This window comes from Bradyrhizobium sp. SUTN9-2 (assembly GCF_003122645.1).
GTDB lineage: Bacteria > Pseudomonadota > Alphaproteobacteria > Rhizobiales > Xanthobacteraceae > Bradyrhizobium > Bradyrhizobium yuanmingense.
Window position 1 is genome coordinate 7,626,526 of the sequence record NZ_LAXE01000001.1, and the last position, 55,878, is coordinate 7,682,403.

53 protein-coding genes, 1 tRNA gene and 1 pseudogene are annotated in these 55,878 nt (G+C 64.8%); 21 read left to right on the forward strand and 34 right to left on the reverse strand.

What is annotated here, in order from left to right; translation table 11 throughout:
* The coding region (locus tag XF30_RS35300) for an RNA polymerase sigma factor region1.1 domain-containing protein (protein WP_283811190.1) at positions 1–739 on the reverse strand (739 nt) is incomplete at its 3' end.
* Positions 740–1,114: 375 nt separating this feature from the next.
* Positions 1,115–3,112: a DNA primase gene (dnaG, locus tag XF30_RS35305; RefSeq protein WP_109145272.1), complete on the reverse strand. Its 1,998-nt coding sequence runs from the start codon at positions 3,110–3,112 to the stop codon at positions 1,115–1,117.
* A 254-nt stretch (positions 3,113–3,366) separates the two neighbouring features.
* Here dnaG and XF30_RS35310 point away from each other — a divergent pair, with 254 nt between their 5' ends.
* Complete coding sequence (locus XF30_RS35310) at positions 3,367–3,930, forward strand: chlorite dismutase family protein (protein WP_057027835.1); 564 nt, start codon at positions 3,367–3,369, stop codon at positions 3,928–3,930.
* A gap of 56 nt (positions 3,931–3,986) precedes the next feature.
* Here the strand turns inward: XF30_RS35310 and XF30_RS35315 are convergent, their stop codons facing one another.
* Positions 3,987–4,385: a gamma-glutamylcyclotransferase family protein gene (locus XF30_RS35315; RefSeq protein WP_109145976.1), complete on the reverse strand. Its 399-nt coding sequence runs from the start codon at positions 4,383–4,385 to the stop codon at positions 3,987–3,989.
* A 76-nt stretch (positions 4,386–4,461) separates the two neighbouring features.
* Between XF30_RS35315 and XF30_RS35320 the strand changes: the two genes are divergently transcribed.
* The gene (locus XF30_RS35320) at positions 4,462–5,265 is read left to right on the forward strand and encodes an N-formylglutamate amidohydrolase (protein WP_109145273.1); all 804 of its coding nucleotides are present in this window, start codon (positions 4,462–4,464) and stop codon (positions 5,263–5,265) included.
* 4 nt (positions 5,266–5,269) lie between these two features.
* Here XF30_RS35320 and XF30_RS35325 read toward each other — a convergent pair whose 3' ends face one another.
* Positions 5,270–5,890 (reverse strand): LysE family translocator, encoded by a 621-nt coding sequence (locus XF30_RS35325; protein WP_081494564.1) that lies wholly within the window; start codon positions 5,888–5,890, stop codon positions 5,270–5,272.
* Between the two features lie 113 nt (positions 5,891–6,003).
* On the opposite strand from XF30_RS35325, the gene XF30_RS35330 reads away from it, so the two are divergent.
* Together XF30_RS35330 and XF30_RS35335 are read left to right on the forward strand one after the other, a co-directional pair.
* Positions 6,004–6,318 carry an ArsR/SmtB family transcription factor gene (locus XF30_RS35330; RefSeq protein ID WP_036040181.1) on the forward strand — a complete coding sequence of 105 codons (315 nt, stop codon included), beginning with the start codon at positions 6,004–6,006 and terminating at the stop codon, positions 6,316–6,318.
* 28 nt (positions 6,319–6,346) lie between these two features.
* Positions 6,347–6,859: an SRPBCC family protein gene (locus tag XF30_RS35335; RefSeq protein WP_109145274.1), complete on the forward strand. Its 513-nt coding sequence runs from the start codon at positions 6,347–6,349 to the stop codon at positions 6,857–6,859.
* A gap of 172 nt (positions 6,860–7,031) precedes the next feature.
* On the opposite strand, the gene XF30_RS35340 is transcribed toward XF30_RS35335, so the two are convergent.
* A complete protein-coding gene (locus XF30_RS35340) occupies positions 7,032–7,802 on the reverse strand; it encodes a DUF2189 domain-containing protein (protein WP_109145977.1) in 771 nt (256 codons plus the stop codon).
* Between the two features lie 240 nt (positions 7,803–8,042).
* Between XF30_RS35340 and XF30_RS35345 the strand changes: the two genes are divergently transcribed.
* Positions 8,043–10,271 carry an ATP-binding protein gene (locus XF30_RS35345; RefSeq protein ID WP_109145275.1) on the forward strand — a complete coding sequence of 743 codons (2,229 nt, stop codon included), beginning with the start codon at positions 8,043–8,045 and terminating at the stop codon, positions 10,269–10,271.
* Position 10,272: 1 nt separating this feature from the next.
* On the opposite strand, the gene XF30_RS35350 is transcribed toward XF30_RS35345, so the two are convergent.
* The 7 genes from XF30_RS35350 to XF30_RS35380 all read right to left on the reverse strand — a co-directional run bounded on the left by XF30_RS35350 (position 10,273) and on the right by XF30_RS35380 (position 16,037).
* On the reverse strand, positions 10,273–10,716 hold the full coding sequence (locus XF30_RS35350; protein ID WP_036030342.1) for a hypothetical protein: 444 nt from the start codon (positions 10,714–10,716) through the stop codon (positions 10,273–10,275).
* Between the two features lie 2 nt (positions 10,717–10,718).
* Positions 10,719–11,072: a nuclear transport factor 2 family protein gene (locus XF30_RS35355; RefSeq protein WP_036009556.1), complete on the reverse strand. Its 354-nt coding sequence runs from the start codon at positions 11,070–11,072 to the stop codon at positions 10,719–10,721.
* Positions 11,073–11,170: 98 nt separating this feature from the next.
* Complete coding sequence (locus tag XF30_RS35360; RefSeq protein ID WP_109145276.1) at positions 11,171–11,638, reverse strand: MarR family transcriptional regulator; 468 nt, start codon at positions 11,636–11,638, stop codon at positions 11,171–11,173.
* 26 nt (positions 11,639–11,664) lie between these two features.
* The gene (locus XF30_RS35365; protein WP_502696173.1) at positions 11,665–13,221 is read right to left on the reverse strand and encodes an acyl-CoA synthetase; all 1,557 of its coding nucleotides are present in this window, start codon (positions 13,219–13,221) and stop codon (positions 11,665–11,667) included.
* Positions 13,149–14,600 (reverse strand): epoxide hydrolase family protein, encoded by a 1,452-nt coding sequence (locus XF30_RS35370; protein ID WP_502696150.1) that lies wholly within the window; start codon positions 14,598–14,600, stop codon positions 13,149–13,151. The genes XF30_RS35365 and XF30_RS35370 overlap by 73 nt, the downstream gene beginning before the upstream one ends.
* A gap of 221 nt (positions 14,601–14,821) precedes the next feature.
* A complete protein-coding gene (locus tag XF30_RS35375) occupies positions 14,822–15,277 on the reverse strand; it encodes a GatB/YqeY domain-containing protein (protein ID WP_109145278.1) in 456 nt (151 codons plus the stop codon).
* A gap of 58 nt (positions 15,278–15,335) precedes the next feature.
* On the reverse strand, positions 15,336–16,037 hold the full coding sequence (locus tag XF30_RS35380; protein WP_109145279.1) for an alpha/beta fold hydrolase: 702 nt from the start codon (positions 16,035–16,037) through the stop codon (positions 15,336–15,338).
* Positions 16,038–16,183: 146 nt separating this feature from the next.
* Here XF30_RS35380 and carA point away from each other — a divergent pair, with 146 nt between their 5' ends.
* Both carA and XF30_RS35390 read left to right on the forward strand, forming a co-directional pair.
* A complete protein-coding gene (gene carA, locus XF30_RS35385; protein WP_109145280.1) occupies positions 16,184–17,374 on the forward strand; it encodes a glutamine-hydrolyzing carbamoyl-phosphate synthase small subunit in 1,191 nt (396 codons plus the stop codon).
* A 247-nt stretch (positions 17,375–17,621) separates the two neighbouring features.
* Positions 17,622–18,143, forward strand: coding sequence for a cupin domain-containing protein (locus XF30_RS35390; RefSeq protein WP_109145281.1), 522 nt, complete (start codon positions 17,622–17,624; stop codon positions 18,141–18,143).
* A 139-nt stretch (positions 18,144–18,282) separates the two neighbouring features.
* Here XF30_RS35390 and XF30_RS35395 read toward each other — a convergent pair whose 3' ends face one another.
* Entirely contained in the window at positions 18,283–18,807 is a 525-nt protein-coding gene (locus XF30_RS35395; protein ID WP_036009542.1) for a Dps family protein, read from the reverse strand.
* 105 nt (positions 18,808–18,912) lie between these two features.
* On the opposite strand from XF30_RS35395, the gene XF30_RS35400 reads away from it, so the two are divergent.
* The 3 genes from XF30_RS35400 (at position 18,913) to greA (ending at position 24,199) form a co-directional block, all read left to right on the forward strand.
* Positions 18,913–19,614, forward strand: coding sequence for a class I SAM-dependent methyltransferase (locus XF30_RS35400; RefSeq protein ID WP_036009540.1), 702 nt, complete (start codon positions 18,913–18,915; stop codon positions 19,612–19,614).
* A gap of 433 nt (positions 19,615–20,047) precedes the next feature.
* The gene (gene carB, locus XF30_RS35405; protein ID WP_109145282.1) at positions 20,048–23,512 is read left to right on the forward strand and encodes a carbamoyl-phosphate synthase large subunit; all 3,465 of its coding nucleotides are present in this window, start codon (positions 20,048–20,050) and stop codon (positions 23,510–23,512) included.
* 213 nt (positions 23,513–23,725) lie between these two features.
* Positions 23,726–24,199 carry a transcription elongation factor GreA gene (gene greA / locus XF30_RS35410; protein ID WP_036009537.1) on the forward strand — a complete coding sequence of 158 codons (474 nt, stop codon included), beginning with the start codon at positions 23,726–23,728 and terminating at the stop codon, positions 24,197–24,199.
* A 239-nt stretch (positions 24,200–24,438) separates the two neighbouring features.
* Here the strand turns inward: greA and XF30_RS35415 are convergent, their stop codons facing one another.
* Positions 24,439–24,918, reverse strand: a complete 480-nt coding sequence (locus tag XF30_RS35415) for an Lrp/AsnC family transcriptional regulator (protein WP_008135853.1) — start codon at positions 24,916–24,918, stop codon at positions 24,439–24,441.
* Between the two features lie 266 nt (positions 24,919–25,184).
* Here XF30_RS35415 and trxB point away from each other — a divergent pair, with 266 nt between their 5' ends.
* The 5 genes from trxB to XF30_RS39875 all read left to right on the forward strand — a co-directional run bounded on the left by trxB (position 25,185) and on the right by XF30_RS39875 (position 29,149).
* Positions 25,185–26,150 (forward strand): thioredoxin-disulfide reductase, encoded by a 966-nt coding sequence (gene trxB, locus XF30_RS35420; protein ID WP_036009535.1) that lies wholly within the window; start codon positions 25,185–25,187, stop codon positions 26,148–26,150.
* Between the two features lie 4 nt (positions 26,151–26,154).
* Complete coding sequence (locus tag XF30_RS35425) at positions 26,155–27,078, forward strand: LysR family transcriptional regulator (RefSeq protein ID WP_025032176.1); 924 nt, start codon at positions 26,155–26,157, stop codon at positions 27,076–27,078.
* Between the two features lie 446 nt (positions 27,079–27,524).
* Positions 27,525–28,433, forward strand: coding sequence for a 4-hydroxy-tetrahydrodipicolinate synthase family protein (locus XF30_RS35430; RefSeq protein ID WP_109145283.1), 909 nt, complete (start codon positions 27,525–27,527; stop codon positions 28,431–28,433).
* A 290-nt stretch (positions 28,434–28,723) separates the two neighbouring features.
* Complete coding sequence (locus XF30_RS38770) at positions 28,724–28,873, forward strand: hypothetical protein (RefSeq protein ID WP_167361666.1); 150 nt, start codon at positions 28,724–28,726, stop codon at positions 28,871–28,873.
* A gap of 147 nt (positions 28,874–29,020) precedes the next feature.
* Complete coding sequence (locus tag XF30_RS39875; RefSeq protein WP_260345777.1) at positions 29,021–29,149, forward strand: hypothetical protein; 129 nt, start codon at positions 29,021–29,023, stop codon at positions 29,147–29,149.
* A 68-nt stretch (positions 29,150–29,217) separates the two neighbouring features.
* Here XF30_RS39875 and XF30_RS35440 read toward each other — a convergent pair whose 3' ends face one another.
* Entirely contained in the window at positions 29,218–29,895 is a 678-nt protein-coding gene (locus tag XF30_RS35440) for an AAA family ATPase (RefSeq protein ID WP_025032179.1), read from the reverse strand.
* Between the two features lie 451 nt (positions 29,896–30,346).
* Positions 30,347–30,697, reverse strand: a complete 351-nt coding sequence (locus XF30_RS35445; RefSeq protein WP_036009533.1) for a hypothetical protein — start codon at positions 30,695–30,697, stop codon at positions 30,347–30,349.
* Between the two features lie 360 nt (positions 30,698–31,057).
* On the opposite strand from XF30_RS35445, the gene XF30_RS35450 reads away from it, so the two are divergent.
* The 3 genes from XF30_RS35450 to XF30_RS35465 all read left to right on the forward strand — a co-directional run bounded on the left by XF30_RS35450 (position 31,058) and on the right by XF30_RS35465 (position 33,927).
* Positions 31,058–32,224, forward strand: a complete 1,167-nt coding sequence (locus tag XF30_RS35450) for a CaiB/BaiF CoA transferase family protein (RefSeq protein ID WP_109145978.1) — start codon at positions 31,058–31,060, stop codon at positions 32,222–32,224.
* 2 nt (positions 32,225–32,226) lie between these two features.
* Positions 32,227–33,150 (forward strand): HpcH/HpaI aldolase/citrate lyase family protein, encoded by a 924-nt coding sequence (locus XF30_RS35455; RefSeq protein WP_109145284.1) that lies wholly within the window; start codon positions 32,227–32,229, stop codon positions 33,148–33,150.
* A gap of 390 nt (positions 33,151–33,540) precedes the next feature.
* Positions 33,541–33,927, forward strand: coding sequence for a nuclear transport factor 2 family protein (locus XF30_RS35465; protein WP_225127150.1), 387 nt, complete (start codon positions 33,541–33,543; stop codon positions 33,925–33,927).
* A 32-nt stretch (positions 33,928–33,959) separates the two neighbouring features.
* Here the strand turns inward: XF30_RS35465 and XF30_RS39885 are convergent.
* The 6 genes and pseudogenes from XF30_RS39885 to XF30_RS35490 all read right to left on the reverse strand — a co-directional run bounded on the left by XF30_RS39885 (position 33,960) and on the right by XF30_RS35490 (position 36,930).
* A pseudogene (locus XF30_RS39885) lies at positions 33,960–34,456 on the reverse strand (DinB family protein).
* 81 nt (positions 34,457–34,537) lie between these two features.
* Complete coding sequence (locus XF30_RS39675) at positions 34,538–34,735, reverse strand: hypothetical protein (protein ID WP_244609077.1); 198 nt, start codon at positions 34,733–34,735, stop codon at positions 34,538–34,540.
* Positions 34,725–35,015: an RES family NAD+ phosphorylase gene (locus XF30_RS39680; RefSeq protein ID WP_244609078.1), complete on the reverse strand. Its 291-nt coding sequence runs from the start codon at positions 35,013–35,015 to the stop codon at positions 34,725–34,727. Before XF30_RS39680 ends, XF30_RS39675 begins: the two co-directional genes overlap by 11 nt.
* 9 nt (positions 35,016–35,024) lie before the next feature.
* Positions 35,025–35,717, reverse strand: coding sequence for an Xre family toxin-antitoxin system antitoxin (locus tag XF30_RS35480; RefSeq protein WP_081493056.1), 693 nt, complete (start codon positions 35,715–35,717; stop codon positions 35,025–35,027).
* 232 nt (positions 35,718–35,949) lie between these two features.
* Positions 35,950–36,026, reverse strand: a tRNA-His gene (locus XF30_RS35485).
* Between the two features lie 469 nt (positions 36,027–36,495).
* Positions 36,496–36,930, reverse strand: coding sequence for a phasin (locus XF30_RS35490; protein WP_109145285.1), 435 nt, complete (start codon positions 36,928–36,930; stop codon positions 36,496–36,498).
* Positions 36,931–37,643: 713 nt separating this feature from the next.
* Here XF30_RS35490 and XF30_RS35495 point away from each other — a divergent pair.
* Positions 37,644–40,967 carry a PAS domain-containing sensor histidine kinase gene (locus tag XF30_RS35495; RefSeq protein WP_109145286.1) on the forward strand — a complete coding sequence of 1,108 codons (3,324 nt, stop codon included), beginning with the start codon at positions 37,644–37,646 and terminating at the stop codon, positions 40,965–40,967.
* Positions 40,968–41,100: 133 nt separating this feature from the next.
* Here XF30_RS35495 and XF30_RS35500 read toward each other — a convergent pair whose 3' ends face one another.
* Together XF30_RS35500 and XF30_RS35505 are read right to left on the reverse strand one after the other, a co-directional pair.
* Positions 41,101–43,074, reverse strand: coding sequence for a methyl-accepting chemotaxis protein (locus XF30_RS35500; RefSeq protein ID WP_109145287.1), 1,974 nt, complete (start codon positions 43,072–43,074; stop codon positions 41,101–41,103).
* A gap of 205 nt (positions 43,075–43,279) precedes the next feature.
* Positions 43,280–44,452 (reverse strand): thiolase family protein, encoded by a 1,173-nt coding sequence (locus XF30_RS35505; RefSeq protein WP_057027707.1) that lies wholly within the window; start codon positions 44,450–44,452, stop codon positions 43,280–43,282.
* A gap of 135 nt (positions 44,453–44,587) precedes the next feature.
* On the opposite strand from XF30_RS35505, the gene XF30_RS38355 reads away from it, so the two are divergent.
* Complete coding sequence (locus XF30_RS38355; RefSeq protein WP_158284444.1) at positions 44,588–44,743, forward strand: hypothetical protein; 156 nt, start codon at positions 44,588–44,590, stop codon at positions 44,741–44,743.
* Between the two features lie 63 nt (positions 44,744–44,806).
* Here XF30_RS38355 and serA read toward each other — a convergent pair whose 3' ends face one another.
* The 10 genes from serA to XF30_RS38775 all read right to left on the reverse strand — a co-directional run bounded on the left by serA (position 44,807) and on the right by XF30_RS38775 (position 54,629).
* On the reverse strand, positions 44,807–46,396 hold the full coding sequence (gene serA, locus XF30_RS35510; RefSeq protein WP_036030940.1) for a phosphoglycerate dehydrogenase: 1,590 nt from the start codon (positions 46,394–46,396) through the stop codon (positions 44,807–44,809).
* Positions 46,397–46,519: 123 nt separating this feature from the next.
* On the reverse strand, positions 46,520–47,692 hold the full coding sequence (locus XF30_RS35515; RefSeq protein WP_109145288.1) for a phosphoserine transaminase: 1,173 nt from the start codon (positions 47,690–47,692) through the stop codon (positions 46,520–46,522).
* A 79-nt stretch (positions 47,693–47,771) separates the two neighbouring features.
* Positions 47,772–47,963 (reverse strand): hypothetical protein, encoded by a 192-nt coding sequence (locus XF30_RS35520; protein WP_225132126.1) that lies wholly within the window; start codon positions 47,961–47,963, stop codon positions 47,772–47,774.
* A 175-nt stretch (positions 47,964–48,138) separates the two neighbouring features.
* A complete protein-coding gene (locus XF30_RS35525) occupies positions 48,139–48,603 on the reverse strand; it encodes a GNAT family N-acetyltransferase (protein WP_109145289.1) in 465 nt (154 codons plus the stop codon).
* An 18-nt stretch (positions 48,604–48,621) separates the two neighbouring features.
* Entirely contained in the window at positions 48,622–49,212 is a 591-nt protein-coding gene (locus tag XF30_RS35530) for a glutathione S-transferase family protein (RefSeq protein WP_109145290.1), read from the reverse strand.
* A 70-nt stretch (positions 49,213–49,282) separates the two neighbouring features.
* The gene (locus tag XF30_RS35535; RefSeq protein ID WP_036009512.1) at positions 49,283–50,170 is read right to left on the reverse strand and encodes an outer membrane protein; all 888 of its coding nucleotides are present in this window, start codon (positions 50,168–50,170) and stop codon (positions 49,283–49,285) included.
* A gap of 166 nt (positions 50,171–50,336) precedes the next feature.
* Positions 50,337–51,167: an outer membrane protein gene (locus tag XF30_RS35540; protein WP_036009511.1), complete on the reverse strand. Its 831-nt coding sequence runs from the start codon at positions 51,165–51,167 to the stop codon at positions 50,337–50,339.
* Positions 51,168–51,404: 237 nt separating this feature from the next.
* Positions 51,405–52,649: an MFS transporter gene (locus XF30_RS35545; RefSeq protein ID WP_283811193.1), complete on the reverse strand. Its 1,245-nt coding sequence runs from the start codon at positions 52,647–52,649 to the stop codon at positions 51,405–51,407.
* Positions 52,650–52,896: 247 nt separating this feature from the next.
* A complete protein-coding gene (glmM, locus tag XF30_RS35550; RefSeq protein ID WP_036009507.1) occupies positions 52,897–54,240 on the reverse strand; it encodes a phosphoglucosamine mutase in 1,344 nt (447 codons plus the stop codon).
* A 221-nt stretch (positions 54,241–54,461) separates the two neighbouring features.
* Entirely contained in the window at positions 54,462–54,629 is a 168-nt protein-coding gene (locus tag XF30_RS38775; protein ID WP_167361667.1) for a hypothetical protein, read from the reverse strand.
* A gap of 129 nt (positions 54,630–54,758) precedes the next feature.
* Here XF30_RS38775 and XF30_RS35560 point away from each other — a divergent pair.
* The coding region (locus tag XF30_RS35560; protein WP_109145292.1) for an alpha-hydroxy acid oxidase at positions 54,759–55,878 on the forward strand (1,120 nt) is incomplete at its 3' end.

Genomic DNA, 55,878 nt, shown 5'->3' on the forward strand with positions numbered 1-55,878 from the left:
CGACATGCGCGGGCGCAGCGGCGGACGCGGTGGCTTCGCCGCCCTCGGCCGAGGCTTCGCCGCCCTCGCCATTGGGTCCTGCGATCATCGCGGCGTTCATGCCGCCCTTGGCATCCGGGCCGGCATAGGTGGCTTCGAGATCGATGATGTCGCGGAGGAAGATCTTGCCCTCGTTGAGCTCGTCGCGCCAGATGATGATGGCCTGGAAGGTCAGCGGGCTTTCGCAGAGGCCCGCGATCATCGCCTCGCGGCCGGCCTCGATGCGCTTCGCAATCGCGATTTCGCCCTCGCGCGAGAGCAGCTCGACCGTGCCCATCTCGCGCAGATACATGCGCACGGGATCGTCGGTGCGCTCGCCCGGCTCGCTCTTCTTGACCTCGGTGACGGCCTTCTGAGTGACCTCGACGAGCTCGTTATCCGTCTCGTCGTCGCCCTCGTCCTTCTCTTCCTCGCCTTCGGTGTCGTCGGCTTCGGTGACGTTGATGCCCATGTCCGAGAGCATCGACATGATGTCCTCGATCTGTTCGGGCGAGGTCTGGTCGGACGGCAAGACTTCGTTGAGCTGATCGAAGGTCACGAAGCCGCGCTTCTTGGCCTGCTTGATCATCTTCTTCACGGCGGCGTCGGACAGGTCGAGCAAGGGCGAGGGCGCGTCCTGGGAATCCTTCTCCGGCGCATCCGCTGCCTTGTCGTCTTTTTCCTTGTCCTTCGCCTGCAGCGTCTTTGCCTTGGTGGCCATCCATTGCTCCTAAACGCGCTTCATGCGAGACGCGCCGCGCCTTCGCGTGAATTCACATGAACCTGTTGCTCGACGCTCTCGCTTCGGCAGCTCTCGACACGGAAAGGGCGGCGCACAAACCTCTCGCCACCCCCAACTCTCTCTCGCCGGAATTGCCTAACGCTTCGTCAGCCTCTTTGTCGCGGCGGATGCAGGTGTAGTGCCAACAGCGATTGCGCGGATTCATTCCTGACGCGTCTGTTATGCCTGCGGCCGCCTCTGGGCCAAAGTGCTACAAGACCGTTAAGCCTCGATTAACCCTGTTTTTGCCGCCAAACCTAGGATTTGGCGAGTCTTTTAGCGGTTCCAGCCGTGGCCGTCCGCATGTTTCTTTCATCACATGCTCTTCTGGAGCCGGCCCGACAGCTCGCCAAAACCCTCGATCAGGGCCTCGGTACCGTCGACTTCACCTATCCGAGCCTTGACGTCACGCAGCCACGCCAAATTGGCCTCGCTGGGATCCTCCCCCAAGGCCAGCTCGGCGTCTTTCAGCTCTCTAAGTAGTGAATGCCATTGCCGATGCAAGGCAACCAGCTGGTGCCAGGTGGCAAGAACGTCGTCCCTCGCCGCGCCCTCGCGGGCGGCCCACACCGCCTGGGTCGTGATGACATTCTCAACCCTTTGAAGAGTTTGAGAAAATCCGCCCTTTTCGAGGTCGCCGCGCATCTTTTCGGCCTGCTCGCCGGGGTCCGGCGAATGGTGATGGTCGTTGGCAAAGGCGGCGATGATGCCGGCCCGGAGCCTATGGGCCTCCGGATGGGCCAGCTCCAGGGCGGCGACCTCCTCCAGATGCTCGTGCAGCAGCCAGGGGTGGTTGATCAGGCATTGCAGGATCAGCGCCTCCCGGCGGGAGATGGCGCTGCGCTGGCCTCGCAGGATCGGGCTTGCCGCCAGCTGCGGGCTCGCCGCCTGGTAGGGGCCGGAGGGCAGCGGGGCCGGACCCGGAGCGCCGCGGCGGCCGCCGAAGCCTTGTCCACCGAATCGATTCGCCCCGCCTCGCGGCTGGAACGGGCGGCCGCCACCGGGGCGGAAATTGCCCCGGCCGCCAAAGCCGCGCCCACCTTCGGGCGCGAAGGTGCGCTGCAGCCGCTCGACGAAGTCGTCGCGATAATAGCGCCGCACCACCTCGTCGCGAATGCCGTTGGTGAGCTCCCTGATGCGGGCCTCGAGCGCGGCGCGCCGCTCGGGCGTGGCGAAATTGCCGCCCTCGAGCTCGCGCGACCAGATCATGTCGGCGAGCGGACGGGCAGCGCCGATGACCTCCTCGATCGCGCCGCGCCCGCCCGAGCGCACGAGATCATCGGGGTCCTGCCCTTCCGGCAGCAGCGCAAAGCGAAGACTCTTGCCGGGCGCGAGGAACGGCAAGGCAAGGTCCGCAGCACGATAGGCCGCCTTCTGTCCGGCGCGGTCGCCGTCGAAGCAGAGGATCGGCTCGTCCGCCATCTTCCAGAGCAGCGCGAGCTGGCTTTCGGTGAGCGCGGTGCCGAGCGGCGCGACGCTGCCGGCAAAGCCCGCGGTGACCATGGCGATGACGTCGACATAGCCTTCGACCACGATCAGTGGGCTGCCGTCATGGGTGGCTTTGCGCGCGGTCTGGTGGTTGTAGAGATTGTCGCCCTTGTGGAAGAGCGGCGTCTCCGGCGAATTCAGGTATTTGGCCGGAACGTCCTTCTCCAGCGCGCGCCCGCCGAAGGCGATGACGCGGCCGCGCAGATCGGCGATCGGAAACATCACGCGATCGCGGAAGCGATCGTAGGGAACGGGGATGTCGTCGCCGCCGATCAACAGACCGGTCTCGACCATGTCCTCGACGGAGACGCCGAGCTTGCCGAGATGCTCCTTCAGTGCGAATCTTTCGCCCGGCGCATAGCCGAGGCGGAACTGCAATTGCGTCGCCGGCGAAATGGCGCGATCGGCGAGATAGCCGCGCGCTTTCGCGCCCACGCGCGAGGCCAGCGTCTCGGCGAAGAATTTCGCCGCGAGATCCATCACGTCATGCAGCGAGCGCCGCCGCTGCTCCTCGCGCGCGGCGTTGGGCGTCACCGCCGGCAGCGGCAGGCCCGCCATATTTGCAAGCCGCTCCACCGCTTCCGCGAACGGCAGGCCGTCGGTCTCCATCACGAAGTTGATGATGTCGCCGTGCTTGCCCGAGGAGAAGTCGTGATAAAAACCCTTCTGGTCGTTGACGTAGAAGGACGGCGTCTTCTCCTGCTGGAACGGCGACAGCCCCTTCCACTCGCGCCCGGCCTTCTTCAGCTTGACGCGCTTGCCCACGACCTCGGAGACCGAAAGCCGGGCACGAAGCTCGTCGAGGAACTGGGGCGTGAAGCGCATGGGGCGAGTTTAGCCGAGCGTTTGAGTTGGGCGAAGGATCAGGGATATAGGGACGGCCCGGTCAAAGGCCAGGTTTGTCGGGCTTATCCGCGCTGTTCACAGCCCTCCGTCATTCCGGGGCGCCCCGAAGGGGCGAGCCCGGAATCCATCGAGCCACTGGAATGCTGGGAGAAATGGATTCCGGGCTCGCGCTTCGCGCGCCCCGGAATGACGAGCCACTTGAACCGCGCCCGGTTCCACGCTTCCATACCGCCATGTTCAGGACCTTTCGGGGCGGCCAGACCGGGGGTTGGCGGGTGACCTCGCTCTCGCCTGTGACGGGCGAGTCCCTGCCCTTCGTGCCGGCGCTGTCGGTGACCGACAGCGAGGCCGTCTCGTTGCCGCTGGTGCCCTCGCGCAATGCCTGGCGGCTGGTCGGCGTTGCCAGCAGCCTGCGCTACACCGAGCGGGCCGAGAAGCAGCAGCTCGTCGCCGTGCAGGCCGGCCTCGGCCGGCTGGAGGCCACCAGCGCGGCACTGATCCCGATCCGCAAATCGCAGGCCTGGTGGGAGCTGACCCAGGAAGAGCGCCGCAAGATTTTTGAGGACAAGTCGCACCACATTGCCAGCAGTCTTCGTTTTCTGCCCGCGATCGCGCGCCAGCTCTATCATTGCCGCGACCTCGGCGGCCCCTTCGATTTCCTGACCTGGTTCGAATTCGCCCCCGTGCACGCCTCGCTGTTCGAGGAGCTGGTGGCGATGCTGCGGCGGACCGAGGAGTGGAGCTATGTCGAGCGCGAGGTCGACGTGCGCGTGGTGAAGGAAGTGCTGTCGGCATAGAGCATGATCCGGAAAAGTGCGCAGCGGTTTTCCGAGAAGATCACGCTCGAGAATATCTAGCGATCAAGGAAGCGCCCGGACTCGATGCGCGGCAGATCGGTAACCGGCCAATTGTAGACGTAGGTCCAGGCCTTCCCGGTGGCGCCGTCGGGCAGCGTCACCTCGATCATCTGCCGCAGATATTCCGTCGGTTCGGGAAAGCCCTCGCCGCAAGCCTCGTACATGTCGAGCTCGCGCAGGAGCTCGTCCGGCACGCGCAGCTGAAACAGCTCACCATGGACGATGTCCGACGGCGTCTCGGAGAGCAGCAATCCCGGATAGTGCTTCACCAGAACGAGCCGGCCGCGACAGGTGGCTTCACTGATGAATTCCGCATGGGCCGCGAGCAGCCGCGCCATCGGGTGGTCGAAGCCGCGCATCAGGGTGCCGTAAACGAAAAGTCGATCCGAGCTCATGCCGTTCCAACGTTGCGGCATCGGTGCGATACCGCTACTCCGTTTACACAGTTTGTCATTCCATAGGCAAATCAGGATGGCTTTGGATATAGCCGACGCAACCGACCAGCTGCTCGGCGAGGGCGACATTCCGCCCGTGCATGAGGTGAATACGGCAGGGACATCGCCGTTCCTGCTCACCGCGGACCATTACGGACGGGTGCTGCCGCGCGCGCTCGGCGATCTCGGCGTCGCGGATACCGATCTTGTCAGGCACATCGCCTGGGACATCGGCATCGCCGGTGTCGCCGAGCGGCTCGCCGAGATGCTCGATGCGCATCTGATCGCGCAGCGTTATTCGCGGCTGGTGATCGACTGCAACCGCCCGCCCGGCGTCGCAAGCTCGATCCCCGTGATATCCGAGGCGACCGCCATCCCCGGCAATGAGGATCTGTCGGCCGCGGCCAAGGAGATGCGCCGGCGCGAGATCTTCGATCCCTATCACCGCCGGATTGGCGCGGCGATCGATGCACGCATCAGGGCGGGCAGGCCGACGGTGCTGGTGGCGCTGCACAGCTTCACGCCGGTCTTTTACGGCGAGCCGCGGCCCTGGCACATCGGCACGCTCTATCACCGCGATACGGTGCTGCCGCGGCTGATGCTGCAGCATTTGCGGGCCGAGAGCGCGCTCGTCGTCGGCGACAACCAGCCTTATGCGGTGAGCGACATCACCGACTACACGATTCCAATCCACGGCGAGGCGCGCGGGCTCGTCAACACCGGCATCGAGATCCGCCAGGACTTGATCACTGAGGAGAGCGGCCAGCAGCAATGGGCCGAGCGGCTGGCGCGGATCCTGCGCGAGATCGAGGCCGCGCTGCGCGAGCAGGGAATGAGTTAAGCGGTCACTTCGCCCGCGTCAGTGCCAGCCAGATGCCGCCGCCGATCATGAAGCCGCCTGAGATGCGCGACACCATCCGCGTGCGCCGCGCCGAGAAGAATTTTCGGGCGCGCCCGGCGGCAATCGCGTAGAGCGCATCGGTCATCACCGCCGTCACCATGAAGGTGGCACCCAGCAGCGCGACCTGCGGGAAATGCGGTTGGCTCATGTCCATGAATTGCGGGATGAAAGCGCCGAAGAACACCAGCACCTTGGGGTTCGACAGCAGCACCAGGAATCCCTGCAGGAAGAAGCCGCCGCGCGGCGGCGGAGGCGGCGCGTCGACATCGACGCCTTCGACCGGCTCCCAGATCAGCTTGATGCCGAGCCAGATCAGATATGCGGCGCCGGCAAAGCGCACCCAATCGAACCAATAGCCCATGGTCGCCATCAGCGAGGTCAGGCCGATCGCGACGATGCCGATGACGATGGCAAGCCCGGCCTGCGCGCCGGCCACGTTGATGAGCGCCGCACGCGTGCCGTGGCGCAAGCCATTGGCGATGACGAGGGTGACGATCGGCCCCGGCAGCAGCGCCAGCGCAATGCAGGCGGCGACGAAGGCGAGATAGGCTTGCATGGACATCATGGGAGGGACTCGCTGCGGTTCGGGCGCATTAATGCATGGCCCAAGCTGGAACGGAAGACACGTGAGCCGTTCCATCTTGACACGCAACCATTTAGTTGCCTATTCTCACCGCCATGGATGAGGTCTTCAAGGCGCTCGCGGATAGCTCGCGACGTTCGCTGCTCGACAGGCTTCACGCCAGAAACGGCCAGACACTGAACGAGCTCTGCGAGGGGCTTGCGATGACGCGACAGGCCGTCACCAAGCACCTTGCCATCCTGGAGGAAGCGAACCTCATCACCACCATCAGGCATGGACGCGAGAAGCTGCACTACCTCAACCCGATGCCGATCCATCAGATCGGCGAACGCTGGATCAGGAAGTTCGAGCGCAGCAAGCTCGCCGCGCTCAACGAGCTGAAACGTCAGTTGGAGAACGGCGACGAGTGAGTCCGCTCAACGAAGGATTTGATGCACGATGAACCTCGATCAATTCAAGCCGCTGACCGTCTACACCATCTACATCGCCTCGACGCCCGAGAAGGTGTGGGAGGCGCTGACGTCCGCCGAGTTCAGCCGGAAATATTTTTCCGGCTTTGCGGTGGAGATGGAGCCGAAGCTCGGCGGCAGTTTCGTCGTGCACGCGCCCGACGGCTCCGAGCACATCCGCGGCGAAGTGTTCGAATACGATCCGCCGAGGAGGCTCACGGTGAGCTGGAACGTCAATTGGCCGGATCTCGTGGAAAAGCTCGGCACCACCATTGTCACCTACGAGATCGAGCAGGCCGGCGAAGCCGTCCGCCTCACCCTGAGCCAACGCCACGACCGCGGGCTCAGCGACGACATCCTTTCCGGCGGCCGCACCGGCTGGCCCGCGATCCTCTCCGGATTGAAGAGCCTGCTGGAGACCGGCAAGGCGCCGCATATCGAGATGTCCCCGCCGGTGCGGTTGCTGGAGGCGCTGAAGGCGATGGGGATCAAGGTGCCTTGAGCGAGGCAATCTCCGCTGTCGTCCCGGGGCGCGCGAAGCGCGAGCCCGGGACCCATAACCACAGGATGAAGTTTGGCGAAGACTCGTGGTTACGACTTCGCGCCCCAACTTCTCCCTGGGGTTATGGGCCCCCGCCCCCGTGCGCAGCCGCGCACTAGGCGGGGGCGACGGCCTACACCGGCGCCACCAACCGGCGGTGCAGGTGCCATGTCGCATGCCCGAGCACCGGCAGCGTGACCACCAGCCCGAGAAAATAGGGCAGCGCCGAGACGATCAGCAGCATCACGATCAATGCGGCCCAACCGATCATCGGCAGCGGGCTCGTCACCACCGCGCGCACGCTCGTCACCATGGCCGTGACGAAATCGACCTCGCGATCGAGCAGCAGCGGGAACGACACCACGGTCAGCGAGAACAGGATCAGCGACAGCACGGCCCCGACCGCATTGCCGATGGCCAGGAACAGCAGGCCCTCGCTGGTCGTCAGCACCACCGTCATGAATTCCTGCAAGCTCGAGAACGAGGCGTTGAGGCCGAGCAGCAGCGCGATCAGGAGCCGCACCTGGTACATCCAGACCACGAAGACGAACAACGTCACGAAGGCCATCCAGCCGATCTCGCTGCGCGAGCGGATCGCGGACCAGATCGCAGCGAACGAGACCGGCTCGCCGCGCTCGCGACGCCGGCTGACTTCGTAGAGGCCGATCGCAACGAACGGTCCGATCAGCGCAAAGCCGGCAGCGAGGGGATAGACCAGGTAGACCATGCCGAAGGCGGTGAGACAGAGCATGATGACGATGCCGCCGGCGGCATAGAGCGCGCCGAAGCAGAGACCGTAGAGCGGCAGCGCCTGGAAATCACGCAGGCCCTCGACCAGCGCCTCGGCGATGTCGACCGCCGCCACGGGACGCACCACCGGATCGACCTTGCCCGAGATGGACATCAGCTTCCTCCGCACATCGGCGCGATCTTCGTCGCGCGCATGCCGCGATATTAGCGCCGCCGCGCGGCGGCGCAACTTGATGCCGGCCGGCGCGAAGGGTGGCAGTGAAAAGACGATGCTCGCACGGCGAAATCGTTAGCCTTTCGCGCGATTTTTGCACCGCCCGCTATGGACGGGGCAGATGATCGTGCCGCAAATTGCACCTCCGAATACCGTCGCCCGAGAGCCGATCGCCCACCGATGAGCCTGCGTACCCGGTTACTTATCCTCGTCATCGCGGCCATGCTCGTGCCGGCGATTCTGGTCGGGCTGCGCTTCGTGCAGAACCGGGCCAGCGAGATCGACGCGGCGCTGGCCAATCTCGCCGCATCCGCCGACGACATCGCCAGCGATCTCGGCGAGAAGATCCAGGGGACTGCCCAGCTTCATTACGGGCTCGCCCGCGCCCGCGACCTCGACACGCGCGACAAAGCGGCATGCTCGGCGTTTCTGTCGGATGTCCGCGAGGAATATCCGCAGTTCACGGGTATCCTGACCATCGATCCCGACGGCAGGCTGTTCTGCGACTCGCTGCGGACCAACCGCACGCTCGACCTGAACGACCGCGGCTATTTCAAAGAGGTCAAGACTCTTCACGGCCTCGTCGCGGTGGAACCGGTGTTCGGCCGCCTCACCGGACTGTCGGTGCTGCAGATCGCCTATCCGGTGCGATCGGATACGGGCGCGCTGAAATTCGTGCTGCTGGCCTCCTTCAACCTGAACAAATTCGCGGAGTTTCACGACAAGCGGCTGCTCGCCGAGAAGGACATCCTGCTCGTCGACGCCAAGGGCACGGTCCTGGCCGCCCCCAAGCGCGGCGGCTGGAGCGTACCCATCGGCGGCTCCATTGCGGGCTCCGACCTGTTCCGCTTCGCGGCAGATCCCGACGGCGAACCATTCCGGGAGATCGCCGATCGCGACGGCCGCACGCAGATCTGGGGCGTTGCCCGCTCGCCCGCGATCCGCAAGGCCGGACTCTATATCTTGGTGGGGCGGTCCAAGGACGGACTGATCGCGGCAGCGAACCGCCGGCTTTACGAGGACATGGCGATCCTGGCGGTGGCCTCGCTGCTGCTCCTCGCCGGCCTCTGGATCCTCACGACGGTGAGCATCGGACGGCAGGTCGGGCGGCTCGCTGCCATGGCGAAGAGCCTGGGGCACGGCGATCTCAGCGCGCGCATTCCGGAGCCCCACCCGGGGGGCGAGCTCGGCGGGTTGATGACGCTGCTCAACAGCACGGCCGAATCGCTCGAGCAGCAGCGCGCCGCCATCGCCGATCTCAGCCACAAGCTCAGCCAGTCGCAGAAGATGGAAGCCATGGGCCAGCTCACGGGCGGCGTGGCGCACGATTTCAACAATCTCCTGACCGTCATTCTCGGCAATTCCGAGCACCTCGCCGACAGGCTTGCGGGCAACGAGGAATTGCACCGGATCGCCGACGACATTGCGACCGCCGCCGAGCGGGGTTCCGACCTGACGCGGAGCCTGCTCGCCTTCGCGCGCAAGCAGCCGCTGCGGCCGCGCGAGATCGACATCGCCGAGCAGGTGACCGGCATGAAGCAGCTTCTGCAGCGGACCTTGGGCGAGCACATCGAATCCAGCTTCACGTTCGCGCCGGATCTCTGGCTCGCCAGCGTCGATCCCGGCCAATTGGCGACGGCCGTGCTCAACCTCGTGCTCAACGCGCGCGACGCGATGCCTGACGGCGGCAAGCTGATGGTCGAGGTGCGGAATGCATCGCTCGGTGAATCCGACCTCGACGTCAACGGCGAGCCGCGGCCCGGCGACTACGTCATGCTGGCCGTGAAGGATACCGGGTCCGGCATGAGCAGCGAGGTGTTGCAGCGCGCGTTCGAGCCGTTCTTCACCACCAAGGAGGTCGGCAAGGGCACCGGCCTTGGCCTCAGCATGGTCTACGGATTTGCGCAACAATCCGGCGGACTCGTGCAGATGCAGTCCGAACCGGGTCAAGGCAGCGTGGTCAGGCTGTTCTTTCCTCGCCTGCCGACGTCGTCGAGCGAGGAGCCGTCACCGGCAGCGCGTGTCGCCGCACCCGAGGGATACGAAACGATCCTCGTCGTCGAGGACGACGACATGGTGCGCGCCTATGTCGAGAACGAGCTGAAAGCGCTCGGCTACCGCGTCATCACGACGGCAAACGGCCCCGCGGCGCTGGACGTGCTGCGCCAGTCCGCGGACATCCAGCTGCTGTTCACCGACGTCGTGATGCCCGGCGGCATGTTCGGGCCGGAGCTGGCGAGGCAGGCCGCTCAGCTGCAGCCTGGCCTCAAGGTGCTCTTCACGTCCGGCTACAGCCAGGATCCGGTCAAGACGCCCGACGGGATCGACGCGCGCATTCTGACCAAGCCGTTCCGGCGCAAGGAGCTCGCTGCAATGCTGCGCGCGGCCCTCTCGGAGCCGCCGCGCTAGATCAGGACGCGATCGTGAGCTGCAGCGCCACTGCGAGATTGGCGGCGAACAGAGCCGCATCGATCACGAAGATCCGGAGCATCGGGCCCTTCAACACCGGCCAATAGGCCACCCCGACGCGGCCGCCGCGCATCAGCACCGGGACGTTATAGGCGAACTGGCTGAAATGGCAGGCGGCAAAGAACAGGAACAGCGCGAGCTGCGCTTCGACCGGTTGGAAGAAGGACGGACGGGCGGCCAGAAGATAGAGCGACAAGAGCCCGATCGGCAGATTCATGCCGCCGAGAAACGCGACGCTCGCTGCAAGGGTCGGCGCGATCGGATTGCTGCGCTCCTCTCGCGGCAGCAGGATCTTCAACGTGTTGGTTTGCGCGATGCTGAACTGGATGAACGCGCCCACGAACCAGAGCGTGTTGAGAAGCAGGACGATATCCGAAAATCGCATGGTCATTTCCCGTAGAAGGCTTCGCTGCGCACCACACGGCCCGCATCGTCGAAATCCATGAACTCGCTGGCGCGCGTATCGCCCAACTGCCACCACACCGTCAGTCGCGCGATCGCCTCGTCCCAGCTCCAGTCCAGGATTTTCAGGTCGGCACTTTCGATGTGGCCATAGGCTTTCCGCCAGTAGGCGCGAATGTTCTCGGCGCCGGTGACGGTCGGAGACCCCGTCAGGGTGAGCGCGAGAGGACTGCGCATCTGCGCATCGTCGGCGAAATGGGCGACGACCGCGTCGATGTCCACTTTGCACCAGTTCGCGCACCATGCCGCGACGAAGCTTGCAGCGGCCGCGCGGTCCATTGCCTGTCCGCTCACGACACGAATCCTCCCTTCGGCTTGTGGCCCGGAAGGTGGCAAAGCGCGCGCCTCATGTCAACTATGTTGACTTGAGATTTCGGTCAGTTGTTGTCGGCGATCGCCTCCATCACGCCGATCCATCCGGCCGCACCGCTCGCCCCGGCGCGCGCGAACGCTTCGCGCAGGACTTGGCGCTCGTGGTCCGAGGCCCGCTGCTCGATGCGCCGCCCCGCTTCCGTCAGGCGCAGCAATTTCGAGCGGTGCTGCTCCGGCGAGCGATTCGAGGTCAAGAGCTTGCGCTCCAGCAGCAGATTGAGCGGCCGGTTGAGGGCCTGTTTGGAAATGCCGAGGATCTCGATCAGCGCGCCGATGGCGATGTCGGGCCGGCGCGCCACCACGTAGAGGATGCGATGGTGCGGACGCGACAGGCCCTGCTTGGCCAGATATACGTCGGCCTGCAGCGTCATGCCGCGCCAGCCGTAGTACATGAGCTCCAGCGCCGTATCGAGCTCGTGCAGCTTTGCGAGCGAGGCGCGGTGAAGCCCCGCGGCTTGAGACGTCTTTGCCATGGTCGGAAGCCAGCCCTTGTAAGAAGTCAGCCTTTGGCCCGCAGCTCGCGGCGCAGCACCTTGCCTGTTGCCGTCATCGGCAGCGTCTCCGTGAATTCGACGAAGCGCGGATATTCGTGCGCGGCGAGCTGCACCTTGACGAAGTCCTGAATCTCGCGCGCGAGCGTGTCGCTGCCGGCAAAGCCCGGACGCAGCACGATCCAGGCCTTGATCGATTCGGTGCGGATCGGATCGGGAATGCCGACCACCGCAGCCATGGCCACCGACGGATGTTTCATCAGCGTGTGCTCGATCTCGGAGGGGCCGACGCGATAGCCGGCGGTGGTGATGACGTCGTCCTCGCGGCTGACGTACCAGAAATAGCCGTCCTCGTCCTGCACGCCGAGATCGCCGGTGAGCAGGAAGTCGCCGGCATATTTCTTCGCGGTCGCCTCCGGATTGCGCCAATATTCGAGCATGGTGACGGGGCACGGCTGGCGCACGCCGATGATGCCGCGCTGACCCCGCGGCAATTCCTCGCCCTTGTCGTTGACGATGCGGACATCGAAGCCCGGCGTCGCCTTGCCCATCGAACCCGGGCGGATCGGAAACAGGTTCGCGTTGCTGCCGATCACGAGGTTGCACTCGGTCTGGCCGAACACCTCATGCGCGTCGACACCAAACGTCTCGCGCACCCAGCCGAGCAATTCACCCCCGAGCGATTCGCCGCCGGTGAAGATGCTGCGCAGCTTGACGCCGGAATGCTTGACGCCGGCCTGCCGCATCAGCTTCAGCGCCGTCGGCGGCAGGAAGACGTTGCGGACGGCAAGATCGGCCATCATCTGCATCGCCGCTTGCGGCTCGAATTTCCGCGCGCGATGGCCGACCAGGGGAATGCCGTGGTACCAGAACGCGAGCAGACCGTTGATGAGCCCGCCGATCCAGGCCCAATCCGCCGGCGTCCACATGAGATCGCCGGGCTTGGGCAAGAAGTTGTGGCACATCTCCACGTTCGGCAGATGGCCGAGCACGACACGATGCGCATGCAGCGCGCCCTTCGGGTTACCCGTCGTGCCCGAGGTGTAGATGATCAGCGCGGGATCGTCGGCCGAAGTATCCGCGCGCGTAAAGTCGGGCGAAGCGGCCTTCACCGCATCCCAGAACGATGTCGTGCCGGCGGGCACGCGCGCGCCGACGATGTAGACGCTCCTCAGCTCCGGCAGGCGGTCGCGGATCTTGGACAGCTTTTCCCAGCCAGCTTCGTCGGTGACGATCGCCTTGGCCTCGGAGTTCGACAGACGGAATTCCAGCGCGTCCTCGCCGAACAGGGCGAACAGCGGGATCGAGATCAGGGCCGAGCGAAACGCCGCCATGTGCACGATCGGCAATTCCAGCGACTGCGACAGGAACACCGCGACGCGGTCGCCCCGCACAAGCCCGTCCGCCCACAGCACATTGGCGAAGCGGCGCGACATCTCCGCGATCTCGTCGAAGGTGGTGCGGCTGGTGGCGCCGGTGTCGTCGACATAGATCAGCGCAAGCCAGCCGGTGCCGTCGGCATGGCGATCGCAGCACGCCTCCGCGATGTTGAAGCGCGCGGGGATATCCCAACGGAAGTTGCGGACGAGTTCGTCGTAGCTTGCGGCTTCGGTGAGCATGGTATGGTCGTTTCCGGTGTCTTGTTATTATCGTTCAGTCTAGGGCCGCGGGCGCACGGGACAAGTCCCTCGCCGTCATTCCGGGGCGCCCGAAGGGCGAGCCCGGAATCCATCGGGCCACAGGAAATGCCGCTTGATGGATTCCGGGTTCGACGCTGACGCGTCGCCCCGGAATGACGGCAGAGACTCACCGCACCGTCGCAAAAAATCTTCCGGACATCGCGCACGAACAGCTCCGGCTGCTCGAAGGCGGCGAAGTGACCGCCCTTCTCCATCTCACTCCAATGCGTGATGTCATGGAAGTTCGGCTCCATCCAGCGCCGCACCGGCGTGACGATCTCCTTGGGGAACACCGCGACACCCGTCGGCACCTTCACCACCGGCGTGGTGCGGCGCTTGCCAAAGCTCTCCCAATAGAGCCGCGCCGACGAGGTCGCCGTCTGCGTCGCCCAATAGAGCATGACGTTGTCGAGCAGCTCGTCCTTGCTGAAGATGTTTTCGGGGTGGCCATTGCAATCGGTCCAGGCCCAGAATTTTTCCAGGATCCAGGCCGCCTGGCCGCTCGGCGAATCCGTCAGGCCATAGCCGAGCGTCTGCGGCCGCGTCGACTGCTGCTTGGAATAGCCGGAGTCGAGATCGGCGTAGTGCTTGAGGCCGGCGAGAGCGCGCTTTTCGTCCGGCGTCGGCTCGCCTTCCACTTTCGGCGCTGCGCTGAGGGCGAGCGTGATGTGGATGCCGGCGCAATGCTCAGCGTCCTGCGCGCCGAGCGAGGTCGTCACCGCCGAGCCCCAATCGCCGCCTTGGGCGCCATAGCGCGTGTAGCCCAACCGGTCCATCAGCTTGGCCCATGTCGCGGCGATACGGTCGACGCCCCAGCCGGTGGTCTTCGGCTTGGCCGAGAAGCCGAAGCCAGGCAGCGAGGGGCAGATCACATGGAACGCATCGGCGGGATTGCCGCCATGCGCGGCGGGGTCGATGAGGGGCGCGATCACCTTCTGGAACTCGACGATGGAGCCCGGCCAGCCATGGGTGATGATCAACGGCAGCGCCGAACGCTCCTTCGCGCGCGCATGAATGAAGTGGATGTCGAGCCCGTCGATCTCCGTGGTGAACTGCGCGAAGCGGTTGAGCTTTGCCTCGCGCGAGGGCCAGTCATACTCGTTGGCCCAATAGGTGCAGATCTCCTGGATCCATTTCAGCGGCGCGCCCTGGCTCCAGTCGTCGACCAGCTCGGCGTCCGGCCAGCGCGTGCGGGCGAGGCGTGACTTGAGGTCGGCGAGGACGTCGTCGCTGATGGCGATGCGAAACGGCTTGATGACGGTCATCGGTTGCTCCCGATTTGTTCCTGCCGGGAGAGTAGACCGAACCTATGCGGCATCAAAGGTGCCCCTTCTCCCCTTGTGGGAGAAGGTGGCGCGAAGCGCCGGATGAGGGGTCTCTATCCGCGTGAACTACTGGGAGAGGATCGCTCGCGGAGAAAGACCCCTCACCCGTCTCGCCGCTACGCGGCGAGCCACCCTCTCCCACAAGGGGAGAGGGGAAGAAGCTAGCCCGACAGCGTAGCCTTCACGAGACCAGACGCCTTGCCGAAATCCATCTGGCCCGCGTATTTCGCGCGCAGCACGGCGATCACCTTGCCCATGTCCTTCATGCCGGCAGCGCCGGTCTCGGCAATCGCATCCGCGATCGCCTTCTTCACGTCGTCATCGGACATCTGCTTCGGCAGATACGCCGAGATCACCGCGATCTCCTCGCGCTCCTGCGCGGCAAGCTCGGCGCGGCCGCCCTTGTCGTAGAGCTCGACCGCCTCCTGACGCTGCTTGATCATCTTCTGCAGCACCGCGAGGATGTCAGCGTCCGACAACGGCGGCTTGCCGCTGCCGCGCGCGTCGATGTCGGCGTTCTTGATGGTCGAGTTGACCATGCGCAGCGTGGACAGCTTGCGCTCGTCCTTGGCCTTCATGGCCTCCTTGACCGCATTGTTGATGTCGTCGCGCAGCATGATCGTGATCCCTTCGATATAAACGCCTGATCTAGGCCCTTTGCGGCCGTCGCACAACCTAGCTCCCCAGCCATTCGGTCAGCGCCTGAACCGTCGCCTCCGGCTGTTCGGCTTGCGGCAGGTGCCCGCAGCGATCGAGAATCACGAGCCTGGCGCCGGCGATGCCTTCGGCCATCTCCTTGGAGAAGGCGTTGGGGATGGTGTTGTCGGCATCGCCCGTCAGCACCAGCGTCGGGCATGTGATCGTCGCCAGCAAGGAGCGCGAATCCACCCGTGCGATGATCGCGGTCTGCTGCCGCAGATAGCCTTCGACGCCGACGTCCTCGTCCTGCGCATGCACGAGCCTGAGAATCTCGGCATCGTCGCGCCGCGACGGATGCACGAGCTCCGGAAAACTCTCCTCGCGCACGGCGCGCAGCTCGCCGCGTCTGGCGCGCTCCATCTGAGCGCGGCGGCGCGCGGTGGCCTCCGGCGCGTCGGGCCGCGCCTGCGTGTTGATCAGCGCGAGTTTTGTCACGCGCTCGCTGGCCTGGCGCATGATCTCGAAGGCGATGTAGCCACCCATGGAATGGCCGGCGAGGGCGAAGCGCGGCGGCGCCTCGGCGAGGATGAGGCGGGCGATCGCAACCATGCTGTCGTCGCGGATGTGGTTGGCGACCGTCACCGGCCCGAAACGCCAGAGCGCAGGGATCACGGGCGCATAGATCCGGGCCGAGGACGCCAGCCCCGGAACCAGCACAATGGGGGTGGTCTGGTCCATTATTGCCTCGCAAGCCCAGGAAATTGCCGGAAATTGTGCGTCCGAGCTTAAGGGTGGGAGGAGGCCTGTCAAATATGCAAAAACGCATGTGAATCGGCCCTCTCTCGCTTTGACGTGCACACGCGGGGGGCTTATGAAGCGGGCTCATGACACAACATGACAACGATCCCGCCTGGCCGGACCACAAACCGACCGCGCTCCTCGTGCTTGCCGACGGCACGGTGCTGGAGGGCTTTGGTCTCGGCGCCGAGGGCCACGCCGTCGGCGAGGTCTGCTTCAACACCGCAATGACCGGCTATGAGGAGATCCTGACCGATCCCTCCTATGCCGGCCAGCTCATCACCTTCACCTTCCCGCATATCGGCAATGTCGGCACCAATGAGGACGACATCGAGACGGTGAACATGGCCGCGACGCCCGGCGCGCGCGGCGTGATCCTGCGCACCGCGATCACCAATCCCTCGAACTACCGCGCCACCAAGCATCTCGATGCCTGGCTCAAGGCCCGCGGCATCATCGGCCTCTCCGGCATCGACACCCGCGCGCTGACCGCGCTGATCCGCTCCAAGGGCATGCCGAACGCCGTGATCGCGCACTCGAAGTCTGGCGAGTTCGATTTGCACGGCCTCAAGGAAGAGGCGCGCGAATGGCCGGGCCTCGAGGGCATGGACCTCGTGCCGATGGTGACGAGCGGCCAGCGCTTCACCTGGGACGAGATGCCCTGGGCCTGGGACAAGGGCTTCGGCCGCCAGGACAAGCCCGAGTTCAACGTCGTCGCCATCGACTACGGCATCAAGCGCAACATCCTGCGCCTGCTCGCCGGTGTCGGCTGCAAGGTGACGGTGGTGCCGGCGACGACCCCCGCCGAAGACATCCTGGCGTTGAAGCCGGACGGCGTGTTCCTGTCCAACGGTCCGGGCGATCCGGCCGCGACCGGCAAATATGCCGTCCCCGTGATCCGCGACGTGATCAAGTCGGGCACGCCGACCTTCGGCATCTGCCTCGGCCACCAGATGCTGGGCCTTGCCGTCGGCGCCAAGACCAAGAAGATGCATCAGGGCCATCACGGCGCCAATCACCCGGTGAAGGACGAGACCACCGGCAAGGTCGAGATCACCTCGATGAACCACGGCTTTGCCGTGGACGAGACGACGCTGCCGAAGGGCGCGACGCAGACCCACATTTCCTTGTTTGATGGATCCAACTGCGGCATCCAGCTCGACGGCAAGCCGGTATTCTCCGTGCAATATCATCCCGAGGCCTCACCCGGCCCGCGCGACTCGCATTACCTGTTCCAGCGCTTCGCCGACCTGATGCGGCAGAGGAAGAGGGCGTAAGGCGCGTTCTCCCCGAATACTTCACCACAAAAGTCCGGGCTCGCCCGGATTTTTTCGTCATTCCGGGGCGCGCGTAGCGCGAGCCCGGAATCCATCTGGCAACAGACTTTGCAGCGCGATGGATTCTCTGATGCGCAATTGCGCATCATAGCTCGACGCTGCGGGTCGCCCCGGAATGACGGTGGAACGAGGAACGTCGCCGCACGCGTTTGGTTGATCCCTGCTATTCTTGCGCAGGAGCACAGCCATGTCCGTCGTCCGCGACAAGGCCGAGCCGCTCGCCATTGTTTTCGAGGATGACGGGCTCGTGCCGAACAACATCCTTCCGTTCCTGGTCTACCAGGGCGCGGTGAAGCTCGACCCAAAGCGCCCGGAAGAGACCATCGAGAATCTGTTCGAAGCGAACGGCTGGGGCGGGACGTGGCGCAACGGCGTCTACGATTATCTGCATTATCATGCGACGGTGCATGAGGTGCTCGGCGTCGCGCGCGGCAGCGCCCGCGTGCGTTTCGGCGGCGATTACGGCCAGGAGCTTCAGATCAAGGCCGGCGACGTTGCGATCCTGCCCGCCGGCACCGGACATCAATGCGTCAAGGCGAGCGATGATTTTTGCGTGATCGGCGCCTATCCGCCAGGCGCAAAAATGGAGATCACGCGCGCAACGCCGGAGAACCATGCGAAAGCGCTGAAGACGATTCCGCAAGTGGCGCTGCCGCCGGCTGATCCCGTGACGGGGAAGGACGGCGCGCTGATGCGGTTGTGGCGGTAGCCACACGCGTGGTGCAGTAGGGTGGGTTAGCCAAAGGCGTAACCCACCTCTTCTGTTTCCGCGGACAGAGACAGTGGTGGGTTACGCCTTGCAGATGCGCTTCGCGCTTCTGCGAGGCTAACCCACCCTACGCATCCCGTTACGCCTCGTTGCCGCCCTCCTGCCTCGTCGCTTCAAACAGGAACCAGGTCCGCCGCTCGGTCTCGTCGATGAAGTTCTCCAAAATGCTGGCGCTGGCGACGTCGCCGGCCTCGTCGCAGACGTCGTGCGCCTTGCGCATCGCGGCTGCGACGTGCTTGTTGTCCTGCATCAGCTCGCGCAGCATCTCGCGCGGCGGAACGTAGTCCTCGTTGTTGTCCTTGATGGTCTGGAGCTTTGCGACCTGGCCGATCGACTTCAGCGTGGTGCCGCCGATCTTGCGGACGCGCTCGGCGAGCTGGTCGGTGGTGGCGAAGATCTGGTCGGACTGCTCGTCGAGCAGCAGATGGTAATCGCGGAAGTGGCGCCCGCTGATGTGCCAGTGGAAATTCTTGGTCTTCAGATAAAGCGCGAACGCGTCGGCCAGAAGCACGTTGAGCGCCTCAGAGACTTTCTTGACCCCGTCGGGCGACAGATCCGTGGGGGTATCGAGTTCGGGCGAGACCTTGTTGTTGGTTTTGCTCACGGGAGACCTTCCTGTTAGGACGCGGACATTGACGGCGCGCCGCCGCACCCCTAACGCAAGGTGGGCAGCGCGGTTCCTAGATAGGAACCCCTGGGCGGGATACCAATGGACGATTGGATCGATTATTACGACTCGACGCATACGATCTATGTCAGCAAGCTGCATCGCGACTTGCACTTCCAGATCATTGCGCGGGACATCATCGGCTACATCCCCTCGCCCGATGCGACGGTGCTGGACTATGCCTGCGGCGAAGCGCTGTCGGCGAGCCAGGTGGCGGCCGCCTGCGGCATGCTGATCCTGGCCGAGCCCGCGCCGGGCGTGCGCGGCCGGCTGATCGCGCGGTTTGCCCCAAACACCAAGATCCGCGTCCGCTCGCTCGAGGACGTCCGCAAGATGCAGGATCAGTCGATCGATCTCGTCGTGATGAACTCGGTCGCACAATACATGACGCCGGACGAGCTCGATGCGGCGCTATTGAACACCCGCCGCATCCTGAAACCCTCCGGCAAGCTGGTGCTGGGCGACATTCTACAGCCCAATGTCGGCATGGTCAGGGATGTGATGGCGCTGCTCGGGTTCGGCCTGCGTCACGGATTTCTGAAGGACGCGCTGATCGGGCTGATCAGCACCGCGCTGTCGGATTATCGCCAGCTGCGCTCGAAGATCGGACTGCAGCGCTACAGCGAGGACGAGATCACGGCCAAGCTGAAGGCGGCGGGCTTCGCGGTCCAGCGCGCCCACAGCAATATCGGGCACAACCGCTGGCGCATGACCTTCATCGCGAGGCCGCCTCTGGTCCGTTAAGCATAACGATCAGCTGAGGTGGCCTGGCGCACGCCGATCGGGAATAATCCTGATGGCCCGGTGGCGGAAATGTCTACGCGGGGGCGGTGCATCGCTCTTCATCCTGGTTCAAATCCAGGCCGGGTCTCCACGCTTCGCCCCTGCGGGGCTACGCGTGGCGCAGCCACGCAAGACCCGAAGGGGCGAAGCGTGTCCGGCGTAGCTGGAGCATAGCGGAAGCGGAGACGGACTGCCCGCCCGCCCCGACGATGCCGGCAACGCACCGTCAAACCCCTGAAAATTGGCGGTTGATGGGCGTTTTTCGGGGTTTCGCCGCTCCAAAAACTGGTTTAAGACCCACCCGCGCGCGAGGGAGACCCCGCGCTCTCGCCAAATGGGGACGCGCGGCAAGCGCGCCCTTTTTTTGTGCCCAGATCCCAGCCCGTGAGCGGTGATGCCCAAACGAACCGACATCTCGACCATCCTGATCATCGGCGCCGGTCCCATCGTGATCGGCCAGGCCTGCGAGTTCGACTATTCGGGCACGCAGGCGGTGAAGACGCTGAAGGAAGAGGGCTATCGCATCGTCCTCGTCAATTCCAACCCGGCCACCATCATGACCGACCCGGAATTGGCGGATGCGACCTATATCGAGCCGATCACGCCCGAGATCGTCGCCAAGATCATCGAGAAGGAACGTCACGTCGTCCCCGGCGGCTTCGCGCTGCTGCCGACCATGGGCGGCCAGACCGCGCTGAACTGCGCGCTGTCGCTGCGCCGCCAGGGCACGCTGGAGAAGTTCGACGTCGAGATGATCGGCGCCACCGCCGACGCCATCGACAAGGCGGAAGACCGCCAGCTCTTCCGCGAGGCCATGACCAAGATCGGGCTCGAGACGCCGAAGTCTCGGCTCGCCAACGCCTCCGAGCTGAAGAAGTCGTTCCGCGAGAAATACCAGGCCGAACGCGCAAAGCTGTCGGGCGCCGCGCTCGAAGAGCTCGACCGGCAGTGGACGCTCGGCGAGAGCGAGCGTCGCAAGCGCTACCAGGAATACGCCTTCGGCCAAGCCATGATGGCGCTGTCCGAAATCGGCCTGCCCGCGATCATCCGCCCCTCCTTCACGATGGGTGGGACCGGCGGCGGCATCGCCTACAACAAGGAAGAGTTCCTCGACATCATCGAGCGCGGCCTTGACGCGTCTCCCACCAACGAAGTGCTGATCGAGGAGTCCGTGCTCGGCTGGAAAGAGTACGAGATGGAGGTGGTGCGCGACAAGAAAGACAATTGCATCATCGTCTGCTCGATCGAGAACCTCGATCCGATGGGCGTGCACACCGGCGATTCCATCACGGTGGCGCCGGCGCTGACGCTGACCGACAAGGAATACCAGATCATGCGCGACGCCTCGCTGGCGGTGCTGCGCGAGATCGGGGTCGAGACCGGCGGCTCCAACGTTCAGTTCGGCGTCAATCCCGAAGACGGCCGCATGGTCGTCATCGAGATGAATCCGCGCGTGTCGCGCTCCTCCGCGCTGGCCTCGAAAGCCACCGGTTTTCCGATCGCCAAGGTCGCCGCCAAGCTCGCGGTCGGCTACACGCTCGACGAGATCGCCAATGACATCACCGGCGGTGCCACGCCGGCGTCATTCGAGCCGACCATCGACTACGTTGTCACCAAGGTGCCGCGTTTTGCCTTCGAGAAATTCCCGGGCGCCTCGACCACGCTGACCACCTCGATGAAATCGGTCGGCGAGGTCATGGCGATCGGCCGCACCTTCCAGGAAAGCCTGCAAAAGGCGCTGCGCGGGCTCGAGACGGGATTGACCGGCCTCGACGAGATCGAGATCGAGGGCCTCGGCCGCGACGACGACAAGAACGCGATCCGCGCCGCGCTCGGCACTCCGACGCCGAACCGCATCCTCCAGGTCGCCCAGGCCATGCGGCTCGGCTGGTCAAACGAGGACATCTTCAACTCCTGCAAGATCGATCCGTGGTTCCTCGCCGAGATGCGCGGCATCGTCGAGATGGAGGAGAAGGTCAGGAAGAACGGCCTGCCTGGCAACGCCTTCGGCATGCGCACGCTGAAGGCCATGGGCTTCTCCGACGCGCGGCTCGCCGTGCTGGCCGAGACGACGGAGGCCGAAGTCAAGGCCAAGCGCCACGCGCTCGGCGTCCACCCGGTGTACAAGCGCATCGACACCTGCGCGGCCGAGTTCGCCTCGCCGACCGCCTACATGTACTCGACCTATGAGGCGCCGTTCGCCGGCCTGCCCGCGGACGAGAGCGCGCCGTCCGACAAGAAGAAGGTCATCATTCTCGGCGGCGGTCCCAACCGCATCGGCCAGGGCATCGAGTTCGACTATTGCTGCTGTCACGCCTGCTTCGCGCTGCATGACGCCGGCTACGAATCCATCATGATCAACTGCAATCCGGAGACGGTGTCGACCGACTACGACACAGCCGACCGGCTCTATTTCGAGCCGCTCACCGCCGAGGACGTGCTGGAGATCATCGCCAAGGAGCGCAGCAACGGCACGCTGCACGGCGTGATCGTGCAGTTCGGCGGCCAGACCCCGCTGAAGCTGGCGCGCGCGCTGGAAGCCGCCGAAGTGCCGATCCTCGGCACCTCGCCCGACGCCATCGACCTCGCCGAGGACCGCGACCGCTTCAAGCGCGTACTCGACAAGCTGCGCCTCAAGCAACCGAAGAACGGCATCGCCTATTCGGTCGAGCAGGCCCGCCTCGTCTCCGCCGATCTCGGCCTGCCGCTGGTGGTGCGCCCGTCCTACGTGCTCGGCGGCCGCGCGATGCAGATCATCCGCGAGGAGAACCAGCTCAATGATTATCTGCTCGGCACGCTGCCGGAGCTGGTGCCGGCCGACGTCAAGGCGCGCTACCCGAACGACAAGACCGGCCAGATCAACACCGTGCTCGGCAAGAACCCGCTGCTGTTCGACCGCTATCTGTCGGATGCCACGGAAATCGACGTCGACTGCCTGTGCGACGGCAAGGACACTTTCATCGTCGGCATCATGGAGCACATCGAGGAAGCCGGCATCCATTCCGGCGACAGCGCCTGCTCGCTGCCGCCGCACTCGCTCGATGCGGAAATGATCGAGGAGCTGGAGCGGCAGACCCGCGAGCTCGCGCTCGGCCTCGACGTCATTGGCCTGATGAACGTGCAATACGCCATCAAGGACGGCGAGATCTACGTGCTCGAGGTCAATCCGCGTGCCTCGCGCACCGTGCCGTTCGTCGCCAAGGTGGTCGGCACGCCGGTCGCCAAGATCGCCGCGCGCATCATGGCCGGCGAGAAGCTTGCCGATTTCAAGCTGAAGAAGGCGGCGCTCAAGCACGTCGGCGTCAAGGAATCGGTCTTCCCGTTCGCACGCTTCCCCGGCGTCGACACTGTGCTCGGCCCCGAGATGCGCTCGACCGGCGAGGTCATGGGAATCGACCGCTCGTTTGCGGTCGCCTTCGCCAAGAGTCAGCTCGGCGGCGGCACGCGGGTGCCGCGTAAGGGCACTGTGTTCGTCTCGGTGCGCGAAAGCGACAAGACGCGCATCGCGGATGCCGTGCGCGAATTGCATTCGCTCGGCTTCAAGGTGCTGGCAACCTCGGGCACGGCGCGCTTCCTGACCGACCAGGGCATCCCGACCGAGAAGGTGAACAAGGTGCTGGAAGGGCGGCCGCACATCGTCGATGCCATCACCAATGGCGACGTCCAGCTCGTCTTCAACACCACCGAAGGCCCGCAGGCGCTGGCCGACAGCCGCTCGCTGCGGCGCGCGGCCCTCTTGCATAAAGTGCCATATTACACCACTCTTTCCGGGGCCGTGGCGGCCGCGCAGGGCATCCGCGCCTATTTGGGTGGGGACCTTGAGGTTCGTACCCTGCAGAGCTACTTTTCGGAAACCTGATCGCTAGCGGCAGCGAAGCTTCCGCTAAGTGATTGGCAATGAAGCCACAATGGCCGGAGGAACCGATCCGGCCAGGTGGCAGTTCTGTTCCGGCGCTAAAGCCCATATCTGTCAAGGTCCGGCAGCCCCTCTTTGGGCTCTGGAGGACTGACGAATCAAGGTTGCGGCGCCCATCCGCATTCTGGGGCGCACGATCGAAGGACGAGAGAGACGATGGAAAAGGTTCCGATGACCCAGGCCGGCTTTGTCGCGCTCGGGGAAGAATTGAAGCAGCGCCAGTCCGTGGACCGTCCGCGGATCATCGAGCATATCGCGGAGGCGCGCTCGCACGGAGACCTGTCGGAGAACGCGGAATATCATGCCGCGAAGGAAGAGCAGTCGCACAATGAGGGTCGCATCGCCGAGCTCGAAGACAAGCTCGCGCGCGCCGACATCATCGACATCTCCAAGCTCTCCGGCGACACCATCAAGTTCGGCGCCACCGTGACGCTGGTCGATGAGGACACCGAGAAGAAGACGGTGTGGCAGATCGTCGGCGAGGTCGAGGCGGACGCCAAGAAGGGCCGGATCTCGATCACCTCGCCGCTCGCACGCGCATTGATCGGCAAGAAGAAGGGCGCCACGGTCGAGGTCAACACGCCGGGCGGCGCCAAGGCGTACGAGATCACCAAGGTGGAGTGGCGGTAAGGACTTGCCGCTGCGTCTGCTGACGTTTCGAAAAGGCCGCGCAGTGCGCGGCCTTTTTGGCGTGTTGCTGGAGTTGTGGCGGACACACGTTCTCACCACACGTCATTGCGAGCGGAGCGAAGCAATCCAGACTGCCTCTGCGGAAAGACACTGGATTGCTTCGCTCCGCTCGCAATGACGGAGAGGACCGTGGACTGGTCTTCACCTCTCCCCGTAAGAACGGGGAGAGGGAAAAGACCCTACCGTCGTCCCTTCACCTCGAGCGGCACGGCCGCCTCGTACTTCGAATTGTGCAGCACCAATGACGTGCGCACGTTGCGGACATGCGGTGCCGCCGTCAGATGCGTGACGAAATCCTGGAAAGTCGCCATGTCGGGTGCGACGCATTTCAGGATGAAATCGACCTCGCCGGACAGCATCCAGCATTCCCGCACCAGGGGCTCGGCGCGGACGAACTCCTCGAACGCGCGCAAATCCGCTTCGGCCTGGCTGGACAGGTGCACGGCGGCGAAAACGGTGACGTCGAAGCCCAGCTTGCGTGCGTCCAGGAGGCCGCGATAGCCGTGGATGTAACCCTCCTCCTCCAGCGCCCGGACGCGGCGCAGACAGGGGGGCGGCGAGATGCCGACGCGCTTTGCCAGTTCGACATTGGTGATTCGACCGTCGGCCTGAATCTCGGTGAGAATTTTCAGGTCGATCTCGTCTAGGTTCCGCGACACGTGATTGGAACTCCTGGCCTTTGCGGCGGTATTGGGTGATTTGTCGAAATCCTCATAGCCCAATCCGCACCGCCGGCGCAATTTTATTGCGCGTGCAGCCCAATCGACTTTTGTTCCCTGTTGGAAAAATCCGCCGATAGGGAATGCAATTCTTGCATGGCTCGCCAGATTGCTTAGATTAGCTCTGATATTTCAGCGCCTCCGCTAGGCCTCCCGGCACATTCCGCGCCCGCGCTGCAAATTCCCCGTGAAAGGCGTCCATCGAAATGTCCGCTCCTGTTCATGCAAAGGTCGTCATCATCGGCTCCGGCCCGGCTGGCTACACCGCCGCGATCTACGCCGCGCGCGCAATGCTTGAGCCGATCCTGATCCAAGGCATCCAGCCCGGCGGCCAGCTCACCATCACGACCGACGTCGAGAACTATCCAGGCTTCGCCGACGTGATCCAGGGCCCCTGGCTGATGGAGCAGATGGAGAAGCAGGCGGTCCATGTCGGCACCAAGATCGTCTCCGACCTGGTGACCAAGCTGGAGACGGCCCAGCGGCCGTTCCGCCTCACCTGCGACTCTGGCGACGTCTATCTCGCCGAGACCGTGATCCTGGCCACCGGCGCGCAGGCGCGCTGGCTCGGGCTGCCGTCGGAAGCCAAGTTCCAGGGTGGCGGCGTGTCGGCCTGCGCCACCTGCGACGGCTTCTTCTACCGTGGCAAGGAGGTGATCGTGGTCGGCGGCGGCAACACCGCGGTCGAGGAAGCCCTGTACCTCACCAACCATGCCTCGCAGGTCACGATCGTGCATCGTCGCGATCATTTCCGGGCCGAGCGCATCCTGCAGGAGCGCCTGTTCAAGCATCCGAAGATCAAGGTGATCTGGGACGCCGCCGTCGACGAGATCTGCGGCACCGAGAACCCCAACAAGGTCACCCATGTCCGGCTCAAGAACGTCAAGACCGGCGCGCTCACGGACGTCAAGGCCGACGGCATCTTCATCGCCATCGGGCATGCGCCCGCGACCGAGCTGGTCAAGGATCAGGTCAAGCTGAAACCCTCCGGCTATATCGAGGTCGCCCCGAACTCGACCGCGACCTCGGTGCCCGGCCTATTCGCCGCCGGCGACGTCGCCGACGAAACCTATCGCCAGGCCGTGACGGCCGCCGGCCTCGGCTGCATGGCCGCACTCGAAGCCGAACGTTTCTTGGCCCTTCGCGCCAGCGAGCGCGCGGCAGCGGAATAGAATCATGCCCCGAACACGCGACGGATTTACGGATATGGACTGGGACAAGCTGAAGGTGTTTCACGCCGCGGCGGAAGCGGGCAGCTTCACGCATGCGGGCGAGCAGCTCGGCCTGTCGCAATCGGCGGTGTCGCGCCAGGTCTCGGCGCTGGAGCAGGAGCTCTCGGTCTCGCTGTTCCACCGCCACGCCCGCGGCCTGATCCTTACCGAGCAGGGCGACCTGTTGTTCCGCACGGCGCATGACGTGTTCATGCAGCTGCAGGCGGCGCGCGCCAAGCTGACCGACAGCCGCGAGCGGCCGAGCGGCGATCTCAAGATCACCACCACGCCCGGCGTCGGCATCAACTGGCTGATCCCGCGGCTCGGCGAATTCACCGCGCTCTATCCGGAGATCCGCATCTCGCTGATCGTCACCGACGAGGAGCTCGATCTGTCGATGCGCGAGGCTGATGTCGCGATCCGCACCCGCAAGCCGACGCAGCCGGATCTGATCCAGCGCAAGCTGTTCGCGATGGGCTTCCACGCCTATTGCTCGCCGGAATACATCAAGCGCTTCGGCACGCCGCGCACGCTGGAGGAGCTCGACTCCCACCGCATCATCACGCTCTCGGACGGCAACTTCGCGCCGCACCTGCAAAACCGCAACTGGCTGATCGAAGCCGGGCGCAACGGCTCGGGTCCACGCGAAGCCTATTTCAAGGTCAACAACATCCTCGGTCTCGTGCGCGCCTGCGCGCAGGGCCTCGGCATCGCCGCCCTGCCCGATTACCTGGTCGAGGAGCAGAGCAAGCTCGTGCAGCTGTTCGGCGAGTCGGACTCGATCCAGCTCGACACCTACTTCGTCTATCCCGAGGAGTTGAAGACGGTCGCGCGCGTGCAGGTGTTCCGTGACTTCGTGGTGAGCAAGGCGCAACGCTGGCCGTCCTGATTTCCGCATGACTGACATGCGGCCTCGGCTGTTGCTGCAAGGCACTCGGCAAGCCCATAATGTTTGCACGCTGAGCCTTCGCGTTGCGCATTTGTCCCCCTCCTCCAGTGGCGCGGGAGTTCAGTAATCCCTCTTGGAAGGTGATTGTGTCGGCCTCACGTGGCCAATACCTAAGCCGGGCCCTCGGGTCCGGCTTTTTTTCGTCAAAATGTGCTTCGCTCTCCGCGTGTGTTGACAGTTCCGCGCATACCCCGCATCATTCGCCCATGATCACGAAGTCGTGCGCAATCGTTTCGAAAAAAGGCCCCCATCCCGGGGCCTCGGAATATTGCGCGCGCTAAGCTGACTTCGTCATCGCGAGCCAATCCCGAAAACCCCGCCGCCTGGACGGGGTTTTTTCATGTGCCCTCCGTCTCAGGCATTTTTCCCGAGAAGGAGATGGAAACATGACCGCACTACGAGATCACTTGCACGGGCTGTGGCTGCCGCTGGTGACGCCGTTCCAGGACGGCGCGCTGGACGAGAGGTCGCTGCGGCGGCTGACCCGGCACTACGGCTCGCACGGCATCGACGGCCTCATCCTGGGCGCGACCTCCGGTGAAGGCATGACACTGCGCGCGGCCGAGCTCGAACGTCTCGTCGCCGTGGTGCGCGAGGAGATGGCGACCGCCGGCCGCAACCTGCCGATCTGCCTCGGACTGTCCGGTGCGGACACCTCGCGTCTGCAGGAGCGCCTCGACGAGACCGCGGACTGGCCGATCGACGGTTACCTGATCGCCAGTCCCTATTATGTGCGGCCGTCGCAGCGCGGCCTGCTGGCGCATTTCGAGACGCTCGCCGACCACGCCGCATGGCCGATCGCGCTCTACAACATTCCCTATCGCTGCGCCGTCAACATCACCAACCAGACCATGCTGCGCCTTGCCGAGCACAAGAACATCGTCGGCCTGAAGGATTGCGGCGCGAGCCGGGAGCAATCGATCGCGCTCTTGCGCGACCGGCCGAAGGGCTTTCGCGTGCTCACCGGCGAGGACGCCAATTTCTTCGAGGCACTCAGTGACGGCGCCGACGGCGGCATCGTGCTCTCAGCCCATGTCGAGACCGCAACGTTTGCGGCAATCTATAGCGAGCACAAGCGCGGCAACCACGATGCGGCGCTGGCGCGCTGGCACGAGGTCGCCGAGCTGACGCGGCTGTTGTTCGCCGAGCCGAGCCCCGCGCCGGCGAAGTATTGGCTGTGGCGATCCGGCCTGATCGACAGCCCGGAGGTGCGCCTGCCGATGGTGGAAGTGAGCAGCGAGCTCGCGGCAACGATCGATCGCGAGATCGAGCGACGGGTGACGATCGCGGCGTAGTTTTCTCTCCGTGCACGCTGCTCTTCCTTCTCCCCTTGTGGGAGAAGGTGGCGCGAAGCGCCGGATGAGGGGTTTTCTCCAAGCGCAAGACTGTTTGTGTGGAGACAGACCCCTCACCCGTCTCGCCGCTCCGCGGCGAGCCACCCTCTCCCACAAGGGGAGAGGGTGAAGCGTGCCCGTTTGGTTAACCGCGCCCCAACGGCCTTCGCAGCTGCCGCAATCCGTATCCACGGCTCGTTTACGCAATCGCGCCTATCGTTCTGTCCAAAGTTACCGAAGGGGAAATGACCATGGGGTATCGCACCCGGCCTACGGCCGCGAGCCAGTTCGCGCCCGCCGATCTCTTGAAGGGAATTCTCGTCGTCTCGTCGTTCGGGTTCTGGGCCGTGATGCTCGGCCTGATGCCGGTGCTGCTGTTTCGCGTCTGGCTGGTCGGCTGAAGCTGCGCGCGCGGGATGGTTAATCCGTGGTAGCACCTGTGTTCAAAATGCACGGGCAGATGCGATCCGGATCTTAAAACATCGCTGCTATCACTGACGTCCATAAGCGAAGAAATCGCGGGGGCGTTTGTGAATAGTCAGAATGAAATGGCGTCGCATTTCGACGCCGAACAGCAGGGCTTTAGCACCGAGGACATTCTCTGGGCTGTCGGCATCTGGTCGGTGATCCTGACCCTGTCGCCGGTCATCGTGTTCTACATGCTGATGGTGGCGTGAGCGAAATCAGAAACGCAAAACGCGCGGACTTCCGCGCGTTTTTCGCCGTTCGACATGATCAATGAAAATTAAGCTGCCTGCTTGTGCATTGCGCCGGAGGCCGACGCGGTGCCGCGGATAGCCTTGACCGAACGCTCGATCGCCGCCCAGAGCCTGGCGATTTCCTGAGCCGCACGGCTCTCGGCCTGATATTCGCGCGCGCCTTCGCCGTGGCTGAGCGCCATCAACAAATCCGAACGATTGGTGATCTGGCCGCCCCACACCGGAGCGCGGAATTTCGCCAGTGCTTCGCGGGCGATGGTGACGATCGGGCTTTCGGCTTCGTCGCGCTTGGCCGGGGCACCGTTGAGCACGACCGCATAGGGCTTGCGCGCGGCGCGGCACATCTGGATGGTTTCCTGCACGGCGTTGACGTCGAACACGCCGGGACGCGCCGGGATGACCACCATGGTGGCGTTCTTGATCGCGTCGTCGACGACGGCCGACAGGTTCGGCGGCGTGTCGATCAACACCCATTCATAACCGTCGCGCTTGGCCGCGGAGACGATGCCGCTGACGGAGTTGACGGCAGCCTTGATCGGGGGCTCGTTGGTGCCGCGGAGCTTGTGCCACAGCGTCAGGGAGCCCTGCGGATCGGCGTCAACCAGCATGACCTGCTTGCTCGCCTTGATCTGCGCGGCGAGATGCGCGGCGAGGGTACTCTTGCCCGAACCGCCTTTACGTGATGCGAAAACAATGACGTTCATACCTTCCGCCTCCAGATTGACCCCAGGCCGCGAAAATGAATCAGCGCGCTGATTCGTGAAAGAAAAATTTGTCGGGAGCTGCGCGACAGCCACGAAATAACAAGACGTGTTGGCTTTTGAGTCACACTGCTTCGCAGGACGGAGACACGGGCCGCATCGAAATGCCGCTCGGGCGCGCGTCTGTGCGTTTTTTTAGCAACGCGCGGGACAAAGTGGAATGCAACCTTGCCGCGCAAATCCGCCCGCGCATCTTTTCAGGCGCGCCCGTCGATGGACGCAAGCCTGCGCGTCGTGCGAACAAAACGAGTCCGCTGGCTGCCCGCGAAGCCGATGTCAGGGCCGGAACGAGGAAGGCGCCCGATTGCGCGCCTTCGGCGGAGTTTCAAACCGGAACGCGCTGCTGGGCGCTCAGCCTTGGTCGCTGGACGCTCAGCCTTTGGCCGCTGGGCGCTCAGCCTTGGCTGGATTTCTTCTTCGGGGCCGGCTTGGCGGTCTTCTTCGCAGCCTTGGGCGCGATCTGGGTCGGCTTGCCGGCGCGCTGCTCGCGCGGCGCCGGTCCGCGGCGGAAGAACACCGCGCATTGCGGCGAGAGCTGCGCCTTCTTCTTGATCATGCAGGCGGTGATGGCATCGACGTTCGGGACGAACTCGCCGCACAGCCGCATCGCGTCCGGCGTGCAGGCCTGCTGCTCCTCCTGGGTGTAGGCGAAGCCGGCGCGCGGCAGCGCCAGGATGGCCAGGGCAAGCGCGAGGCTTGCAACGGCCAAGGGCTTTGCAAAGGACTTGAAGCGAAACGCCGGCATCGATCCCCCCACATCACGAGTCAGCGCGAATAGTGGGTGAACGGCGGTTCGTTGGCAACCGAGGGCAAGTGCGAAAGCCGGCACGTGTGCGCTCTCGGCAACAGGTCAGGGGCCTTGGCAGTTCCGGGAAACGAAACGAAGGCGCCGTTGTCGGCCCCAAACCAAAAGTGCGAAAACAACCCCATGCACAGTAGCCAAGTCATTGCAAACACTGAGGTCGCCAAATTTTAGGATTTTTCGAAGCCAAATTTGACTTGTCGGGCAAAACAGGGGCATCATGTCACCCTCAAGAAGATGCGCGTGGGGTGGCCGGCCTGTCTCCTGCGCTGGTCGAAAAGCGCACACGAGGAGGACAATCACATGACGGGGAATGAAGCGGAGCTGCCGCTGTCGGGTGTGACGGTGGTTTCGCTGGAGCAGGCGATCGCGGCGCCGCTGGCGAGCCGGCATCTCGCCGATTGGGGCGCGCGGGTGATCAAGATCGAGCGGCCGGGCAGCGGCGATTTCTGCCGCGACTACGATCACGTCATGAACGGCATGTCGAGCCAGTTCGTCTGGACCAACCGCTCCAAGGAAAGCCTCGCCATCGACATCAAGAGCCCCGAGGGCCGCAAGGTGCTCGACGCCCTGCTGCCGCGCACCGATGTGTTCATCCAGAACCTCGCGCCCGGCGCGGCCGAGCGGCTCGGCCTCGATGCCGCTTCGCTGCTGCGCAAGTACCCGCGCCTGATCGCCTGCGACGTCTCCGGCTATGGCACTGATGGCCCCTACAGCGACAAGAAGGCCTATGATCTCCTGGTGCAGTGCGAGGCCGGCGTGCTCGCCATCAACGGCACCGAGGCGGAGCCGGCCAAGGTCGGGCTTTCCGTCGTCGATATCGCCACCGGCATGTACATCCTGAACGGGGTGCTGATGGCGCTGTACGCCCGCGAGCGCACCGGCAAGGGCACGGCGTTCCAGGCCTCGCTGTTCGACTCCATCACGGACTGGATGAGCTATCCCGCGTTCTACACGCAGAATACCGGCCGGCCGCTGCCGCGCACCGGCGCCAAGCATGCGACGATCGCGCCTTACGGCCCGTTCCGCGTCGGCGACGGCAACACGATCTTTTTCGGCATCCAGAACGATCGGGAATGGCGGTCGCTGTGCCGCATCGTGCTTGATGATGCCGACTTCGCCGACGACCCGCGCTTCCGCACCAATCCGCTGCGCATGCAGAACCGTGACGAGCTGCAATCGCATATCGAGCGGCGCTTTGCATCGATGACCAGCGAGGAAGTGCTGCGGCTGCTGGACGAAGCCGCGATTGCCAACGCGCACCTGAACTCGGTCGAGGCTTTCTTAGCTCATGAGCAGCTGCACGCCCGCGCGCGGGTGAGAAGCGTGGGATCGCCGTGCGGGCCGGTGATGAGCTTCCTGCCCGCGCTCACCATTCCCGGCGTGACGCCGCGGATGGATCCGGTGCCTGATGTCGGCGAGCACAACGAGAAGATCCTCGGCGAACTCGGCCTCGTTAAGGGAACGTGAGAATGACCTCGCAGCGCCCGACGCGGGCCTATCTCGCCGTTCCCGCGCATCGCGCTCGTGTCGTCGCCAAGGCGGCGGCATCATCGGCGGACGCGGTGTTCATGGATCTCGAAGACGCCGTGCCGCCCGCCGAGAAGGGCGTTGCGCTGGAGGAAGCCGCCCGCGCGCTGTCCTCGCTGGACTGGAGCAACAAGCACGTCGCGGTCAGGCTCAATGCGGTCGACAGCCCGTTCATCGCCGAGGAGATCCGTAACCTGGCGGCCCTGCCCCGGCTGGATGCCGTGATCGTGCCGAAGGCGGAGCGGGTGAGTGACATCGTTGCCATCGCCGGTCAGCTGCACGCGGCCGCGCCGGATCGCGCCGCGCCTGTTACGCTCGAGCTGCTGATCGAGACCGCGCTCGGCCTCGTCAATGTCGACGTCCTCGCCGCCTGCCACGACAGCGTGGCCGCGCTGCATCTCGGCGTCGGCGACCTCGCGGCCTCGCTCGGCGCCCGCACCTCCGACATCGGCATCTCGCCGGATGGTTATCGCCACGTCGGCTCCGCGCAAAGCGGCTACGCCTCAGCGCCGCTCGACCTGTTCGCCTATCCGATGATGCGCCTCTTGGTCGCCGCTCGCGCGCACGGCCTGCGCGCGATCGATGGCCCCTGCGGCGCGTTCCGCGATGCTGGGCTGACCGAGGCCAGCGCGCAAAAGGCCGCGGCGATGGGCTTTGACGGCAAGCAGGTGATCCACCCCGACCAGATCGAGCCGACGCTGCGCGCGTTCACGCCCTCGGCCGAAGAGCTGGCCCAGGCGCGGCGGATCGTCGAAGCCATGGAGCAAGCCGAGGCGCAGGGCCAAGGCGCGGTGACGCTGGACGGCAAGATGATCGACTACGCCAATCTGCGCATGGCGCGCCGGATCATCGAGCTGGGGTCGTAGGGGCGTTTGTCCCCCTGCGGCGCATCCTTCGAGACGCCCGCTTCGCGGGCCCTCAGGATGAGGGCGGACTGCGTGGCAGCAGTTTCGCGGGCACCGCTGCCGCTGATCCTCACCCTGAGGAGACCGCCACCGGGTCCGCGCGAAGCATGGCCCGATGACAGGCTCCGCTGACGTCTCGAAGGGCGAGGCGCTGGGCACGCGCGCGTGGCGGTGGCGCTCGTGGTGGCGTTGCTGGTTCTCGCGCGGTCGCGTCCAAGCCACGACCAAGGCAAGCGGGCGACGCCGCGCGGCCTCGGATAGCATTGCCTCGATCAGCGCAGACCCAGGAACGAGAGGTCGCTAGTCTCTCCTGATACGTTCAGGGAGGGGAATATGGCACAACGCGAAGAAATGCTCGCAGTGGTCCGGCGCGCCTATGCCGCACGCGACAATGATGATGCCGAGGGTCTGGTCGCCGCTTTTGATCCCAAGGGTCTGTTCACCTTGATGGGGGACAAGAATGCACTCGAATTGACGGGAAGCGTGGAGGGACACCCAAGCCTGCGTGGTGCCTTCAGCAAATTGATCGAAGACTTCGGTTTCGAAGGCCGCGAGATCCTGGCTGAGCTGGTTGACGGAGATAGGATCGCCATCCATTCCCGCGTCGACGTTCGATATCGTCCGACCGGAAAGGCGGTCAGCACCGAGATCCTGGACCTGTTCAGATTTCAGGACGGCAAGATCGTCGAGTTGATCGAGTTCGCGGATACGGCGCAGGTCAAGGCGATGATTTCCTGACGGACGCTGAGATGGGTTGAAGCGCCCTCGCGCTAGGCCAGAAGATGAATGTCAGTCGGCTCCGGGTCTGCGCCCGCTGCCGTCAACATCGCGTGGACCTGACCTCGGTGGTGGGTTTGGTGATTGAAGAGTTGAACAGCAACCAGCGTCTTTGGCTTCTCGATCCGAGTTGAACCGTCTCCTGGATACCAAACAAGCATCCCGTTCAGGTCTGCGTCGCGCAATCGCGCTGACCACGCTTCGATTTCCTCGTTCCGTTGCAAGCGGAGCGCCTTGAAGGCCTCCCAATCCGAGGGATTTGTGAGGGAATGCTTGATGGTTTCCTCTGGCGCGCGTTCCCTTTCAGCCGCTCCAGTATCAAGGCATCAGCCCAATAGAGATGGTTCAACGTAGCTGCAATCGACTGGAAGAACGCCCCCCGATCCTTCCAGCGATCCTCGTGGGTCAGCCGGTCGGCGGCAGCTACCAAAGAGGCGTTCTGCCAAGTGTTGTAGCGGGCCATAAGCCGGCAATAGTCGGCTGAGATCATTTTCTCGAGCTCCAAGATTGGCGATGTTGGCTGATCTCGGGATGTTGCCCCAGACGTGCGCAAAGCAGGAAACCATCAACCTCAGACTTTGCCCGTTCGCAGCCCAAACAGCCGCTCGTCGTGAGGATAGCGCCCGACATGAGACACGCGGATGCGCGCCGCACCCACGTGTCTCGGATTGATGAGATAGTTCTGCGCAAACGGTACGATGACCGACGGCACCGACACCACGGCCGTGCGCATCTCGTCGAACCACGGCCTCAACACATCACGTGTCACCCCTGGGATTCCCGGCCCAATTCGGCGATACTCTCTCAATATCGCTCAAGCTCACCTTTTCGACAGCCAGGTTATCAGGCACGTCAATACGAAGCAGTTGGTAGCTGGTCGGCAAGTCCTCCACATCAATTTCCAGATGCACCATCACTTCGAGCAGCGCCGAAGCCGGATGATCCGCGGCGTAGACCACGTGCCGGCCGCGATCGTGCCAGCGGCCGTCGGCCTTCAGGCCGCCGATACCGGAAAGATCGTCGAAATTGGAGATCCGCCAGATCCGCACGCCGAATCCTCAAGCGAGGATGCCGTGATCGATCCGATGCAACATCTCCTCAACCACGCGCGCTCCAGCCTCCGTCGCGAGGTATGCGAGCGGCGTCTCTCCGCCCAGCGCCTTCTTCGGCTTGCGCAGCCAGCGGTGCGCCTTTGCCGCATCGCCGAAGACATTTGCGGCGAGCCGGTCGACCCGCGCCAGCCGAACGGCCTTGTCGGTCTCCTCGACCGTCAGCGGCTCGCCGTCCGACAGCCGCCGCGCGAGCGTGCGCTTGGGCACGACGAGCGCGTGGATTTCGTCATCGCTGTAATTGGCAAGGCGTTTGAGCGCAGCGGGCTCGATGCGAAACAATCTGTTGCCGTCGATCACGACGTCGAACAGCTCGGCCGAGGAGTGCGCTTCATCCGCGGTTCTGCCGAGCCCGAGCGACGGCGCATCGGTGATCGTCGAGAGCCCCGTGACCGCATCGAAATGCCCTCGCACGACAACAGCGCCGGGTTGCGGTTGATAGGTCTGGTCCGGCTCAGCGGCGGAGAGGCGTTCAAGCCCTGCCGAAGGAGATTTACGAGACCCCCTCTTATGGTCAGGCCGCTGAGTAAGGGCCGACGCTGCAATCGCCTTGATCTGCTTGCTAGTCTGGGAGCCGGGGGCGCGAACGCCCCGCGAAGAATCTCGAGCAACACCTTTGCCACTACGCTCGTTCTTACCCATAGTTTCTGCCTCGGCAGCCTCTTGCCAAATGCCAAAATAATCTTGCCAATTGGCATCTAAGCACATGCAGTGATGGATTCAAGCGTCGTCGCACTTGGGCTCAAACCGCAGTCCGCGGGCGATCACCAAGTAGCGGTGAGCAATGCCCCGCCAACATTTTGGCTGGTCTAACGATGCGTCGAAATTCAGCGGTCGGAGCAATGCTGCATCGCGCGCCAATCACTGCGATCGTTGGTACAGTTGGGTGGGCTCGAACCACCGACCTCCTGTTCCACAGACAGGCGCTCTAACCAACTGAGCTACAACTGCATCCTTGCGCGCCGCGCCTTGGGCCGCCTGAAAAGGCCTGAGCCTTAAGGGGGCTGGACGGGGCGGAAACTAGGTGCAACGGCCCGGTTTGGCAAGGCCGCAATAGGGTGAAAAACCGGCGGGAATCACGTTCGGTGCAGAGAAATCGAACGCGGTTACCGACATCGAGGGCTGGGCTGCCCCTCGTCCCATCGAGGCAGGTCATCGCATATGAGGCGACGATTGGGCCGCTCAAGCCTCCACATCGTCATGGCCGGGCTTGTCCCGGCCATCCACGGCTTCTGCCCGCGGCACCTAGAACGTGGATGCCCAGGCCTTCGCCGCGCCGAAGCGGCTTCGGCCGCGCAGGCGGGACACGCCCGGGCATTACGACCATTCTTGGATTTCCGCATGGGGAAGCGGGAGAGGCGAAGAAAAACCCGGGCCTTTCGGGCCCGGGCTTCGCATCTCACACCAAACCGGCCTCGCCTCAGGCGGCGGACGGATAGTACTTCGAGGCGCTGGCCTTGATCGGCTCGGCAGTCTCATTGGCGACGCGCTGGGTGAGCTCGACCAGCTCCTTGGCCTGGGCCTGGTAGGTCTCGAGCTGCTTGCGGGCGTGGCCGGTCCACAGCTCCATCGCTTCGGTCGGCGACTTGGCGCCGAACAGCTGCTGGGCGAAGTCGAGCTGGGCGCTCGAATTGGCCTTCATGAACTCGACCAGCTTGGCGGTGTACTCGCTCGCGCCCTTGGAAGCGCAGGTGAACACGGCCTCGACGGTGCCGTTATGGGTCTCGGCGGCGTCCTTGAACTTGGCGTAGTTCTCGCGGGCCTGCGCCGCGCCCTTCTCGGCGAACGCACGCACCTGCTCGGGAACCTCGAACGGGATGATCGAGGCAGAAAACGGATCAGTCGCACCTGTCATGTTGGTCCCTCACGCTAATTGAAAAAATGGAGTGAGCCTTTCTGGCGCGCCCGCCGGCCCCGACCATGGGCCCTGCGCATTGAGCGGGTACGAAGACTGGAAACGCGAAACAATGAGATGGCTCGCCCAGCACCAGAATTATGGCTGCCTATCATGTCAACATTGTGCATCGCAACGCGGCAGAGGGGTGCGATGCGAAATTTAATCTCGGGGAGGATGAGGTTCCGGTATGGGGGAACCGGGGGTTGAGGTAGTGGGATGCGCCCGGCAACACACGCGCTCTTACCCTCCCCTGGATGGGGAGGGTCGGCTCGCAACGCGTCAGCGATGCGAGCCGGGGTGGGGTGATCTCTCCGCTCGGGGACCGCCTGTGGGGAGAGACTGTCACCCCACCTCGGTTCGCTCTCCGCTTCGCTGCGTGCGAACCGATCTACGGGCGAGCTTCGCTCGTCCCGGACCCCTCTAGGGGAGGATGGGGACCGTAGATGCCGCGAGCCCTGCGTCTCTTCGCAAGCGCCCACGCCTTGAATCCCTTGGATGCAACGTCGGCTCGGCTTGCGGGGTTGACGGGATTAAGGTTATCGCCGCTTGGGGATCCATCGCGGGCTTTGGGCCGTGGACCTGGTCGCGCCTTCCGGGCGATACTAACCCTTTCTTAAGGCTGTCATTCCCGGCAGCCGCCAACTCGTGAAGCGTGAGATGCAGCCGGCCTGATGACGCGTTCGGATTTCCAGTTGCGAGGGGTGGGCGATCCGCGGCTGGCCGTGCATGCGACCTCTGCCCTGCCGGCCTGGCTATGGTCGACCGACGGCGCGCGCGTGCTGTGGGCCAATCCGGTCGGCGCAAAACTGTTCGGCGCGGCCAACAGCGCCGGCCTTGCGGACAAGGTGTTCGGCCCCGCCGACAGCCATCGCCGCCAAATCGTCAGGCTCGCCCCCCAGCTGCCGGCGAACGGCGCAATGCGGCTGCAGCGGCTGCGCGGCTTCGGCGCCCGGTTAGGGGCGCTGATGACCTGTGCTTGCGCGCGGCTCGACTTTGCCGATGGCGGCCATGCGGTGCTGGTCATCGCGATGGACCCGACGCTGCGCACCATGCCGCTGGTCGAGCGGCTGCATCGGCTGGTCGCCGGCGCGAAGGTGCCGATGGCGGCGTTCGCGCCGGACGGGCTGTTCGTCGGCGCGAGCGAGGCCGCGCGCCCCCTGCTCGGCTTCCGCGGTCTATTCGAGGCCGGGCTCGACCGCGCCCGCAGCGATGCGCTGGCAAAAGGCCGCGCCGCGACGCCGATCGGCATCGGCCAGATGGTTCTGCAGCGGGTCGGCAGCGGCGCCGATATCGGCCTGGTCGCGCTGATCGAGCCGGCCGCCGCCACGGCGGCGCACGAGGCCGCGCCCGACGTCACGCCCGCGCAGCCTCCGGCCGCGGTGCCGGAGGACGCACAGCCTGCGCCAGACGAGGCACCGTCTGCGATCGCGCTGTTCGACGCATTCACTGAGCCGGCCGAACCGCCCGCCGAGACGATTGCGCCGACGCCGGAGCCGGTCGTCCCCGCGGCGGCCAAAACTCCGGTTGAAAACCAGCCGCAAGCCATTGTGTCGCCGCAGCCCGCGCCGATCAATGCAGGCATGGTCGAGCCGACTTCGGGCCAGGACTCTGCTAGCCACCAAGAGCCGCCCGCACCGCGTCAGCATCCGCTGCGCTTCCTCTGGCAGATGGATGAAGAGGGCCGCTTTGTGCTCGGCTCCGATGAATTCATCCGCCTGATGGGCACGCATACGGCCGCCGGCTTCGGCCGCCCCTGGCGCGAGATCGCCGAGGAATTCTCGCTCGATCCCGAGGGGCGCGTGGCGAAGGCGCTCGAAAGCAAGGATACCTGGGCCGGCATCACAGTGAACTGGCCGGCCGACGGCGGCGAGCACATTCCGGTCGAGCTCGCGGGCCTGCCGGTCTACGACCGCAACCGTGAATTCGCCGGCTTCCGCGGCTTCGGCGTCTGCCGCGATCTCGACGCGCTCAACCGGCTCGAGGCGCTCAGGCGCTTCGAGCTGCTGGTCGAGCCGCCGGCACAGGATCGCTCCACTGAGGCCGTCGCGTTCGATGCGGAGCCCGAGCCTGAAGCGGCGGCGGAAGCTGAGGCGGAGGGCGAAGCAGAGGCACCGCCGATCGCGCCATCCGAGCCTGAGCCGCAAGCCGAGCCTGAACCGCAAGCCGAACCCGACCTGCCAGAGCCCACAAGCGAGACTTCACACCCAACCGAACTGGACACGCCCGTGGAAACGCCTCCCAATGTCGTGCCGTTCCGCGTCGCCGGCGATACGCGGCCGCCGACGTTGACGCCGGTCGAGAACAGCGCGTTCAACGAGCTCGCGCGGCAATTGTCCGAGCGGCTCGAACGCGAGCGCGAGACCATCACGACCGACGCGGCCGGACCAGTGGCGGAGACCAGCGCCGAAGCACCGGAGCCGGAGCCGCAGGCCGCCGCCGAATGGCTGACCGAGCCCGCATCGCCGCCGCGCGGGATGAGCGCGCGCGACCGCACGCTGCTCGACCTGTTGCCGACGGGCATCCTGATCTACCGGCTCGACCGCCTGCTCTACGCCAATCCCGCCTTCCTCGCGCGCATGGGCTATGACGGCCTGAACGCGCTGGAGCATGCCGGCGGGCTGGATGCGCTCTATGTCGAGCCGGGCGTGTCGGCGGCCAGCAGCACCACGCAAGGCGGCACGCCTGTGACGATCAGCGCGACAATCGCGAACGGCGAAACGCCGCCGCCCGCGACGGAAGCGCATCTGCACACGATCGAGTGGGACGGCGACAGCGCGCATGCGCTGATCTGCGCGCTGCCGCAGGCGGCGCCGATCGCGGCGGCTGCCGTCGCAGAGACCGTGGTGGCCGCAGAGCCTGACGCCGCGGACGCGGAGCCCGCGGCCGGCGATGCCGATGCCGAGGATCTCGCCGCCATCCTCGACACCACGGCCGAGGGCATCGTGATGTTCGACGCCGAAGGCAACATCCACGCCTGCAACCGCAGCGCGGAGGCGCTGTTCGGCTATGACGGCGAGGCGCTGCTGCAGCAGAATTTGCTGACGCTGTTCGCCCCCGAGAGCCAGCAGATCGTCGCGGATTATCTGGAAAGCCTGAAGAGCCAGGACATCTCCAGCCTGCTCGATCACGGCCGCGAGGTGCTGGGCCGCGAGAAGAAGGGCGGCGTCATTCCGCTTGCGATGATCATGGGCCGCACCCGCCCCGACGGGCCGAACTTCTTCGCCGTGTTCCGCGATCTCTCGCACGCGAAGAAGGGCGAGAGCGAATTGACGAAGGCCCGCCGCCTCGTCGACGGCGCAGCCAACGCCAAGGCCGACATGCTGGCGCGGATCAGCCACGAGATCCGCACGCCGCTCAACGCCATCATCGGCTTTGCCGAGGTGATGATCTCCGAGCGCTTCGGCGCGCTCGGCAACGAGCGCTACGGCGAATACATGAAGGACATCCGCGCTTCCGGCGAGCGCGTCATCGCCATCATCGACGACCTCCTGGAGCTGTCGCGGATCGAGACCGGCAAGCTCGACCTGAATTTCGCGAACTTGAACCTCAACGACCTGGTCGAAGCCTGCGTGACGGTGATGCAGCCGCAGGCCAACCGCGAGCGCATCATCATCCGCACCTCGCTCGCCCATGCGCTGCCGCAGGTGAGCGTCGATGCGCGCGCGATGCGGCAGATCACCATGAACCTGATCTCGAACTCGATCCGGCTCGCCAGCGCCGGCGGCCAGGTCATCGTCTCGACCGCGCTGACCGATCGCGGCGAGATCGCGCTTCGCATCCGCGACACCGGCCATGGCCTTTCCGAGCGCGAAGTCGCCGCCGCGATGGAGCCGTTCCGCACGCCGCCGCCGGGCGATGCCGCCGACAGCTCGGCGCTGAGCCTGTCGCTGACGAAAGCGCTGGTCGAAGCCAACCGCGCCCGGTTCAACATCAAGAGCGCCGGCCACGGCACGCTGATCGAGGTGGTGCTCGCGCCAGCGCTGGCGGGGGCGTAGGGCGCGGCACGCTCAAGCCGTCATTCCGGGGCGCGCCTCTTAGCGCGAGCCCGGAATCCATCGATCCTCATCAATGGTGGTGCAATGGATTCCGGGCTCGTCGCTTCGCGACGCCCCGGAATGACGGCGGGGCTCACGCCGCCCGCACCGTCTCCAAAAACCTGCTCACCTCGATCTTCAGCCGGCTGCTGTCGTTCGACAGCGATTGCGCCGCGGACAGCACCTGCGAGGAGGCGGATCCCGTCTCGGTCGCGCCCTGGCGCACGCTGGAGATGTTGGCGCTGACCTGCGTGGTGCCGGCGGCGGCGCTTTGGACGTTGCGCGAGATCTCGCTGGTCGCGGCGCCCTGCTCTTCCACCGCGGCCGCGATGGTGGAGGAGATTTCGGACAGGCGCTCGATGGTGCCGCCGATGGTCTTGATCGCGCCGACGGAATCTTGCGTCGCGACCTGGATGCTCGAGATCTGCTGACCGATGTCGCCGGTCGCCTTCGCGGTCTGCTCGGCCAGGGCCTTCACTTCCGAGGCCACCACGGCAAAGCCGCGTCCGGCCTCGCCCGCGCGCGCGGCCTCGATGGTGGCGTTCAGCGCCAAGAGATTGGTCTGGCCGGCGATGGCGTTGATGAGCTCGACCACGTCGCCGATGCGCGCGGCCGCCTTGGACAATTCGCTGACGCGATCGTTGGTCTGCCCGGCCTGGGTGACGGCCTCGCCCGCCATGCGCGCGGAGGCCTGCACCTGGCGGCTGATCTCGTTGACGGAGGCGGTCAGCTCCTCGGCGGCGGACGCCACCGACTGCACGTTGGTCGCCGCTTCCTCGGACGCCGCCTCGACCAGCGTGGCAAGCTCGGTCGAGCGGCTGGCGGTCGTGGTCAGCGACGTCGCCGACGCCTCGAGCTCGTTGGCCGCCGACGACACGGTCTCGACGATCTCGCCGATCGCGCCTTCGAAATCGTCGGCCATCCTGATCATGTCCGCGCGGCGGCGCTCGGCGGCGAGCTTGTCCTGCCTGATCTTCTCTTCGGCCTCCTCCTGCGCCTTCCGCTCGGCGTTGATCTTGAATGTCTCGACCGCTTGCGCGATCTCGCCGATCTCGTCGGGCCGGCCGAGGCCGGGAAGAACGATGGCGAAATTGCCGTTGGCGAGCTCGATCATCGCCGCGCGCATCGCGGTCAAAGGCCTCGAGACCGAACGTCCGATGAAGATGCCGAGGCCGAGCACGCTCGTCGCAATCAGCGCGATCGCCACCGCAATCCAGAACTGGATGCTGGTGCGCTCGGCCTCGTTGAGACGGTCGGCATCGGCACGGATGCGGTCGACCGATGTCGAGACCTGCTCGATCACGGGCTCGACCGACGCGAAGGCCTCGGACATCGCCTTCGATTCAGCCGCCAGCTTCAGCGCGGTCTCCATCCAGGCGGAGAAGTCGCGCTGATAATCGGCGAGCTTCTGGCGCAGCTCGGCCTTGGCGCCGTCGGCAATGGCTGCCGCGTCGAGGCCTGCGGCAAATTCGGACGCGCGCTTCTTCATCTCCTCGCCATATCTGGCGTTCCGACGCAGCATGAAATCCTTCTCATGCCGGCGCATCATCAGCATGATCACCTTGAGCTCGGAATTCTGGAACTGGTCGACCTGGCTCTCGATACCGTGGACGGAAGCGCGCAGGCGGCCTTCGAGCCCGGACTCCTCGTCGAGGCCGAGCCGCTGCCGTTCCTCGACCACCGCGGCGAAGCGGGCCTGATAGGTCTTCAGCGACGCATTCATCGCGTCGATCTTCTGCGCCAGCTCGGGCTGGCCGAGCGCTGCGATCTTGCCGCGGAGCGTCTCGATGTCGAGCGCCACCTGCCGGCCGATCTCGACCTGTCGCTGCGCCCTGGCCGGATCGCTGCGCAGCAGAAAATCCTTCTCGGCGCGGCGCGCCTCGAGCAGCTCGACCGCGATCCTGTTGTTCAGCTCGAACACGGTGCGCGCATCCTCGGCCGCGTCGCGATAGACGCCCATCCTCCGCTCGCCGTAGAGGTGAATGCCGCCGATCAGGACGACGCCGATGACGCCAATGACGCCGATCGCGGTGATCTTGTGAGTGAGTCGCAGGGAGAGGAGCCGCATCTAACGAGAACCCGCTGGTGGTCGATACGCTTGATGAGGCGATAAAGCGTAAAAACTTCCGTTAATTTGCGGGCACGTACGAATACGTGTATTTGTCACAATGCTCGCTTCTGTGCACGGTTGCGTGCACAAGTAGGTTCCAGAAAATGAAACACGGCGCCCAGCGGCGCCGTGTTTGCAACGTTCAAGCCGTGGTTGGATCGGCTCAGCTATAGATCTCGAACAGGCCGGCGCCGCCCTGGCCGCCGCCGATGCACATCGTCACCACGCCCCACTTGGCCTTGCGGCGGGCGCCTTCCTGCAGCAGATGGCCGGTGAGACGGGCGCCGGTCATGCCGAAGGGATGGCCGATCGCGATCGAGCCGCCGTTGACGTTGTACTTGGCGGGATCGATGCCGAGCTGGTCGCGGCAATACAGGCACTGGCTGGCGAAGGCCTCGTTAAGCTCCCACAGATCGATGTCGTCGATCTTGAGGCCGGTGCGCTTCAGGAGCTTCGGAATCGCGAACACCGGGCCGATGCCCATCTCGTCCGGCTCGCAGCCGGCGGTGGCCCAGGCGACGAAGCGGCCGAGCGGCTTGAGGCCGCGCTTCTCGGCGTCCTTGGCTTCCATCAGCACCACCGCGGCGGCGCCGTCGGAGAGCTGGCTGGCATTGCCGGCGGTGACGAACTTGCCGGGGCCCTTCACCGGCTCGAGTTTTGCCAATCCTTCCATCGTCGTTTCGGGGCGATTGCATTCGTCGCGATCGACGGTGTAGTCCACGATCGACTCGGCCTTGGTCTGCTTGTCGACGACCTTCATCTTGGTCTTCATCGGGACGATCTCGTCCTTGAACTTGTTCGCCTGCTGGGCCGCGGCCATGCGGCGCTGCGATTCCAGCGAGAACTCGTCCTGATATTCACGGCTGAGCTTGTAGCGCTCGGCGACGATGTCGGCGGTGTCGATCATCGCCATGAAGATGTCGGGGGCGACCTTGAGCAGTTCCGGATCGACCGATTCCTTCGGCGTGCCGCCGCCGGGAATCGAGATGCTCTCGACGCCGCCGGCGACGATGCAATCGGCGCCGTCGGAGCGGATCGAGTTCGCGGCCATCGCGATGGTCTGCAGGCCCGACGAGCAGAAGCGGTTCACCGACACGCCGGCGGTGGTCTTCGGCAGGCCCGCGAGCAGCGCAGCCTGGCGGCCGATGTTCGGCGCGCCATGGGCGCAATTGCCGAGATAGCAGTCCTCGACATAGTCCTTCTCGACGCCGGCGCGGTCCACCGCGTGATGAATGGCGTGGGCCGCGAGCGACATCGGCGGCGTGATGTTGAACCCGCCGCGGCCGGATTTCGCCAGGCCCGTGCGCGCATAGGAAACGATGACGGCTTCACGCATTGTTTTCTCCCTTGTCGAACGATTTGGAACGGAGCGTCCTAGCGCCATTGGTACACAAAGATTGGGGGTGGGGAAAATGAAAACGCCGCCTCCGGCGATGGAGACGGCGTTGTTCCGCGTGTCGGAATATATGATATGATGATCGTCATTCCGGGGCGTGCGCGCCCGCTCTATCCACACGTCATGCCCGGGCTTGCTCGCCTGCGCGGCCGAAGCCGCTTCGGCGCGGCGAAGGGCCGGGCATCCACGTTCTTCGCGCCGAGCGGCAAGACGTGGATGGCCGGGTCATAGGCGAGCGGAAGCGACGCCGTCCTTCGGACGGCTATGCCCGGCCATGACGCCGGTGGGAGCCGCTCAGAACGTCAGCGCCTTGGCCTGCTTGACCTGCGGCAGGGCCTGCACCTTGGCGAGCACGTCGGCCGGCACCACACCGTCGACCTCGACCAGCGCAATGGCATCGCTGCCCGGAGCGACCCGGCCGAGATGGAAGGTCGCGATGTTGATCTTGGCGTCGCCCAGAAGCCCCGCGAACTTGCCGATGAAGCCCGGCTTGTCCTCGTTGGTGACGTAGATCATCGACTTGCCGAACTCGGCGTCGACGCGGATGCCCTTGATGTCGACGAGGCGCGGCTTGCCGTCTGCATAGACGGTGCCCGAGACCGACCGCTCCTGCCGCTCGGTGGTGACCGTGACGGTGATCAGGCTCTCATAGTCGCTCTGCGCGGCGCGGACGATCTCGTCCACCACCATGCCGCGCTCCTTGGCGACGACCGGCGCTGACACCACGTTGACCTCGCCCAGCATCGGCCGCAGCAGCCCCGACAGCACCGCGGAGGTGATCGCCTTGATCTTCATCTCGGCGACGTGGCCCTCATAGGTGATCTCGACCTTGAGGATGCCGCTCTCGGTGAGCTGGCCGGCGAACGAGCCGAGCTTCTCGGCGAGCGCGATGAACGGCTTCAGCTTCGGCGCTTCTTCCGCCGTGATCGAGGGGAAGTTGACCGCGTTCGAGATCGCGCCGGTGAGCAGGTAATCCGACATCTGCTCGGCGACCTGCAGCGCGACGTTCTCTTGCGCCTCGGTGGTGGAGGCGCCGAGATGCGGCGTGCAGATCACGTTGGGATGGCCGAACAGCACGCTCTTGGTCGCGGGCTCCTCGACGAAGACGTCGAAGGCGGCGCCGGCAATGTGCTTGGCGTTGAGCGCATCGACCACCGCCTGCTCGTCGACGAGACCGCCGCGGGCGCAATTGATCAGGCGCACGCCCTTCTTCATCTTGGCGATCGCGGCCGCGTCGATGATGTTCTTGGTCTTCTCGGTCAGCGGCGTGTGCAGCGTGATGAAGTCGGCGCGCCTGAGCAGATCGTCGAGATCGACCTTCTCGACGCCGATGTCCTTGGCGCGCTCCGGCGACAGGAACGGGTCGAACGCGATCACCTTCATGCGCAGGCCGAGCGCGCGGTCGGCGACGATCGAGCCGATATTGCCGCAGCCGACGACGCCCAGCACCTTGCCGGTGATCTCCACGCCCATGAAGCGGTTCTTCTCCCACTTGCCGGCCTGCGTCGAGGCATCGGCCTGCGGGATCTCGCGGGCGAGCGCGAGCATCAGGGTGATGGCGTGCTCGGCGGTCGTGATCGAATTGCCGAACGGTGTGTTCATCACGATGATGCCCTTGGCCGTCGCGGCCGGGATCTCGACATTGTCGACGCCGATGCCGGCGCGGCCGATCACCTTCAGCCTGGCCGCCTTCTCGAGGATCTTGGCGGTCGCCTTGGTCGCGGAGCGGATCGCAAGGCCGTCGTAATTGCCGATGATCTCGGCCAGCTTGTCCTTGTCCTTGCCGAGATTGGGCTGGAAGTCGACCTCGACGCCGCGATCCCTAAAGATCTGCACGGCAGCGGGCGAGAGCGCGTCGGAAATGAGAACTTTGGGTTTGGTCATGGGGATGATCCGTTGTGCGTGCTGCATTTACGGCACGTCATCCGCGGTCTTGACCCGCGGATCCATCTCTCTTGATTGATGGATGGCCGGGTCAAGCCCGGCCATGACGAGGATTAGGTTTGCTTACGCCGCCTTCGCGAGCGTGGCCTTGGTCTCGGCGAAGGCCCAGTCGATCCACTGCGTCAGCAGCTCGACGTCCTTTGCTTCCACCGTGGCGCCGCACCAGATGCGCAGGCCGGCCGGCGCGTCGCGGTAATAGGCGAAGTCGTAGCCCGCGCCTTCCTTCTCGACGAGGGCCACCAGCTTCTTGCTGAACTCCGCCTGCGCGTCCTCGGAGAGCGAGGTGATCGCGGGATCGGTGAACTTCAGGCACACCGAGGTGTTGGAGCGGATCGATGCGTCCTTGGCGAGGAAGTCGATCCAGGGCGTCTTCGCCTTCCAGTCCGCCAGCACCTTGGTGTTGGCATCGGCGCGCGCGATCAGCGCCTTGAGACCGCCGATCGACTTGGCCCAGTTCAGCGCATCGAGATAATCCTCGACGCAGAGCATCGACGGCGTGTTGATGGTCTCGCCGACGAAGATGCCTTCGTTGAGCTTGCCGCCCTTGGTCATACGGAAGATCTTCGGCAGCGGCCAGGCCGGCTTGTAGGTCTCGAGCCGCTCCACCGCGCGGGGCGATAGGATCAGCATGCCATGCGCGGCCTCGCCGCCGAGCGCCTTCTGCCAGGAGAAGGTGACGACGTCGAGCTTGGCCCAGTCGAGCGCCTGCGCAAATGCGGCGGAGGTGGCGTCGCAGATGGTCAGGCCTTCGCGGCTCGCGCTGATCCAGTCCGCGTTCGGAACGCGCACGCCCGACGTGGTGCCGTTCCAGGTGAAGACGACGTCGCTCTTGGGATCGACCTTCGACAGATCGGGGATCTCACCGTAGGCCGCATTGAGCTTGGTGACGTCCTTGAGCTTCAATTCCTTGACGATATCGCTGACCCAGCCCTCGCCGAAGGATTCCCAGGCGAGCGTGGTGACGGGCCGTGCGCCGAGCAACGACCACAGCGCCATCTCGACCGCGCCGGTATCGGAGGCCGGCACGATGCCAATGCGGTAATCGGAGGGGACCTCGAGCACTTCGCGCGTCAGGTCGATCGCGAGCTTGAGCTTGGCCTTGCCGATCTTCGCGCGATGCGAGCGGCCGAGAGCTGCGTCCTTGAGATTTTGGGCGTTCCAGCCGGGGCGCTTGGCGCAGGGGCCGGAGGAGAAATGCGGCACGGTCGGCCGCGAAGCGGGCTTCGCTACAGTCATGATCTACCCTTCCAGATAGTAAGCCTCCCGTTGGGGGGAGGTGTCCCGCCGCGGCTGATACGGGAATCGGGAAGGTCCGTCAAGGAAGTTCCGGGGCCTCACGCGCCAGTGATGGCGCTTCCGGTGCAATATCAGGGGATTCGACAACAGTGAGCGCGTTCAGCAAGTCCGTGGCATCGCTGATCAATTGCGCCGCCTTGCGGCGGCTTCCGACCTTCAAAATGCATTTGTCATTGGCCTGCACGACGTAGTCGTTGCCGACCTTGATCATCGAATAGCTTGTCATTGAAATGTCCCGAACCGAGCGAGCCCGGTGTCAGATGCCCCCGTAGCACCCTTCGTTCCTTCATCAATGTGAACGACGGAGCGGTAGTTTACCGGCTCTTAACACGACCGAATGAAAAGCCCGCTTTTCGCCGGCTGCGCAGCGCTCGCGTCGCGCTGCCTCAAAAGCGGACAGTCATGCCGACGTGACTCGCCGTGAAGCCGAGCCGCTTGTAGAAGCGCTGCGCATCGACGCGCGTCTGATGCGTGAGCAACTCGACCAGATTGCAGCCGCGCGCCTTTGCTTCCGTCACGGCCCATTGCACCAATTGCTCGCCGATGCCGCGGCTGCGACACTCGGTGGCAACGCGAACGTCCTCGAGCAGTCCGCGGGATCCGCCCTGCGAGCTCAGGCCCGGCAGAATCGCGAGTTGCAGGCAGCCGACCACCCTGCCCTCACTCTCGGCAACCACCAGCGTCAGATTCGGATCGCGCGCGATCCGCGCGAATGCGTCGTAATAGGAGGACGGCAACGGATCCTCCACGCGCTCGCGCGCGCGGCCGAGATGATCGTCGGCGAGCATCGCCACGATCGCGACGACGTCCTCGCGGCGCGCGGGACGGATAGAGACGGCTTCGGCATTCATGTCAGGCGACTCCGCACCTCAGCGCGCCGGCGGAAGGCCGAGAAACGCTTCGACGTCGCCGATCCAGCGGCGGACGGAGGCATAACGGCCGAGGTCGAAGCCACCTTCATGCGCGAGGCGCGTATAGGCGAGCAGCGACACGTCGGCGAGCGACACCTCCGCGCCGGCGAACAAGCGGCTGGCGGCGAGATGCTGCTCCATGCGGTCGAGCGCCGCATAGCCGCGCTTGACCTTTTCAGGATCGAGCTCGGAGGCATCCTTGCCAAGATAGACGATGAGGAAGCGGCACACGGCGATATAAGGCTCGTGGCTGTACTGCTCCCAGAACAGCCATTCGTCCATCTTGGCCGCCGTGAAGGCATCGCGCGGAACCAGCACGCTGTCGCGGGCGACATAGCGGATGATGGCGTTGGACTGCGCCAGCGTACGGCCGTCGTCGAATGCGACGGTCGGCACCTGGCCGGCGCCGTTCATCTTCAGGAATTGCGGCGTGCGCGTCTCGCCCTTGCGGGTGTCGATCTCGATCCACTGGTAGGGCACAGCGAGCTTGTCGCAGACCCACTTCACCTTGAGACAATTGCCGGAATTGCTGTCGCCGTAGATCTTCATCGCTGCCGCCCCGCTTTCGGAACGAGAGAGCATCAGGACGAAGCGCAGCTGTCAACAGGAAGCGGACGGCTCAGAACTTGTAGCCGACGCCGAGGCGCGCGTTGTTCAACGTCACCTGCGTGTTCATGACGGGCGAGAATCTCACATATTCGTATTCGATGCGGGCGAACAAGCCGTCCCAAACGCAGTATTCGAGCCCGAGGCCGGCGGTCCAACCCACTGCGTACGTGTTGGTCCTGTGCTGACCTTGCGTGCCCGACTGCGCAGGAACCGGGCCCCACGTTCCAAGTATCGTCGTGGTGTTGCCGAAGAAATCCGTCGTCGTCGTGTCCTGTCGCATCGAGACGCTGCTGGTCACGGTGCGCGACACGTCCATTCGCCCGACGGCAGCGCCCATGAAGGCATAAGGCATGAAGCTGCCGCCGTCCCAACCCACGCGGCCGCGGAGCGTCACCATGTCTTTGACCTGTGCCGCCGCGGCACCCGTCAGCGTGACGGCATAGTTGTTGGTGACGCCGGGCGCCCGCACCTCACCAGGCGGGTTGACGATGACGAGCGAGTTGGTTCCTGACGTCAATGTCGCCATATCGTTGAAGTAGCTGTAGGTGCCCTCGAGACTGAGAACGGCATCATACCATTGCCAGTTGCGGCCGACGAAGCCACCGAAATTGGTGCTTTGAGTGTTGGTCTTGTTCAGCAGCGACCACGTCGAGGTCGGCCCCTGGAGTACGCTGTCGCGGAAGATGTAGTTGGTCAGTCCGACCACGCTCTGACTGAAATCCGTGGCATCTGCGGTATAACCGCCATGACCGCCGACATAGAAGCCATTCCAATTGACGGAGGTCTTCGACAGACCGTCCGCGAAGCCGCCGCGCAGCACGGGCAGGTCCGGCATGTCGGCCGCTTGCGCGGCAGACACCGTCCCCAACATCGCCGCTGCCAACACCAGCCTACGCATCACCACGCTCCATCGGACTCGAACTGTTGCGATGATCATCGCCTGTTAACCTTAACCAATGGTTGCGCCGGGCGCCTTCGCCGCACCTCGACATGAAAAATACGCAAAGCAAAACGGCGCGGGATGATCCCGCGCCGTTAAGGAGTCCTAACCGATCAGGTTGCGATCAGCCCTTGGTGACCAGCGGCGGCGGCACGTAGGCCGGCGGGCTGTTGAGATCCCAGCGTACGCCGAGCTTGACGTCGTGCGAGGTGATGTCCCTGACCTTGATCGAGGTCGGGCCGGAAGCGCTGTTGTCGAACAAACGGTAGTTGCCGGGCGCGGCATCGCCGAGGTTCATGTAGCTGTAGGCCAGTTCGACGGTGAAGCCGGGATTGACCTTGTAGGCAAGACCGGCGTGAGCGGCCCAGGCGAGGTTCCACTTTCCGTTGTCGGCAAAGTAGGCGACGCTGTTGTTGAGCAGCGGGCTGTAGGACACGCCGTCGTCGCGGAAGCCGCTGAGCTTGTTGTAGGAGCCGCCGACGCCCGCGCCGATGAACGGAGTGACGCACCACCAGGTGCCGAGGTCGACATAGGCGTTGGCCATCACGAGCCACTCGGACTTGCTGCCGCTGTAGTTGTTGACGCCGACGAAGCCGGGTCCCACGACATTGTCGCTACCGTGCAAATTGGCCTTGCCCCGGTACTGGCCGATGACGTCGGCGCGGAACCAGTTGTTGAAGCGATAGCCGACGCCGAGGCCGAACAGCGGCGAGGAGTCGAAGCCGAGGCCTTCCGTCGTCTTCGAGTACCCGGCCGGCAGGGCGCTCTCGATGCGCTTCGCGCTCTGGTTGGTCATGCCGATGTCGCCGCGCAGATACCAGCCGCCGAAGTCGGCGGGCGGAGCCGGCGGCGCGTACATCGGAGGGGGGGCGGCGATCGGCATATCGGCGGCGAACGCCATCGACGAGATCAGGGTTGCCGCACCCGCGGCAAGGAGAGACTTAACGCTACGCATTGGCTTCGTCCTTATGGCCGGTGAGGCTGAATACGAGCGCCTCACGTTCTGGAAACTCACGGGGGGACGATGCCAGCAAATGTTTAAGCGCCACTTAACCCTAATTTTTAAGGTTGATTTTTTCTCACCCTACACGCGCGCGCCGTGCGAGCGTTGCAAAAATGCCGCGCCAAATGCGACATCGGCGCCGCATTCCCTAACGATGTGTGAAGCCGCAACGCGGCAAGAGAGGATGCGTTAACGCGCGTTTCGCGGCAGCTTGGGCAGGAACACCGCGAGCAGCCCGATCGCCGGCAGCCAGGCGCAGACCTGGTAGACGAACTCGATCGAGGTGTGGTCGGCGAGCTTGCCGAGCACGGCCGCGCCCAGGCCCCCGATGCCGAAGGCGACGCCGAAGAACACGCCGGAGATCATGCCGAAGCGGTGCGGCACCAGCTCCTGCGCAAACACGATGATCGACGACGTCGTCGAGGAGATGATCAGGCCGATGGCGACGCTGAGCACCGCGCTCGCAGCGAGCCCGGCATAGGGCAGCGCCAGCGTGAACGGCAGCGCGCCGAGGATCGAGATCCAGATCACGATCTTGCGGCCGAAGCGGTCGCCCAGCGGACCGCCGAGAAACGCACCCACGGCGTTCGCCGCGAGAAAGACGAAGAGATAGATCTGGGCTGCCTGCGTCGACACGCCGAAACGGTCGATCAGGTAGAAGATGTAATAGCTCGACAGGCTCGAAACGTAGAGCTGCTTGGAGAACAACAGCACGACGAGCACTGCGAGCGCTACCGCGACACGGCGCGAGCTCGGCGCACCGGGCTGGGTGTGGACGGGCGCCGCTTTCTTCGTCGCGATCTGCGGCGCGTACCAGCGCCCGATGCGCCAGAGAATCAGGATGGCGAGAAACGCGATCGAGGAGAACCAGGCGATGCTGCCCTGCCCGAACGGCACCACGATCAACGCGGCGAGCACCGGCCCCATCGAGGTGCCGAAGCTGCCGCCGAGCTGGAACACCGATTGCGCAAAGCCGTAGCGTCCGCCCGAGGCGAGCCGCGCGATGCGCGCCGATTCCGGGTGAAACACCGCCGAGCCGAGGCCGACCAGCGCGGCGGCGACGAGGATGACGAGATATTGGTGCGCGACGCTGAGCAGCAGCAAGCCGAAGAAGGTCGAGGCCATGCCGACCGCGAGCGAATAGGGCTGCGCCTTCTTGTCGGTGTAGTGCCCGACCACCGGCTGCAGCAGCGAGGCCGTGAACTGGAACGCCAGCGTGATCATGCCGATCTGCGCGAAGTCGAGCGCGTAGGCGTCCTTCAGGATCGGGTACACCGAGGCGATCAGCGACTGCATGGTGTCGTTGAGGAAGTGCGAGACGCTGATGCCGGCGAGCACGATATAGGCCGGCCCCTTGGCGGCGGCCGGCGCCAATTCGGCGACGACGACGGGCTCGGTCAGCGTTTCCTCTGAGACGACGACAGGCTTGTTCAAGGCGGCAATCCAGCGCGGCAGATTGCCGCGAGGTGCTGATTACGACGCAAGCGACGGTGGGACCAGCGTCAATCGCAAATGGCTGGGATGCGCCTCTTACCCTCTCCCCTTGTGGGAGAGGGTGGCTCGCCGCGTTAGCGGCGAGACGGGTGAGGGGTTTCTATCCTCACGAGCTGTGTTGCGAGCGGATAGAACCCCTCATCCGGCGCTTCGCGCCACCTTCTCCCGCAAGGGGAGAAGGAAGGACTCAAGCCGCGGCCTGCCCCAATGCCGAAACAATGGTGTCGACGACGTCCTCGACGAGGTGACGGTCCTCGCCTTCGCCCATGACGCGGATCACGGGCTCGGTGCCGGAGGAGCGGATCAAGAGGCGGCCGTGGCCGTTGAGGCGCTTCTCGCCGTCGGAGATCGCCGACTTGACGTCGGAATCATCGAGCGGCTTGCCGCCCTTGTGGCGGACGTTCTTGAGGATCTGCGGCAGCGGATCGAAGCGGTGGCAGACTTCTGACACCGGGCGGCGCAGCTTCTGCACCACGGCGAGCACCTGCAATGCGGCGACAAAACCGTCGCCGGTCGTGGCGTAGTCGGACAGGATGATGTGGCCGGACTGCTCGCCGCCGAGATTGTAGCCGCCGTTCAGCATCTGCTCGAGCACGTAGCGGTCGCCGACCGGCGTGCGCACGAGCTCGAGGCCCTGCCCTTGCAGGAAGCGCTCCAGCCCGAGATTGGACATCACGGTGGCGACGATGCCGGGACGCGAAAGGCGTCCGTCCTCCTTCCAGCTCTGCGCGATCACCGCGAGCAGCTGGTCGCCGTCGACGACATGGCCGCGCTCGTCGACCAGGATGACGCGATCGGCGTCGCCGTCCAGCGCAATGCCGATGTCGGCGCGCATCTCGCGCACCTTCTTCGACAGCGCCTCCGGCGAGGTCGAGCCGCAATCCTTGTTGATGTTGAAGCCGTCCGGCTCGACGCCGATCGGCACCACGTCGGCGCCCAATTCCCACAGCGCCTCGGGCACCACCTTGTAGGCGGCGCCGTTGGCGCAATCGATCACGACGCGCAGGCCCTCGAGCGAAAGGTCGCGCGGCAGCGTGCGCTTGGCGAATTCGATGTAGCGGTCATGCACGCCGTCGATGCGGCGGGCGCGGCCGAGGCTCGCGCTTTGGGCGAGCCGCTTGTCTAGGGATTCGTCGAGCAACTGCTCGATCTGCCGCTCGACGTCGTCGGAGAGCTTGAAGCCCTGCGGGCCGAACAGCTTGATGCCGTTGTCCTCGAACAGATTGTGCGAGGCCGAGATCATCACGCCGAGATCGGCGCGCATCGACTTGGTCAGCATCGCGACCGCCGGCGTCGGCATCGGGCCGACCAGCAGCACGTCCATACCGACCGAGGTGAAGCCTGCGACCATGGCGTATTCGATCATGTAGCCGGACAGACGGGTGTCCTTGCCGATCACGACGCGGTGGCGGTGGTCGCCGCGCTGAAACGCAAGGCCCGCGGCCTGGCCGACCTTGAGCGCGAGCTCCGGCGTGATCAGTCCGTTGGCGCGGCCCCTAATCCCGTCCGTCCCGAAATATTTGCGGCTCATATCGTCCCCCAAGCAACAACCAGGGACTCCCCTCTACAACCACGGGCTGCCCCAACGGGACCCGCATCCCTGATTTGCCGAGGTCTTATAAAGCTATCGCGGCTAACTTGGCTTCAAAAAATATGATGAATCATTACGGAACCGGCGCCGCGACCGCCCCCGATAACAGATTGTTAACATTGCAATTCCGGCGTGACCAGCGAAAAGCGGTGGAACTCGCCTTAATCCGAGCGCTTCACATGGCCGTCGGCGCGGCTGGGCGCCGGCTGGGTGACATTGACGGGATCGGAGCCCGGGAAGGTCTCCTCCAGCCCCTCTTCGAGCGCCTCCTCGAGATCATGCTTCTCCTTGATCTCTTCCGGCGAAGGTCCTGCGTGCGGCTTCGTCATGACGCTCTCCTTGGCACTCTCCTTCCAAAACGTTCTGCAAACGATTTGGCTGTGCATCCAACCATGCTAGATGACCCCGAAATCTTCCGATGCAAGACTGTTTGGTACGTGACGGGCCGGGGAAACGACATGAAGCATATTACCTGTATCGACGATCTTCGCACGCTGCATCGGCGCCGCGTGCCGAAGGCATTCTTCGACTATTGCGACCGCGGCTCCTACGCCGAGGAGACGCTGCGCGCCAACCGCGAGGACATGCAGGCGATCAAGTTCCGCCAGCGCATCCTGGTCGACGTCTCCAAGCGCGACACCTCGACCACGATCCTCGGCGAGCCGTCGACGATGCCGCTGATCCTCGCGCCGGTCGGCCTGCTCGGCATGCAGCACGGCGACGGCGAGATCCACGCCTGCCGCGCCGCGCAGGCCGCCGGCATCCCGTTCACGCAATCGACGATGTCGATCTGTTCAATCGAGGACATCGCCGCCAGTGTCGAGAAGCCGTTCTGGTTCCAGCTCTACGTCATGAAGGACCGCGGCTTCATCAAGGAATTGATCCAGCGCGCGATGGCTGCCAAATGCAGCGCGCTGGTGCTCACGGTCGATCTGCAGGTGATCGGCCAGCGCCACGCCGACATCAAGAACGGCATGACGGTGCCGCCGGAATGGTCGCTGTCGAAGCTGCTCGACTTCGCCAGCAAGCCGGCCTGGGTCTCCGGCGTGCTGCAGGGCAAGCGCCGCACCTTCGGCAATATCGCCGGCCACGTGAAGAACACTGAAGATCTCAACCGCCTCGCCGAATGGACGGCCTCGCAGTTCGACACCTCCTTGAATTGGAAGGACGTCGAGTGGGTCCGCAGCATCTGGCCGGGCAAGCTGATCATTAAGGGCATCCTCGACGTCGAGGACGCCGAGGAAGCCGCCAAGACCGGCGCGCAGGCGCTGGTGGTCTCCAACCACGGCGGCCGCCAGCTCGACGGCGCGCCGTCCTCGATCGAGGTCCTGCCCGAGATCGCGGACGCGGTGGGGGACAGGATGGAGATCATGTTCGACGGCGGCATCCGCTCCGGCCAGGACGTGATGCGCGCGCTGGCGCTCGGCGCAAAGTCGTGCATGATCGGCCGCGCCTATGCCTATGGCCTCGGTGCCGGCGGCCAGGCCGGCGTCGCCAAGGCGATCGACATCATCCAGAAGGAGCTGCTCACCACGATGGGCCTGTGCGGCGTCAACCGGGTGGACGAGATCGACGATC

Bases quoted from the DNA above. Each gene is read 5' to 3' on its own strand.
- XF30_RS35315 (WP_109145976.1), bottom strand. From the start codon at position 4,385: ATGAGCTCGGATCGACTTTTCGTTTACGGCACCCTGATGCGCGGCTTC.
- XF30_RS35500 (WP_109145287.1), bottom strand. From the start codon at position 43,074: ATGCGGCTCCTCTCCCTGCGACTCACTCACAAGATCACCGCGATCGGC.
- XF30_RS35455 (WP_109145284.1), top strand. From the start codon at position 32,227: ATGACCTCGCAGCGCCCGACGCGGGCCTATCTCGCCGTTCCCGCGCAT.
- XF30_RS35520 (WP_225132126.1), bottom strand. From the start codon at position 47,963: ATGATCAAGGTCGGCAACGACTACGTCGTGCAGGCCAATGACAAATGC.
- trxB (WP_036009535.1), top strand. From the start codon at position 25,185: ATGTCCGCTCCTGTTCATGCAAAGGTCGTCATCATCGGCTCCGGCCCG.
- XF30_RS35345 (WP_109145275.1), top strand. From the start codon at position 8,043: ATGAGCCTGCGTACCCGGTTACTTATCCTCGTCATCGCGGCCATGCTC.
- glmM (WP_036009507.1), bottom strand. From the start codon at position 54,240: ATGAGCCGCAAATATTTCGGGACGGACGGGATTAGGGGCCGCGCCAAC.
- XF30_RS35400 (WP_036009540.1), top strand. From the start codon at position 18,913: ATGGACGATTGGATCGATTATTACGACTCGACGCATACGATCTATGTC.
- carB (WP_109145282.1), top strand. From the start codon at position 20,048: ATGCCCAAACGAACCGACATCTCGACCATCCTGATCATCGGCGCCGGT.
- XF30_RS35515 (WP_109145288.1), bottom strand. From the start codon at position 47,692: ATGACTGTAGCGAAGCCCGCTTCGCGGCCGACCGTGCCGCATTTCTCC.
- serA (WP_036030940.1), bottom strand. From the start codon at position 46,396: ATGACCAAACCCAAAGTTCTCATTTCCGACGCGCTCTCGCCCGCTGCC.
- XF30_RS35540 (WP_036009511.1), bottom strand. From the start codon at position 51,167: ATGCGTAGCGTTAAGTCTCTCCTTGCCGCGGGTGCGGCAACCCTGATC.
- XF30_RS35330 (WP_036040181.1), top strand. From the start codon at position 6,004: ATGGATGAGGTCTTCAAGGCGCTCGCGGATAGCTCGCGACGTTCGCTG.
- carA (WP_109145280.1), top strand. From the start codon at position 16,184: ATGACACAACATGACAACGATCCCGCCTGGCCGGACCACAAACCGACC.
- XF30_RS35335 (WP_109145274.1), top strand. From the start codon at position 6,347: ATGAACCTCGATCAATTCAAGCCGCTGACCGTCTACACCATCTACATC.
- dnaG (WP_109145272.1), bottom strand. From the start codon at position 3,112: ATGCGCTTCACGCCCCAGTTCCTCGACGAGCTTCGTGCCCGGCTTTCG.
- XF30_RS35375 (WP_109145278.1), bottom strand. From the start codon at position 15,277: ATGCTGCGCGACGACATCAACAATGCGGTCAAGGAGGCCATGAAGGCC.
- XF30_RS35350 (WP_036030342.1), bottom strand. From the start codon at position 10,716: ATGCGATTTTCGGATATCGTCCTGCTTCTCAACACGCTCTGGTTCGTG.
- XF30_RS35340 (WP_109145977.1), bottom strand. From the start codon at position 7,802: ATGTCCATCTCGGGCAAGGTCGATCCGGTGGTGCGTCCCGTGGCGGCG.
- XF30_RS35325 (WP_081494564.1), bottom strand. From the start codon at position 5,890: ATGATGTCCATGCAAGCCTATCTCGCCTTCGTCGCCGCCTGCATTGCG.
- XF30_RS35445 (WP_036009533.1), bottom strand. From the start codon at position 30,697: ATGCCGGCGTTTCGCTTCAAGTCCTTTGCAAAGCCCTTGGCCGTTGCA.
- XF30_RS35505 (WP_057027707.1), bottom strand. From the start codon at position 44,452: ATGCGTGAAGCCGTCATCGTTTCCTATGCGCGCACGGGCCTGGCGAAA.
- XF30_RS35495 (WP_109145286.1), top strand. From the start codon at position 37,644: ATGACGCGTTCGGATTTCCAGTTGCGAGGGGTGGGCGATCCGCGGCTG.
- greA (WP_036009537.1), top strand. From the start codon at position 23,726: ATGGAAAAGGTTCCGATGACCCAGGCCGGCTTTGTCGCGCTCGGGGAA.
- XF30_RS35370 (WP_502696150.1), bottom strand. From the start codon at position 14,600: ATGACCGTCATCAAGCCGTTTCGCATCGCCATCAGCGACGACGTCCTC.
- XF30_RS39875 (WP_260345777.1), top strand. From the start codon at position 29,021: ATGGCGTCGCATTTCGACGCCGAACAGCAGGGCTTTAGCACCGAGGAC.
- XF30_RS35465 (WP_225127150.1), top strand. From the start codon at position 33,541: ATGCTCGCAGTGGTCCGGCGCGCCTATGCCGCACGCGACAATGATGAT.
- XF30_RS35380 (WP_109145279.1), bottom strand. From the start codon at position 16,037: ATGGACCAGACCACCCCCATTGTGCTGGTTCCGGGGCTGGCGTCCTCG.
- XF30_RS38775 (WP_167361667.1), bottom strand. From the start codon at position 54,629: ATGACGAAGCCGCACGCAGGACCTTCGCCGGAAGAGATCAAGGAGAAG.
- XF30_RS35355 (WP_036009556.1), bottom strand. From the start codon at position 11,072: ATGGACCGCGCGGCCGCTGCAAGCTTCGTCGCGGCATGGTGCGCGAAC.
- XF30_RS35430 (WP_109145283.1), top strand. From the start codon at position 27,525: ATGACCGCACTACGAGATCACTTGCACGGGCTGTGGCTGCCGCTGGTG.
- XF30_RS35425 (WP_025032176.1), top strand. From the start codon at position 26,155: ATGCCCCGAACACGCGACGGATTTACGGATATGGACTGGGACAAGCTG.
- XF30_RS35360 (WP_109145276.1), bottom strand. From the start codon at position 11,638: ATGGCAAAGACGTCTCAAGCCGCGGGGCTTCACCGCGCCTCGCTCGCA.
- XF30_RS35390 (WP_109145281.1), top strand. From the start codon at position 17,622: ATGTCCGTCGTCCGCGACAAGGCCGAGCCGCTCGCCATTGTTTTCGAG.
- XF30_RS38355 (WP_158284444.1), top strand. From the start codon at position 44,588: ATGATGATCGTCATTCCGGGGCGTGCGCGCCCGCTCTATCCACACGTC.
- XF30_RS35440 (WP_025032179.1), bottom strand. From the start codon at position 29,895: ATGAACGTCATTGTTTTCGCATCACGTAAAGGCGGTTCGGGCAAGAGT.
- XF30_RS35310 (WP_057027835.1), top strand. From the start codon at position 3,367: ATGTTCAGGACCTTTCGGGGCGGCCAGACCGGGGGTTGGCGGGTGACC.
- XF30_RS35450 (WP_109145978.1), top strand. From the start codon at position 31,058: ATGACGGGGAATGAAGCGGAGCTGCCGCTGTCGGGTGTGACGGTGGTT.
- XF30_RS35480 (WP_081493056.1), bottom strand. From the start codon at position 35,717: ATGGGTAAGAACGAGCGTAGTGGCAAAGGTGTTGCTCGAGATTCTTCG.
- XF30_RS35490 (WP_109145285.1), bottom strand. From the start codon at position 36,930: ATGACAGGTGCGACTGATCCGTTTTCTGCCTCGATCATCCCGTTCGAG.
- XF30_RS35535 (WP_036009512.1), bottom strand. From the start codon at position 50,170: ATGCGTAGGCTGGTGTTGGCAGCGGCGATGTTGGGGACGGTGTCTGCC.
- XF30_RS35530 (WP_109145290.1), bottom strand. From the start codon at position 49,212: ATGAAGATCTACGGCGACAGCAATTCCGGCAATTGTCTCAAGGTGAAG.
- XF30_RS38770 (WP_167361666.1), top strand. From the start codon at position 28,724: ATGGGGTATCGCACCCGGCCTACGGCCGCGAGCCAGTTCGCGCCCGCC.
- XF30_RS35320 (WP_109145273.1), top strand. From the start codon at position 4,462: ATGGCTTTGGATATAGCCGACGCAACCGACCAGCTGCTCGGCGAGGGC.
- XF30_RS35525 (WP_109145289.1), bottom strand. From the start codon at position 48,603: ATGAATGCCGAAGCCGTCTCTATCCGTCCCGCGCGCCGCGAGGACGTC.